Below are 54,374 nucleotides of genomic sequence, written 5' to 3' on the forward strand. Positions count from 1 at the left end.
GGGCCGCTGAACCCGCCGAAGCCCACCGGCAGCACGAACCACATGACGGCCGGCGTCGAGCCCAGCGCCGCGAGAGCCGCGGGCGAGCGGAACGAGAAGCCCTGAGCATGAACCATCATACCGGCCAGGATCGCCATGGCGGCGAGGCGGAACGGCTCCTGCCCTTCGAACCAGTAGAGGGCGGCCAGGCTCGCCCAGACGACGCTCGAGCCGAACATCGAGACCATGTAGGCCGCGCGCTGGCGGCGGCTCATGGCCTCGCCACGCCCCACCGGTCGGGTCATGAACCGGGTCCAGGCCTCGGCCGCCGCGAAGGCCGCGAACCAGCCGCCGCCCCAGATCGGGCCATAGACATAGGCGGTCAGCAGCGCCGCGCCGCAGCCCACGGCCATGCGGACGCCGAACACCTGGCGCGCCGTGGCGGCCACGGCGTCCAGACGATCATCCAGCAGGCTCCAAGCCCTCGCGATCACGACGGAACATCCCCTATCCGAACAGGTCCGCCGCGCTCCCCAGTGCGGCAGGCTGTCGCAGCACTCTGCCCCGCAAACATGAACGGACCCTTGTTTCGGCGAAGCTTGTTACGCGAGAGGCGCGTTTTCGAGCGGGCCCCGGCAAGCTAGGCTTTGGGATACGGACCGCGGAGGACTTCAGATGCTGGCCAAGTTTCTCGTGCGGGCGGTGTTCGCCGCCTTGGGCCTTTGGGTGGCCTCGGCCATCGTGCCGGGGGTGCACGTCTCGAACACCGGGACTCTGATCCTGGCGGCATTGCTTCTGGGCGTGGTGAACGCGCTGGTCCGACCGGTGCTGGTGATCCTGACCCTGCCGCTGACGATCCTGACGCTGGGCCTGTTCCTGCTGGTGGTGAACGCCGCCACCATCGGCCTGGTGGCCTGGCTGTTGCGCGGCTTCACGGTCGATGGCCTGATCCCCGGCGTGCTGGCCGCCATCGTCACCGGCGTCGCGAGCTGGATCGGCGGCATGGCGATCCGCGACGACCGCCGCTGATGTGGCGCGCGTGGCCGCTCAGCCTCGCGCCCGGACCGCCAGGGCTGGAAAGTCGCTGAAGAGGCCGTCGACACCGGCGGCGTAGAGCGCCTTCAGGACCGCATCGACGTCCCCGTGGGCGGCCGGCCCCTGCCCGCGCTGCAGCGCCTTGGGCAGGAAGGCGTTCTCGGCGCGGACGGTCCAGGGGTGGACGGCCATCCCCGCGGCGTGCGCCCAGCCGACCAGCCCGGTCGCCGCGCTGAGCGCGCCGTCCGCGGTCGGTACGACCAGGGGCCACTCCGGCCCCAGGCCCTCGGCGAAGGCGGCGATGGCCTTCACGCCGGCCTCGGACGTGACGTCCACCGGCGCGGGTCCCCGGCTCACCAGCATGACGCGGCGGCTCTGCACGAGCTGACCGATGGCCTTCAGCGGCTCGACCTCGAAGCACTGCACGAACACCGGCGCCGACCGGGTCGCGAGCCCGTTCGCCTTCAGCGCATCGGCCAGCCGCGCCTCGAGCGGCAGGCCGATCCCTGCGAAGTAGGTGGGGTGTTTCATCTCGGGATAGGTCCCGATGGTCCGTCCCAGCCGCCGGCCCTCGGCCTTCGCCAGGTCGATGACCTCCTGGTAGGTGACGATCGTCTCCTGCCCGTCGAAGCGGGCGCTCCCGGGGCGAAGAGCCGGCAGGCGCTCGCGGGCGCGCAAGGTCTTCAGCTCGGCCAGGGTGAAGTCTTCGGTGAACCAGCCGGCGACCTTCTCCCCGTCGATGACCTTTTCGGCGCGGCGGGCGGCGAACTCGGGCCGGTTCGCGACGTCGGTGGTCCCGGAGATCTCGTTCTCGTGCCGCACGACCAGATGGCCGTCCTTGGTGGCCACCAGGTCTGGCTCGATGAAGTCGGCGCCCTGCGCGATGGCCAGGCGATAGGCCATCAGCGTGTGTTCCGGCCGCTCGCCGCTGGCGCCCCGGTGGGCGATGACCAGGGGCTTCCGCCTGGGCTGGGCGAAGACCGCCGTTGCGGTGGCGGCGAGGGCGGCGGCGGCGGCGGCGGCGGCGGCGGCGAGGGTGCGGCGAGTCAGCATGCCCGCACCTTAGGCTCTATTTTGCGGCAGCCAGACGACTGACGATCTGGGGGTGCAGGTCGAGGTTGGAGGCCACCACCGAACCCTTGCCCAGCACCGCGTCGCCGCCCTCGGCGTCGGTGACCTTGCCGCCTGCCTCGGTGACCAGCAGGACGCCGGCCGCCAGGTCCCAGGGCTTCAGGTCGCGTTCCCAGTAGCCGTCGTAGCGGCCGGCGGCGACCCAGGCCATGTCGAGCGCGGCCGAGCCGAAGCGGCGGACGCCCGCGACCCGCTGGGTCATCTGGTGCAGCTCCTTGAGGAACTTCGCGTGCTGGCCGTGGCCGAGGAACGGGATGCCCGTCGCCAGCACGGCTTCGTCCATGCGCTGGCGCGCGGCCACCCGCAGGCGATGGTCGTTGACGTAACAGCCCTTGCCCTTCTCGGCCCAGAACAGCTCGTTGGTGATCGGGTTGTAGGTGACCGCAGCCACGACGCCCACCTCGGCGCGTTCCAGCGCGATGTTGATGGCGAAGTGCGGGATGGCGTGGAGGAAGTTGGTGGTCCCGTCCAGCGGGTCGACGATCCAGGTGTGGGTCTTGTCGGTGCCCTCGATCAGGCCCCGTTCCTCGCCGTGGAAGCTGTAGCCGGGTCGGGCTTTCGTCAGCGCCTCGAAGAGCACCTGTTCGGCCTTGAGGTCGGCGGCGGAGACGAAGTCGGCGGGCGCCTTCTTGGCGACCTGCAGCTCGGCCAGCTCGCCGAAGTCACGGTTGAGCCCGCGCGCGGCCTTGCGCGCAGCGTCGCTCATCACCTTCAGAAGGGCGGATTGGGTGCTCACGGTTTCAAAAGATCTCGGGCGGGAATAGAGGGCGCGGAACCTAGTGTCGGGCCGGTATGAAAGCAAGGAGAGTCCGATGACACAGGCTGTCGAGCGGGTCGCGTCGTGCTGGTGCGGGGACCTGGCGGTGACGATGCGGGGCGAGCCGATGCTGGTGTCCAGCTGCTGCTGCACCCGCTGCCAGCGGCGGACGGGAAGCTTCTTCGGCGTCACGGTCTACTTCCACCCGGACCAGATGATCGCGCGGCGGGGGACGCCGTCTACCTTCCAGTTGCCGGACGGTGAGGCCAGGTTCCACTTCTGCCCCCGCTGCGGATCGAACCTCTGGTGGTTCGTACCCGACGACGACGAGGAGGTGCTGGGCGTGGCCGGCGGCGCGTTTGCCGATCCGACGCTGCCGGCGCCGCAGCGCATGGTCTACACCTCGACCCGGCACCCCTTCGTCCGGCCGCCGGAAGGGTTGCGGGAATTCGAGGACGGGGCGGACTAGCGCTCGGCCAGGCCCGCCGCGATCTCGGCGTTGAGCGCCTTCACCGCCGCGGCCGGGCCGTCGCCATGGCTCCAGACCCCTGCGGACACGGCGAGGAAGTCGGCCCCGGCGGCGGCGAGACCCCGAGCGTTGTCCGCCGTGATCCCGCCGATGGCCACGCAGGGAACCTCCATCGTCTCCTGCCAGATAGTCAGGATCTCGGGATCCGCGCGCGTCGGCGCATCCTTGGTGGTGGTGGGGAAAAAGGCGCCGAACGCCACATAGTCCGCCCCGGCCTCGGCCGCCTCCATCGCCAGGTGGCGGCTGTCGTGGCAGGTGACGCCCACCATCCGGTCCTTGCCCACCAGGCGGCGCGCTTCGGCATAGGTCCCGTCGGTCTGGCCGATGTGCACCCCGTCGCAGCCGAGGCGGGCGGCCAGGTCGGGCCTGTCGTTGAGGATGACCGCAAGCCCTCGGGCCTGGGCGATGGGCATCAGCACGTCGACGGCCGCGGCGATCACCTCGTCCGGCGCGTCCTTCAGGCGGATCTGCAGCGCCGCCACGTCGCCGGCGTCGAGCGCCTGGGCCAGGACGTGGCCGAAGGCCGCTAGGTCGTCCAGGCGCGGCGGGGTGATCAGGTAGAGGCGACAGAGCGGTAGGGCCATGGCCCTAAATACACACGCCGCGCCTCAGCGCAGCAGCATCTTCAGCGCATAGGCGATGCCGGCGCAGGAGAGCGCGCCGGTGAGCGACAGGCCCCCGAACCAGGCCAGGCGTTTCCACAGCGGCGCCAGAGCCTCGCCGCCCTCGGGCGGAGGTTCAATGATAGCCGGCATCGCCACTCCCCACCTTGCCCCGGAACAGCCAGTACACCCAGGCCGTATAGCCCAGGATGGCCGGCAGGAGGATGACGACGCCCACCAGCATGAGGCCCAGCGCATTGTCGGCATTGGCCGCCTGCCGGAAGTTCATGTCGTAGGGCACGATGTTGGGGAAGAACCCGATCGCCAGGCCGATGTAGCCGGACAGGAAGACCAGGTAGGCGCCCATGAGCGAGGTGGCGTGATGGGCGCGCCGGATGCCCAGGATCACGACGCCCAGGCCCACGAGGCCCAGCAGCGGGATGGGGATCAGGGGCGCAAGGGTCGCGAGGTCGAACGCCCCGTCCTCGAACCCCCAGCGCACGGCGATGCGCGGATGGACCAGGAGCGTGGCGACGCTTACCACCGCGAGGAGTGCGGCGGTGGCCCCAGCGGCGATCCAGGCCCAGCGTCGGGCCCGCACCTGCAGCTCGCCCTCGGTCCGCCAGATCAGATAGGTGGCGCCCAATAGGGTGTAGCCCGCGAGCAGCCCCGCCGCGACGAGCAGGCTGTAGGGCGTCAGCCAGTCGAACGGGCCGCCCGCGAAGGTGCGTCCCTCCAGCGTCACGCCCTGGATGAAGCCGCCCAGGACCAGGCCCTGGGCCAGGGTCGCGGCGATCGAGCCGCCGGCGAAGGCCGCGGTCCAGAAGGCCTTGCCGCGCATCCGGCCATGGTGGCGGAACTCGAACGCGACGCCGCGCAGGATCAGCGCCAGCAGCATGAGGATCACCGGCAAGTACAGCGCCGGCATCAGGGCCGAGTAGGCGAAGGGAAAGGCCGCGAAGAGGCCCCCGCCGCCGAGCACCAGCCAAGTCTCGTTGCCGTCCCAGACCGGCGCGATGGAGTCCATCATCACGTCGCGTTCCTGGGGTGAGGCCGCGAAGGGGAACAGGATGCCGATCCCCAGGTCGAAACCGTCGAGCAGCACGTAGAGCAGCACGGCCGTGGCGATGATCCCGGCCCAGATCAGCGGCAGGTCGAGGCTCATGGCGCCGCTCCCTTCGTTCCCGCGGCCAGCGGATTGCCCGGCGGCTCATCGGCGTCCTGCGGCGGCGTCTCGGGCCCTTCCGCGATCAGGCGCAGGATGTAGAGCACGCCCACGCTGAAGATCACCGCATAGATGCCCATGAAGGCCAGCAGCGAGGCCGAAACCTGGCCCGCCCCGACCGGCGAGACGGCGTCGGCCGTGCGCAGCACGCCGTAGATCACATAGGGCTGGCGACCCACCTCGGCCACGACCCAGCCGGCGATCACCGCCACGAAGCCGGCGGGGCCCATGGCCACCGCCGCCCGCAGGAACGGCCTGCTGTATTCAGGTCCGCGCGTGCGCCACAGCAGCCAGACGCCCCAGGCGCCCAGCCCGATCATCAACAGGCCCAGCCCCACCATCACCCGGAAGGCCCAGAAGACGATGAAGACCGGCGGCCGGTCCTCGGGTGCGAAGGCCTTCAGGCCCTTGACCTCCGCCGAGGGGCTGCCGGCGGTGATCAGGCTGCCCAGCTTGGGAATGGAGAGCTCGAAGCGGTTGCCCTCGGCCGCCCGGTCCGGCCAGGCGGCGATATGGAACGGCTGCTCGGTGCGCGTCTCCCAGAACGCTTCGATGGCGGCCAGCTTCGCCGGCTGTACCCGCAGCACGTCCTTGCCGGAGAGGTCCCCCACCAGGAGCTGAAGCGGCGCGACGATGGCGAACATGCCGATGGCCATGCGCAGGGCCAGGCGCGAGGCCTCCTCGTCCAGCGGCCCGTCCTGGCCCCACCGGCGCAGGATGCGCCATGCGGAGGCCGCGCCCACCACCAGGGCCGTGGTCAGATAGGCGGCGAGCGCCATGTGGGCGAAGCGTTCGGGGAAAGTGGGCGAGAAGATCACCTGCCACCAGTCGACGGCGCGCAGCGTGCCGTCCGGCAGGGTCGTGAAGCCGGTCGGGTGCTGCATCCAGCTGTTGGCCGAGATGATCCAGAAGGCCGAGATGAGCGTTCCGACGGCCACCAGCGCCGTGGCGGCAAAGTGCAGGCCGGGGCCGACCTTCTTCCACCCGAACAGCATGACGCCCAGGAACGAGGCTTCAAGGAAGAAGGCCGTCAGGACCTCGAACGCCAGCAGCGGCCCGATCACCGGCGAGGCCACGGCCGAGAACACGCTCCAATTGGTGCCCAGCTGGTAGCTCAGCACCACGCCGGAGACGACGCCCATGCCGAAGGAGATCGCGAAGATCTTCACCCAGAACAGGTACAGCGCCTTGAACGCCTCGTTCTTGGTGACCAGCCACAGCCCCTCCAGCACCGCCAGGAAACTGGCGAGTCCGATAGTGAAGCTGGGGAAGATGATGTGGAACGCGATAGTGAACGCGAACTGCAGCCGCGACAGTATCAGGGCATCGAGTTCCATCGCCGTCCCCGTGACGCCGGCTCCCGCATCTTTAAGAGGCCTGGCCGTTTCCCGGCGCCTAGAACGTCCAAGCTCGACCGTCGGTCGCTGCGACATGCTGCCGCAGGTTTGAATGCATTCATCATTCTCTGCGAATGACTTGCAAACTTAATCGCAGGGCGCTAGATCGGAAGCGTCAGCCAGGAGCCGCTCGCGCCCCATGTACGTCTGCAACTGCAATGGCATCCGTGAGCGCGAAGTCCGCGCGGCCATCGCCGCCGGCGCATCGCGGCCCGCCCAGATCTTCAAGGCCTGCGACTCCGCGGCCCAATGCGCCCGCTGCGTCTGCGACATGCGCAAGATCCTGGATGAGGAACGCGAAGCCCTGCGGTTCGCCGCGGAATAGGTCGTCTTCCGGCGAGCGAAAATCATTCGCAGGCAAATCTGCGGATTTTTCAGCAACCGCAAATCACTCGCAGACATTGTCTTTGACACTTCATGCCCGCCAGAGGCATTCCCGCGTCTAGCGTTGTGATGGAGGCTCTACGGTGCAAGGCGACAAGGCGATCATCAGGCTGTTGAACGCGGTCCTCACCAATGAGCTGACCGCCGTAAACCAGTATTACCTGCACGCGCGCATGTACGAGAACTGGGGTTTCGCCCGGCTCGGAAAGATCACCTACGAAGAGTCGATCGGCGAGATGAAGCACGCCGACAAGCTCATCAAGCGCATCCTGTTCCTCGACGGCCTGCCCAACCTGCAGGACCTGCACAAGCTCTCGATCGGCGAGTCCGTCGCCGAGGGCCTCGCCGCCGATCTCGGCGTCGAAGTCGGGGGCCGGACGACGCTCATCGAAGGCATCAAGCTCTGCGAAGCGTCCGCCGACTTCGTGTCGCGCGAACTGCTGACCGAGATCCTCAGCGACACCGAGGAGCACATCGACTTCCTCGAGACCCAGATCAGCCTGGTGAAGAGCCTGGGCGAGCAGAACTACCTGCAAAGCGCCATGGGCGAGCTGGCCGAGGGATAACGCGCCCGCCAGGCGGGCGGGGCATTGCTACGCCCGCGAGCTTCGCCCTACGGTCCCGTCCCATAGTTGGTGGAGAGCGGGTATGGCGGCTGGGGAGGAGGAAGGCGCGCCGGCGCGGTCCGGGTCGAACGTGACAGTGGTCGCGGGCGCCTCGGTCGGCACGGTGTTCGAGTGGTACGACTTCTACCTCTACGGCTCCCTCGCCGGCTTCATCACCCAGCACTTCTTCTCGGGGGTGAACGAGGTCACGGGCTATATCTTCGCCCTGCTGGCCTTCGCCGCGGGATTTGCGGTGCGGCCGTTCGGGGCCATCGTCTTCGGCCGGCTGGGCGACCTCTGGGGCCGCAAGAACACCTTCCTGGTCACCATGCTGCTGATGGGCATCTCCACCTTCGTGGTCGGCCTGCTGCCCAGCTACGAGACCATCGGCGTCGCCGCGCCCATCCTCCTGATCACGCTGCGCCTCGTCCAGGGGCTGGCCCTTGGCGGCGAGTACGGCGGGGCCGCGACCTATGTCGCGGAGCACGCGCCGGAGGGCAAACGCGGCCTCTACACCAGCTGGATCCAGACCACCGCGACCTTCGGCCTGTTTCTCAGCCTGATCGTCATCCTCCTGGTGCGGACCCAGATCGGGGAGGACGCCTTCCGGGCCTGGGGCTGGCGGATCCCGTTCCTGGTCTCGATCCTGCTGCTGGGCGTCTCGCTGTGGATCCGGCTGCGGCTCAACGAGAGCCCGGTGTTCAGGCAGATGGTGGACGAGGGGAAGTCCTCGAAGCGGCCGCTGGCCGAGAGCTTCGGCGAATGGGGCAACCTCAAGCTGGTGATCCTGGCGCTGGCGGGCCTGACGGCGGGCCAGGCCGTGGTCTGGTACACCGGCCAGTTCTACGCCCTGTTCTTCCTGGAGAAGATGCTGAAGGTCGACGGGGCGCTGACCAACACCCTGGTCGCCATCTCGCTCGCACTCGGCACGCCGTTCTTCGTGCTGTTCGGCTGGCTGTCGGACAAGGTCGGCCGCAAGCCGGTGATCCTGATCGGCTGCGTGCTGGCGGCGCTCACCTACTTCCCGATCTTCAAGGCCCTCACGGCGGCGGCGAACCCGCAGCTGGCTGAGGCCACGGCGTCGGCGCCGGTCCTGGTCATCGCCGATCCCTCCAGCTGCGCGCTGCAGTTCGACCCCGTGGGCAAGACCGCCTTCACCAGCGCCTGCGACATCGCCAAGTCGGCGCTGGCGGGCGCCGGGGTCTCCTACGAGAACCGCGCCGCGCCGGCCGGGACGGTGGCGGTGGTGCAGGTGGGCGCGGCGCAGCTCGCGAGCTTCGAGGGCGCCGGTCTGCCCAAGGCCGAGTTCGACGCGCGGAAGGCCGCCTGGACGAAGGAACTGGGCGCCCTGCTGACCAACGCGGGCTACCCGCCGAAAGCCGATGCGGCGCTGGTGAACAAGCCGATGGTGGTCTTCCTGCTGTGGCTGCTGGTGATCTACGTCACCATGGTCTATGGCCCGATCGCGGCGGCGCTGGTGGAGATGTTCCCGGCGCGCATCCGCTACACCTCGATGTCGCTGCCCTATCATCTGGGGAACGGCTGGCTCGGCGGGTTCCTGCCGACCACGGCCTTCGCCATGGTGGCCGCCACGGGCAACATCTACTACGGCCTCTGGTATCCGATCGCGGTGGCGGCCTTCACCGCCGTCGTCGGCTTCTTCTTCGTCAAGGAGATGAAGGGGAATCCCATCGAGGCCTGAGGCCGCCGCCGGATCGTCAGCCGAGCCAGCCGCTCTTTGCGAGCGGGATGTCGGCCACCTTGCGGATCACCTCGCCGTCCCGACGCTCGACCTCCAGCGCGTCGATGTGCCCGGCGATGTCCAGATCTCCCAGGTTCAGGGCCTGGGCCACCTTACGGGCGGCGGCGTAGTCGGCGGTCGTCGCCACCGTGATGTGGGGCAGATAGGGCGTCTCGGACCGCAGCGCCGCCTCGACCGGCCCCACGTGCAGGGCGTCGTGGAGCTTGAGGATCGCGCCGAACCCCTCGTCGGGGATCAGGAACACGTGGAAACGACCCACGGTATGCTCGTGGACCACCATGGCCGAGCGCAGGCGGAACCGGATGCGCTGGACCGGAGCCGCGGCCCTGCGGATCTGCTCGGTGAAGGCGGCCGGCGTCATCTGGACCCCGGGGAAGACCAGGGTGAAATAGGGCGGCCCGCGGCTGCCAGCCCGCCGCGAGCGGATGTCGGTCAGCCAGGCCAGGTCGGCCTTGTCGAAACGCGGCCGGGCGATGACTTCCAGCGTCTCCATCGGACCCTCCACCTGCGATTGTGCGTCATCCCGGCGATTTCGCCTATGGCGAGGCTTGCGCGACCCGGCGGCGCCGGCGCCAAGATGGCGGCCTGTCGTCTGTGGAGACCCCGATGGACCCGATCGCCCGCTGGCACGCCGTGGTGGAGGCGCGCGACATGGCCGCGCTCAAGGACCTGATCGCCGAGGATGCGGTGTTCGAGAGCCCGGTGGTGCACACGCCGCAGGTCGGCAAGGCGATCACGGTCAAATACCTGGCCGGCGCCCTGCAGGTCCTGAACAACGAGACGTTCCGCTACGTCGGCGAGTGGCGTGCGGAGCGGTCGGCCGTGCTGGAATTCGCCTGTGAGATCGAGGGGATCGCCGTCAACGGCGTCGACATCGTCTCTTGGAACGAAGCGGGGAAGATCACCCACTTCAAGGTGATGATCCGCCCGCTGAAGGCCATCAACCTCGTCCACCGCCTGATGGGCGAGCTGCTCGCGAGAGCCTGACGCACAGATGCTCCCCTCCGGGGGAGCTCGCGAAGCGAGAGGGGGCTTCACCACCATGGCTCAGGCCTTGAACCCCCTCCCCATCGGCGCGATGCGCCGCTGGACCTCCCCCAAGCGGGGGAGGACCTAACCGGGCGCGCCAAAGTGCTCCCCCTCCCGCGGAGCTCGCGAAGCGAGAGGGGTTTACACCCCCAGCCGCGCGCTACTCCGCCGCGACGCGGGTGATGCCGATCTTGGGGGCCAGTTCGCCCGAGGCGTAGCGCTTGGCCATTTCTGAGAGCGGGATCGGCTTGATGCTGGAGGCGTGGCCGGCGGTGCCGAACTCCTCGAAGCGCTGGATGCAGACCTTGCGCATCGCCTCCTTGGCGGGCTTCAGGTAGCTGCGCGGGTCGAACTCGCCCGGCTTCTCGGCGAACACCTTCCGGATCGCGCCGGTGATGGCCATGCGGTTGTCGGTGTCGATGTTGATCTTGCGCACGCCGTGCTTGATGCCGCGCTGGATCTCTTCCACCGGCACGCCCCAGGTCTGGGGCATCTCGCCGCCGTACTTGTTGATGATCTCCTGCAGGTCCTGTGGAACCGACGAGGAGCCGTGCATCACCAGGTGGGTGTTGGGCAGGCGGCGATGGATCTCTTCGATCACGTTCATGGCCAGGACGTCGCCGTCCGGCTTGCGCGTGAACTTGTAGGCGCCGTGGCTGGTGCCCATGGCGATGGCCAGGGCGTCCACCTCGGTGGCCTTCACGAATTCCACCGCCTGATCGGGGTCGGTCAGCAGCTGGTCGTGGCCGAGCTTGCCCTCGAAGCCGTGGCCGTCTTCCTTCTCGCCCATGCCGGTTTCGAGGCTGCCGAGCACGCCGAGCTCGCCCTCCACCGAGGCGCCGACCCAGTGGGCCATGTCCACGACGTTGCGGGTGACCTTGACGTTGTAGTCGTAGTCGGCCGGGGTCTTGCCATCGGCCTTCAGCGAGCCGTCCATCATCACCGAGGTGAAGCCGTACTGGATCGCGGTGGCGCAGGTGGCCTCGTTGTTCCCGTGGTCCTGGTGCATGCAGATCGGGATGTGCGGGTACATCTCGGCCATGGCGTCGATCAGGTGCTTCAGCACGATGTCGTTGGCGTAGGACCGGGCGCCGCGGGACGCCTGCATGATCACCGGCGAGTCGGTGGCCTCCGCGGCCTCCATGATCGCCAGTGCCTGTTCCATGTTGTTGATATTGAACGCGGGCACGCCGTAGCCGTGCTCGGCCGCGTGATCGAGAAGCTGTCGAAGCGTAATCCTGGCCATAACTTCAGGTCCCCACCTGTCTCATTGGGAGAGCGCCGCGACGCCGGGCAGCTCCTTCCCTTCCATCCATTCAAGAAACGCGCCGCCCGCAGTCGATACGAACGTGAAGTCGTGCGAGACGCCGGCCGCGTTCAGAGCCGCCACCGTATCACCCCCGCCCGCAACGGCCACCAGCCTGCCGGCCTTGGCCAGCTGGGCGGCGTGTTTCGCTGCTTCAACCGTCGCCTTGTCGAACGGTTCCACTTCGAAGACGCCAAAGGGGCCGTTCCAGATGAGTGTCTTGGCCTCGGACATGGCGGCGAGCACTTGCTCCAGCGCCTTGGGGCCGATGTCGAAGATCTTCTCGTCCGCAGCGACGCCGTCGGCGAGGTCGATGGTGCGGTTCGGGGCGTTGGGCGCCAGATCCTTCGCGACGACGACGTCCACGGGCAGGATCACCTTGCATCCGGCGGCCTCGGCCTTCTGCAGGATCTCGCGGGCGGTGTCGGCCATCTCCTTCTCGCACAGCGAGCCGCCGATCTCGGCGCCCTTGGCGAAGCAGAAGGTGTTGGCCATGCCGCCGCCGATGGCGAGGTAGTCCAGCTTGCCGACCAGGTTGTTCAAGAGATCCAGCTTGGTGGAGACCTTGGCGCCGCCGACGATGCCCATCACCGGGCGCTTGGGATTGCCGAGCGCGGCGTCCAACGCGTCCAACTCCTTACGCATCTGCTCGCCGGCATAGGCGGGCATGAGGCGGGCCAGGCCTTCGGTGGAGGCGTGGGCGCGGTGGGCGGCCGAGAAGGCGTCGTTGACGAAGAGGTCGCCATTGGCGGCGAGCGCCTTGGCGAAGTCGGGGTCGTTCTTCTCCTCGCCCGCGTGGTAGCGGACGTTCTCCAGGAGCAGGACATCGCCGTCCTTCATGGCGGCCACAGCCTTGGCCGCCTCGTCGCCGATGCAGTCGTCGGCGAAGGCCACGGGCGCGCCCAGCAGCTTGCTCAGCGGCTCGACCACCGGCTTCAGGCTCATCTCCGGCACGCGCTTGCCCTTGGGCCGATCGAAGTGGGCCAGCAGGATCGTCTTCGCCCCGCCCTGGCGCAGCTTCTCGATAGTGGGCAGCGCGGCCTTCAGGCGGGTGTCGTCGCTGACGGCGCCGTCCTGCATGGGGACGTTGAAGTCCACGCGGACCAGGGCGCGTTTGCCGGAGAGATCGGCGTCGTCGAGGGTCTTGAAGGTCATGCGTGAACTATCCGGCCTGAGCGCGCCGAGGGCGCAGTCGTTGAACCGCCAAGTCGCCAAGAACGCCAAGAGGCCTGGGTCGCTTCCGGCTCCTTGGCGTGCTTAGCGACTTGGCGGTGAATGAGGGGCGCAGGTGCGCCAGGCTGTCGAACCTGGCGCACCTGCGATCCTAGATCAGCTTGCCCAGGGCGACGGCGGTGTCGCTCATGCGGGTCGAGAAGCCCCACTCATTGTCGTACCAGGTGAGGACGCGGCCGAGGCCGCCGTCGATCATCTGGGTCTGCGGCAGGGCCGCGGTCGACGAGGCGGGGTTGTGGTTGAAGTCCATGGAGACCAGCGGCTCCTTGGTCACCGCCAGCACGCCCTTCAGCGCGCCACCCGCGGCCGCCTCCAGCGCCTCGTTGATCTGGGCCACGGTCACCGACTTGGACGGCACGAACTTCAGGTCGACCACCGACACGTTCGGGGTCGGCACGCGGATCGAGGAGCCGTCCAGCTTGCCGGCCAGGGCCGGGATCACCAGGCCCAGGGCCTTGGCGGCGCCGGTGGAGGTCGGGATCATGGACATGGCCGCGGCGCGGGCGCGGTAGAGGTCCTTGTGCATCGTATCCAGCGTCGGCTGGTCGCCGGTGTAGGAGTGGATCGTGGTCATGTAGCCACGCTCGATGCCGCAGAGCTCCTGCAGCACGTGGGCCACCGGCGCCAGGCAGTTCGTGGTGCACGACGCGTTGGAGATGATCAGGTCGTCCTTGGTCAGCGTCTGGTGGTTCACGCCGTAGACGATGGTCTTGTCCACGCCATCGCCGGGCGCCGAGATGATCACCCGCTTGGCGCCGGCGTCGAGGTGGGCCTGGGCCTTGTCCTTGGAGGTGAAGATGCCGGTGCATTCCAGGGCGATGTCGACGCCGAGGTCCTTGTGCGGCAGATCCTTCGGGTCGCGGATGGCCGTGACCTTGATCGGCGCGTAGCCGGCGATGACGATGGTGTCGCCTTCGACCTTCACCTCGGCCGGGAAGCGGCCGTGCACGCTGTCGTAGCGCAGCAGGTGGGCGTTGGTTTCCACGGGCCCGAGGTCGTTGATCGCGACGACCTCGATGTCCTTGCGGCCATGTTCGACGATCGAACGCAGGACCAGGCGGCCGATGCGACCGAAACCGTTGATGGCGACGCGGACAGCCATGGGAGCTCCTTCGAATTTCTGTGTGCCGGGGTTCTTCAGGCGAGAACCCGCGAAGTCAACCCCTTGCCCTCTCGCAGAGAGCAGGAAGCCGAGGTTGCGGCGCGGGCCTGCAAGACCGGCGCCGGGAGTCCCCGTGCCGGTTTGGGGCGGACTCTCAAGCCGCCTCGAACTGCAGGGCGGCGAGACGGGCGTAGAGGCCGTTCTTGGCCACCAGTTCGTTGTGCGTGCCCTCTTCGACCACGCGACCCTCGTCCATCACCACGATCCGGTCGGCCTTGAGCACGGTCGCCAGGCGGTGGGCGATGACCAGGGTGGTGCGGCCCTTCATCGCCTCGTCCAGGGCGCGCTGGACCAGGTGCTCGTTCTCGGCGTCGAGGGCGCTGGTGGCCTCGTCGAGGAGGAGGATCGGCGCCTCGCGGATCAGGGCCCGGGCGATGGCCAGGCGCTGGCGCTGGCCGCCGGAAAGGGTGCGGGCCCGGTCGCCGACCACGGTCTGCAGGCCCTCGGGCAGCGCCGACAGGAACCCCTCGGCCTGGGCGGCGCGGACCACGGCGCGGACCTCGTCCTCGCTGGCGCCTTCGCGGCCGAAGCGGATGTTGTCGGCCGCCGAGCCTGAGAACAGCGGGCTCTCCTGGGCCACCAGCGCCATGCGGGCGCGCACCTCCACCGGATCGGCCTCGCGCAGGTCGACGCCGTCGACGCGGATGCGGCCCGACTGAGGATCGTAGAAGCGCAGCAGCACCCGGAAGACCGTGCTCTTGCCCGCGCCGGACGGGCCGACCAGGGCCACGCGCTCGCCCGGGCGCACGTGCAGGGAGAAGCCCCGAAGCGCCGGCAGCTCCGGGCGGCCGGGATAGGCGAAGGTCACATCCTCGAACGCCACCTCGCCCCGCGGCGGGACCGGCAGCGGCGTGGGATGGGGCGGGGCGGCGACGCCGGGCCGGGCGTCCAGCAGCTCGCCCACCCGCTCCATGGCGCCCGCCGCCTTCTGCACGTCGCCCCAGGTCTCGCCCAGGGCGCTGACGGAGCCGGCGGCCATCACCGACAGGAAGGCGAACTGGAACAGGGCGCCCCACGAGATGTCGCCGCGCAGGCCCGCGTGCACGCCCAGCCAGAAGACGCCGACGATGCCGCCGAACACCAGGACGATGACCGCCGCGGTCATGGCCGCGCGGGTGGTGATCCGCCGCATCTGGGCGCGGAAGGCCTGCTCCACGGCCCCGCCGAACCGCTCGGCGGCGGCGCGTTCGCGGCCGAAGGCCTGCACGGTCTCCAGCGCGTCCAGGCTCTCGCCGGCCGAGCCCACGGCGTCGGCGAAGCGGTCCTGGGCCGAGGCGGTGAGCTTGCGCACCCGGCGGCCGAACAGGAACAGCGGCGCCAGCACGAAGGGGAAGGTCAGCAGCACCAGGCTGGTCAGGTGCGGACTGACGAACATCAGGAGGATCAACGCCCCGATCAGCGTGAGCAGGTTACGCAGCGCCACCGAAACCGAGGTCGCCAGGAGGTTCTCGACGATGGCGATGTCGGTGGTCAGGCGCGACAGGACCTCGCCCGTGCGCGTCTGCAGGAAGAAGGCCGGATCCAGCGTCAGGATATGGTGGTAGGTGGCCTTGCGCAGGTCGGCCACCACCCGCTCGCCCAGGCTCGTGACGAAGTAGAACCGCAGGGCCGTGGCGATGGCCAGGGCGCCGGCGACCGCGCCGACGATCAGGAAGCGGCGATCCACGGTGGCGGCGTCCAGGCCGGGCTTGGTCAGGTTGTCCACCACCAGGCGGATGGCCCCGGACATGCCGAGCGTCGCGCTGGTGGACATCACCAGGAACAGCAGCGAGGCCAGGGCGCGGCCCCAGTGGGCAGCCAGGAACGGTCGGAGGCGGCGAAGCGCGCCGACGTTGCGGCTGCGTCCCCGCTTGGCGGCGCCTTCGGCGAGGCTCTGGGCCAGCGCCTGGCCCTCGCTGGGCCGGCCCTCGACGGAGCCGGTCCCAGCGGACGCCGCACGAAACCTGGCCCAAGACTCACTCATCGCATCGAACCTTGCATCCGGCCGCACATTTCTCTATACGCGCGGCTTCCTTTTCGCCCGCCTTTACCGGCGGCCGGCCCAATGTGGCCGCTCCAATACGTCAGGCGCCCGTTCGATGAAACAAGACACTCACCCCGACTATCACTTCATCACCGTGGTGATGACGGACGGCACCACCTACCAGACGCGTTCCACCTACGGGAAGGAAGGCGACACGCTGAACCTGGACATCGATCCGAAGACCCACCCGGCGTGGACCGGCGGCGGCCACCAGCTGCTCGACCGCGGCGGCCGCGTGTCGCGCTTCAACGCCAAGTTCGGCGCCTTCACCCGCAAGTAGGCCGACCTCCCGCGGGAGCGGGATGGCGCGAGATATTGCAGACGCCGCGAGGGGCAACCTTCGCGGCGTTTTTGTTCCTCCCCCCATCGGGGGGAGGGGGACCGCGAAGCGGTGGAGGGGGCCTCCGCTCAAAACGCGGAGCCGCAATCGCCCTGTGATGTTTGACGTCGAGGCTGGGCGTTCTGAGTTGAAGCCCCCTCCGTCAGCTTCGCTGACAGCTCCCCCCTGTGGGGGAGCAACGGCGCGGGGCTCAGCCGCCGAAAGCGGTCTTCAGGCGGTCCATGTGGGAAAGCACGGGGTTGGACGGCTCCGCCGTGCGGCTTTCCAGGTACATGCGCTTGTCCAGATGGCGGACGCGCTCGTAGAGACGCTCGGCGCGATCGGCCAGGCCGGTGAGGCCGCGGGGCAGTTCGCTGCGCGCCGCCTCGGCCTCGGAGCGGGACACGTCCTCGGCGTTCAGGCGGTAGCGGTCCTCGCAGGCGGCGGCGGGCGCCATGTCGCCTTCGCGGACGGCGCGCTGGACCAGCAGCCACGAGGCCACCTGCATCAGGCGGGTGGTGAGCCGCATGCTCTCGGCCGCATAGGCCAGGGCCGCGTTGCGCGAGAGCAGCTTGGATTCCTGGCGGCCTTCGCCGTCCAGATAGCTGGCGGTCTCTTCCACCAGCTCCATGCCTTCCTGGAACGTCCGCTCGAACAGCTCGGAACGGGCGAAGTCCTGGATGACGTCGTCGCGCCAGTCGGGGCTCTGGGTATCCTGCATCGGCCGCACTCTAACTCGTCTAGGGTTTCCACGCGCTGAACGAAACGTCGCGGCGCGACGTCTTCGTGCAACCGCCGTGCCAGCAGGATCAGTTGGCGCGCGGGGCGAAGAGGGCGTCCGCCGCAGCCCGGCCGGATCGCTTCTTTTCGATCTGGGCCCTCACCCGCCGGGCCTCCGCCTCCAGGACTTCCAGGCGTTCCTCGAGCTCCGAGACGCCATAAAGATCCAGGTCCTCGCGGACGGCTTCCAGCAGGCGTTGGCCGCGGCCGACCCGGACGTCGACAGGTTCATCCATCCTCGAACCCTCCTTTGCGTCCCCCGACGGGACCGCTATCTGAACGCTCAAGGCCGATTTGCGCAAGTTTCAGGACATTCCATGACCAGCCCGCTCGAAGCCGAGACCATGACCGTCATCGCCATCGAAGGCGGCAAGGGGCCGGCCTCCGCGCTGAAGCCCGTGCGGGCGACGATCCCGGAGCCCGGTCCCGGCGAGATCCTGATCAAGGTGCGGGCCGCCGGCGTGAACCGGCCCGATATCGTCCAGCGCCTGGGCGCCTACCCGCCGCCCCCCGGCGCGCCCGAAACCCTGGGACTGGAGGTCGCGGGGGAGGTGGCGAAGGGCGGCGGACGGTGGAAGGTGGGCGATCGGGTCTGCGCCCTCCTGGGCGGCGGCGGCTATGCGGAGTACGCCGTCGTCGACGCCCGCCACGCCCTGCCGATCCCGGACGGCCTCGGGTTCGAAGCGGCGGCCGGACTGCCCGAGACGGTGTTCACCGTCTTCGCCAACGTCTTCGAACACGGGGGGCTGAAGGCCGGCGAGACGCTGATGATCCACGGGGCGACCTCCGGCATCGGGGTGACCGCCATCCAGATGGCCAAGGCCGCGGGCGCCAAGGTGATCGCCACGGGGCGCGGCGCGGACAAGGCGAAAACCGCCCTCGCCCTCGGCGCCGACGTGGCCGTCGACGTGACCGCCGAGGACTTCGCCGAGGTCGCCAAGCGTGAGGGCGGCGTCGACGTGGTGCTGGACATGGTGGCCGGCGACTACGTCCCGAAGAACCTGGACGCCCTGAAGACCGGCGGCCGGATCGTCTTCATCGCGGCCTTGGGCGGGGCGATGCTCAACCTCCCCGTCTTCGCGATCATGATGAAGCGCGCGGTGGTCACCGGCTCGACGCTGCGGCCGCGCAGCGCGGACGAGAAGGCCCGGCTTGCCGCCGAGATCGAGCGGGTGGTCTGGCCCTGGATCGCGGCGGGCAAGGTGAAGCCGCAGATCGACGCCACCTTCCCGCTGGAAGAGGCCGCCGCCGCCCACGCCCACCTGGAGGCCGGCGCGCACGTGGGCAAGGTGATCCTGCTCCCCTCCCTCCCTTGATGGGGAGGGACTACCGCTCGAAGATGCCCTTCAGCAGCGGTCGGACGAACACCGACGCCGCGGTCTTGGGCCGCACGTCGGGCACCAGGTAGCCGAGGTCGGCGCAGGCGTTCAGCGTGGCGTTCAGCATCTGGGCGGCGATGAAGGCGTCCACCGGCCGCAGGGATCCCTCGGCGATGCCGTCCGAGATCATCGAGGCGAAACGGTCCGAAACCCGGTTCGAATGTTCGACCATCACGCCGCGGATCTGTTCCGGCAGCGCCGTCAGGGCGCTGGTCCGCAGCAGGGGGCCGTGGTCCGAGAGCTGGAACTCGGCGAGGGCGGCGGCGCAGGCCGAGAGCTTGTCCCACTGGTCGCCGGGCAGGTCCATGGCCAGCCGCTGGGCCCGGGTCATCACCTCGAAGCTGCGCTCGAAGCAGGCGACCACCAGATCGTCCTTGGCCTCGTTGTGGTGATAGAAGCTGCCCTTGGTGACGTTGAGCTCGGCCGAGATCTTGTCCACCGAGGCGCCGCGATAGCCGCGCCGGTTGATCAGCCGCGTGGCCGCCAGCAGGAAGGTCTCGCGGGCGAGTTCCGGTCCGTCGCGCGCCGCCAGCTTCTCCATGGGGATCGGCCGGGGATCCCAGGCCGCCTCGTCCGCCGCCACGCCGTGCAGGAAGATGTCGACCATGCGGTCGCGGATGCGCGGATAGTCCTCGGCGTCGAACTTCGCCAACCACGCGCCGCCCCAGAACACCTGCTCCAGCAGCATGCGCGTCCGCGCCGTGCGCCGGCCGCGGGACATCCAGCAGAGATCGGGATGGTCGAAGATCTGCCGCGCCTTGCGGAACAGCCGCCCATAGGCGGTCGCCACCTCCTCCCGCCGCGGCGAGGTCAGGGCGCGCAGCTCCGAGATGATCGGCAGCGGCGGCGCCGTGCCGGCGAGAGTGGCGGCGAGGGCGTCGAGGTAGAGCGTGAAGAAGCGATGCAGCCGCTCGGGGGGCGTGGCCGCCTTCACCGCCTGGTCGGCCAGGTCGTGCAGCGCCTCGATCCCGCGGGTGATGCAGGCGGCCGCCAGGTCGTCCTTGCGCTTGAAGTAATAGGTGACGCTGGTGGTCGACAGATCGACCGCCGCGGCCGTGTCGCCCAGCGTCAGGCCCTTGATCCCCTTGCGATTCAGAATCCGCGTGGCCGCGTCCAGGATCGCCTCACGCTTACGCTCGAACCGGTCTGTGGATCTCACCGCGGCGCTTCGTGGAGCCATGGACGCCCTATTCCCCGAATGAACGCTCTTTTGACCCCGAAAGCGGCGCTTCGCCAAGGGTCTTAGTCACTCAGATTGACCTGGAAGCCTCCCGCGCAGGTCAGCTGTCGGAGAAGCCGAACGGCGCGCTGGTCCGGCGGATGTCGTCGGGCAGGATCGAGCGGCCGATGGGCGGCGCCGAGCGGGCCGTGCACTCGGTGCGGTGGCACAGGCGGCAGGTGACGCCGATCGGCGTGGCGGCCTGCGCCTCGGCGGGCTGGCCCTGGGTGTAGATCAGCCGCCCGGCGTGCTCGGCCGCGCACCCCAGGGCGATGGCCCGCTCCACCTTGGGCTTGCCGTAGCCGCCGCCGCCGGCGGTCACGGTGCGGGCGATGGAGAAGAAGCGCTGGCCGTCCGGCAGCTCCAGCCACTGGGTCACCAGCTGGCGCGGCGTGCGGAAGGCCTGGTGGACGGTCCACAGCGGGCAGCCGCCGCCGTGGCGGGCGAAGGGGAAGCCGGCGCCGTCCAGGCGTTTGGAGATGTTGCCGGCCTCGTCCACGCGAATGAAGAAGAACGGCACCCGCTCCTGCCCCGGCTTCTGCAGGGTGGTGAGCCGGTGGGCGACCTGCTCGAAGCTGGCCCCGAACTGGCGGCCCAGGGCCTCCACGTCATAGCGGCGCGCCTCCACCGCCCGGGCGAACGCCGTGTAGGGCATCAGGATCGCCGCCGCCGCATAGCTGGCCAGGGCGCGGCGGGTCAGGCGCTCGCCGCTGTCGGTGGCGAAGCTGGCCTGGGCGACCACCGCATCCACGTCGGCGCCCAGTTCCAGATAGGCGAGCTGCAGGGCGAGCTGGAAGGTCTGGCTGGCGTTGTCCAGTTCGTCGCTCAGCAGGATCTCGCGCCGGTGATGGTCGAGCCGCCGGGTGGAGCCGACCATGACCTCCGGCGGCAGGCGGCGGACCCGCAGGTTGTGGCGGGCCTTGAAATAGGCGGTGAAGCCGTCGTGCGCCGCCACCGCCTGGGCCAGCCGCTCTGCGGCGTCGTCCAGGGTGGGGAAGCTGTTGCGGCGGGCCTCCAGGAACCGGCGGGACTCGGCCACGGGATCCGACGCCTCCGACGCGCCGGCGCCCGGGGCGTCGGCCGCCACGCCCCGGTCGGCCAGGGCCAGCTGCTCCTCCCGATACGCGGTGTAGAGCCGCAGCAGGGCCTCGGTGATGCCCGGAAAGTTGGTGGTGACGTCGGCCGTCTCGAGCGACGGCAGGTCGATGTCGGCGAACATCGGGTCCTTCAGCACCGCCTGCAGCCGCGCCGCGTCGTCGTTGGCGCCCTGGCGGGTCAGGGCCGCCATGTCCAGCTTGTAGGTCTGGGCCAGCCGCAGCAGCACCTCGGCGCTGAGCGGGCGGTGATTGCGCTCCAGGAGCGCGATGTACGAGGCGGAGACGTCGAGGTCCGCAGCCATGTCGGCCTGGGTCAGCCCCAGGTCGCGGCGGAGGCGGCGAAGGCTCGGACCCACATAGAGACGGCGTTCGGCAGGCATGGCAGGCCCTTGGTTTGTCACACCTTACAACATTACAGAGAAATCTTGTAAAGTTTGACACCTAGACCGCGTGCGGACTCCACACCGTCGTGTCGCCGAGGCATCCCACCGTCAACCGAACACGACTGACCAGGGGTTTCCCGCAATGGCGTATCAAGACCACATCATCGAGATGAGCCAGCTCATCAAGAGCAAGGGCGGCACGTGGGACGGCATCAGCGCCGAATCCGTGGCCCGCATGCGCCTGCAGAACCGGTTCAAGACCGGCCTGGAGATCGCCAAGTACACCGCCGGCATCATGCGCGCCGACATGGCCGCCTACGACGCCGACCCGGCCAACTACACCCAGAGCCTCGGCTGCTGGCACGGCTTCATCGCCCAGCAGAAGCTGATCTCGATCAAGAAGCACTTCGGCACCACCAAGCAGCGCTACATCTACCTGTCGGGCTGGATGGTCGCGGCCCTGCGCTCGGAGTTCGGCCCGCTGCCGGACCAGTCGATGCACGAGAAGACCTCGGTGCCGGCGCTGATCGAAGAGATCTACACCTTCCTGAAGCAGGCCGACGCCCGTGAGCTGGGCATGCTGTTCCGCGACCTCGACGCCGCCCGCGCGGCCGGCGACAAGGCCAAGGAACAGAAGCTGATCGACGCGATCGACAACTACGAGACCCACGTGGTCCCGATCATCGCCGATATCGACGCCGGCTTCGGCAACGCGGAAGCCACCTACCTGCTGGCCAAGAAGATGATTGAGGCGGGCGCCTGCGCCCTGCAGATCGAGAACCAGGTCTCCGACGAGAAGCAGTGCGGCCACCAGGACGGCAAGGTCACCGTGCCGCACGAGGACTTCCTCGCGAAGGTCCGCGCCTGCCGCTACGCCTTCCTCGAAATGGGCGTCGACAATGGCGTCATCGTCACCCGCACCGACAGCCTCGGCGCGGGCCTCACCAAGCAGATCGCGGTCAGCCACACCCCGGGCGACATCGGCGACCAGTACAACAGCTTCCTGGACTGCGAGGAGATCGCCCCCGCCGACATGAAGAACGGCGACGTGGTCCTGAACCGCAACGGCAAGCTGCTGCGTCCCAAGCGCCTGCCGTCGAACCTGTTCCAGTTCCGCGAAGGCACCGGCGCCGACCGCTGCGTCCTGGACTGCATCACCTCGCTGCAGAACGGCGCCGACCTGCTGTGGATCGAGACGGAGAAGCCGCACATCGAGCAGATCGCCTCGATGGTCGACCGCATCCGCGAAGTCGTTCCGAACGCCAAGCTGGCCTACAACAACAGCCCGTCGTTCAACTGGACCCTGAACTTCCGCCAGCAGGTGTATGACGCCTGGCAGGCGGCGGGTAAGGACGTCTCGTCCTACGACCGCGCCGGCCTGATGAGCGTGGACTACGACACCACCGAGCTGGCGGCCGAGGCCGACGAACGCATCCGCACCTTCCAGGCGGACAGCGCCAAGCGGGCCGGCATCTTCCACCACCTGATCACCCTGCCGACCTACCACACGGCCGCCCTGTCCACGGACAACCTGGCCAAGGAGTACTTCGGTAAGCAGGGCATGCTCGGCTACGTCGCCGGCGTGCAGCGCCAGGAGATCCGCCAAGGCATCGCCTGCGTGAAGCACCAGAACATGTCCGGCTCGGACATCGGCGACGACCACAAGGAATACTTCGCCGGCGAAGCGGCCCTGAAGGCCGGCGGCGTGCACAACACGATGAACCAGTTCGCCTAAACCGCGCTCAGGTTCACGCGTCGAAAGGGCGGCCTGGGATGTCTCGGGCCGCCCTCTTTTTTTCTGCTATGGCCTGTGCGGCGCCGCGCCCGCAGCGCCGCAAGCCCTGTCGAGATTGAAGATGGACATCAGCAACACCCTCGCCGTCGACGACCTCCTGCACGCCTTCGTGGAGGCCGAGCTGCTGCCGGGGACGGGCGTGGGCCCGCAGGCGTTCTGGAGCGCCCTGGAGGCGATCCTCGCCGACTTCACGCCCCGCAACCTGGAGCTCCTGCGCCGGCGCGACGAGCTGCAGGCGCTGATCGACACCTACTGGCGCGAGCGCCGCGGCAAGCCGGTGGATGTGGCCGAGGAGACCGCCTTCCTGCGCGAGATCGGCTATCTGCTGCCCGAGCCTGCCGCGTTCGAGATCGGCACGCGCGGCGTCGACCCGGAAATCGCCAGCATCGCCGGCCCGCAGCTGGTGGTGCCGGTGTCCAACGGCCGCTACGCTCTGAACGCCGCCAACGCCCGCTGGGGCAGCCTGTACGACGCCCTCTACGGCACCGACGCCCTGGAGCCGCCGACGGGAACCAAGGGCTACGACCCGGCCCGCGGGGCCAAGGTCATCGCCTATGCCCGCGCCCTGCTGGACCGCGTGGCCCCGCTGTCGAACGGCAGCCACGCCGACGCCGAGGGCTATGCCGTCGTGGGCGAGAACCTGGTCGTGCGGCTGAAGGGCGGCCAGGAGACGTTCCTCGCCGATCCGGGCCAGTTCGCGGGCTATCGCGGTCATGAGCTGACGCCGGACGCCGTGCTGCTGAAGCACAACGGCCTGCACCTCGAGATCCAGGTCGACCGGTCCAGCAACATCGGCAAGGACGATCCCGCCGGCGTCGCGGACGTCCTGGTCGAGGCGGCCCTGACCGCCATCCAGGACTGCGAGGACTCCGTCGCCGCCGTCGACGCCGAGGACAAGGTCGGCGTCTACCGCAACTGGCTGGGCCTGATGAGGGGCGACCTTTCCGCCAGCTTCCAGAAGGGCGGCAGGACCGAGACCCGCCGCCTGGACCCCGACCGCGACTACACCGCCCCGGACGGCGGCCAGGTCACCCTGCGCGGCCGCTCGCTGATGCTGGTCCGCAACGTCGGCCACCACATGACCACCGACATGGTCCGCCTCGGCGGCGAGCCGGTGTTCGAGACGGCCGTGGACGCCCTGATCACCGTCACCGCCGCGCTGCATGACCTGAAGGGCGCGCGCGCCAATAGCCCGGCCGGCTCGGTCTACGTCGTGAAGCCCAAGATGCACGGGCCGGACGAGGTGGCGCTGGCCGTCCGCCTGTTCGACCTGGTCGAGGACGCGCTGGGCCTTGCCCGCAACACCGTCAAGATCGGCATCATGGACGAGGAGCGCCGCACCAGCGCCAACCTCAAGGCCTGCATCGCCGCGGCCAAGGACCGGGTGGTGTTCATCAACACCGGGTTCCTGGATCGCACGGGCGACGAGATCCACACCGCCATGGAGCTGGGCCCGGTGGCGCGCAAGGACGCCATCAAGGCCGAGCCGTGGCTGCCTGCCTACGAGAAGCGCAACGTGGAGATCGGTCTCGCCGCCGGCTTCCAGGGCAGAGCCCAGATCGGCAAGGGCATGTGGGCCGCGCCCGACATGATGAAGGACATGCTGGCGGCCAAGGTCGGCCATCCGAAGGCGGGCGCCAACACCGCCTGGGTGCCCTCGCCGACCGCCGCCGTGCTGCACGCGCTTCACTATCACGAGGTGGACGTGCCCAGCCTGCAGACCTCGATGGCCGCGGCCGGCGAGTCAACGGGCCTGACCGAGCTGCTCACGCCGCCGATGGCGAAGTCCAACTGGAGCCCGGCCGACGTGCAGCAGGAACTGGACAACAACGCCCAGGGCATCCTGGGCTACGTGGTCCGCTGGATCGACCAGGGCGTCGGCTGCTCGAAGGTGCCCGACATCCACGACGTGGGCCTGATGGAAGACCGCGCCACCCTGCGCATTTCCAGCCAGCACATCGCCAACTGGCTGCACCATGGCGTGTGCACCGAGGCCCAGGTGCGCGAGACGATGGCTCGGATGGCGAAGGTGGTGGACGGCCAGAACGCGGACGATCCGCTATACACGCCGATGAGCGGCAATCCGGACAGCATCGCCTATCAGGCGGCGCTGGACCTGGTGTTCAAGGGTCGCGAACAGCCGAACGGCTACACCGAACACATCCTCACCCGCCGCCGCCGCGAGCGGAAGGCGCAGGCGGCCGGGGCTCTCGCCCCGGCCTGACCGGCTACTTCCGGACCCAGCCGCCGCCGGCGGGCTTGTAGTACTCGCCCGGCTTGATGCGCGCCTGCACGACGGTGGTGTAGGCCGAGGCGCCGGCCGCTTCGACCGACACGCCGTTCTTGGCGGCGGCCTGGCGGTAGAGGGCGGCGCGGCCCTGGTTGATCTCGTCGACCGCGGCCTTCAGCGCCGGATCGGACGAGGCCTTCACGAAGCCCAGGAAGCCGTCGGCCTGTTCGCCCACGATCCCTTGCGCCTTGGCGGCGTCGACGGCGCTCTTGGCGTCCATGGCGTAGGCGGCGGCCGGGGTGATGGCCAGGGCGGCCAGGACGGCCGCGGTGATGTTGAAACGATCGCTCATGATGTCTCCTCTCCCTTAGAAGAGGTTGGGGTTTTTCTGGATGAGGGCTTTGACGTCCTCGTCCAGCTGCAGGCGGACGTTGGCGTCCAGCTTGGCGTAGATGTTGATCGGCGCGACCTCCACCCGAACGGTCGGGGTGCAGGCCGTCAGGCTCGCCAGCGCAAGCGCGGCCAGGGCCAGTCTCATGGGGCGGTCTCCGTCATCATGTCTCCGTATGTGAAGCGTCACGGCTGAACCGGACCTGAACTGCGCGCCTTCTGGTACTCGGCGTAGTCGGCCAACAGATCATCCAGGTTGAGAGTCGTGTCGAGCGTAAGGTTCACTCCCGTGCCGGACGGCAGCGGCAGGGTGCGGCCCAGGAAGCGCTTCTGGATCAGGTCCATCAGGGTCAGCCTGATCCTCTGCCGCGTCGGCGGATCGTGGCGGCCCACGATGTGGAAGATCACGCCCATCCGCCCGTCGGGCTGGCTGGCGATCGAGGCTTCCAGCTTGTCGAAGGCCAGATTCTCCATGGCTTGGTAGGCGAAGTCGGTGAAGGTGGCGTTGGGATCGACCACCGCGGCGGGGGCATCGACGGCGGTCTCCGCCGACACGCCCGTCAAGGCCGTCCGGTCGATGGAGATCCGGCCGGGCTGGATCGCCCGGATCTCGCCGCCCGAGATGCGGACGCGCCCCCCGGTCGTCTCGAACGGGATCCTGCCGCTGACCTTGGCGTCGAACTCGACCTTGTCGCCGAAGGGCGAGGCTTCGACCAGGTCGTGGAGTTGCACCCCTTCGAGCAGGAGGACACCGCGGGTCGGCGCGCCGGGAACCAGCGGGATCTCCAGCGTCTCGACCCGCACCTTGCCGCCGCCGACGTCCGCCTCCCCGCCCTCGACCTTCAGCAGATCGTCCACCACGCCGAAGCTGGCGCGCAGGTTCTCCAGCAGGATCGGGGCCTCGACCCGTTCGATGTCCAGCGACTGGCCGGGCGCGGCCACCAGGGGCGCGAGGCTGGAGAAGGTGAGTTCGCCCTTCAGGCCCTTCACCGGACCGGCGGGGCTCTGGAAATCGAGCCGGGGGATGGTGATGACGCCGCTGCTGGTGGAGCCGTCCGGCGTCCAGTCGAAGCGGCCCTTGAACTTCGCCTGTCCGACGGCGGGCGAGCCGACGGCGGAGGCCAGGGGCGAGATCTGGTCCGGCTGCAGGCCGCCTTCCGCGAACTCCAGCATCGGCGTCTCGATCACCACCACGCCCAGCCCCAGCCGGCCGTCCTGGGTCACGAGGGCGTTCCCGAGCGGCGTCCCGCCCGGCAGCCTGAAGTCGAGGTCGGCGCGCCAGATGAATTCCGACAGGCTCGCCTCGCCCGTCATCAGGAAGGGATTGAACCGCCGCTCGGGCGCGGTGTCTTCCTGGCGCGCGGTGTCGATGCGGGCCTGGGCGGTGACCTTGCCGTTCCGGCTCTGGGCCGCGACACGCCCGGCGCCCCCGACCACCCGACCCTGGACGAAGGGCGCCGCGGCCGTGACCGCCTCGGCCCGCCCGGCGATCCGCCAGTCTGCGCCCGTCATGCGGAACAGCGGCCCGCCCGCCGGACAGAGCCGGCCCGAGAGCTGCTCGATGTCGTTGGCGCCGAAGTCCAGGCGCTCGGCCCGCACCGCCACGCAACGGTCGGCGATGAAGGCCAGGCCGCCGTCCGCCACCTGCAGCCGGCCGGCCGCATCCAGGTCGGCGCCCTGCACGAACCCGACGGAGGCGCGGGCGCGCACCCGGCCGGTCGCGGTCATTCCCACCTGGGCCAGGGCGAGCTTCGCCACATCGGCCTCGACGGCGGGCAGCCCGCCACCCCTCACCGTCAGCCGGAAGGCGCCGCCGGACGGACCGAACACGGGCGTCTCGCCCCGGCCGGCCAGTTCGACCACCCCGCCGCCCGCCGTGGCGAGCCGGGCCGGCTTCGGCAGGCCGACGCTCGCCGCGCCGTCCTTGACCCGCAGCGAGACGCTGGGCGCGGCGATCCGGAAGCTGCGGGCCGCCCGCTTGAGCGCGATCATGTCGGGCGTATCCTGCGCCGTCGCGGCGCCCAGGCCGTTCCAGCCGCCCTCGCCCACCACAGCGCTATCCAACGCCGCGTCGAGCCCGGCGGCGCTCGCGGAGACGCGCCCCTGCGCCGTCGCCGCGAGCGAGGACAGCCGCAGGTCGCCCGCCCGCAGCCCCTCCAGTCCACCGGTCAGCGTCAGCCCGCCCGCCACGCGATCGCCGCCCTTGCGGGTCCAGCGCAGGTCGTCGGAGACCGCGGCCAGGCGGATCGCCTTCGCGCCCGTCTCGCCGAAGCGCCCCGCTGAGGCGGTGAGGCTGGCGGTGGCCTTGCCCGAGACGGTCAGGTCGGGGATCCACCCGGCGGCCTGTCCGGTCAGCCCCGCCTTGAGCTGGGCGCCGTCCAGCACCTGCCCCGCCACGGCGATCCGGCGGCTGGCGAGGTTGAGGGCGGCCACCACGGCGCCGTCGCCGCGCTGTTTTGCGAGGTCGGGATAAGGGAGTTCGGCCGTCAGAGTCAGGCGGCCGTCGGCGGCCTGGGCGGTCCCGAACGTCGCGCCGACCACGGGCGCGGCGACGGCGAGATCCAGCCGGCCCTGGCGCGTCATCGACCGCACTGTCGCGGCGCCCAGGCTGATGTCGAAGTCCGGACTCCGGAGCCGCGCCGGGGCCGTGGTGGCGGCCAGGGACTGCAGCTTGCCATCCTCCACCACCGCATCGGCCGCCATGCGCAGAGGGCCATAGTCGGTGGCGAGGATCAGGCTGCCGCCCTCGATGCGGATGCGCGGCTGCGTCGCGTCCGGACGGGGCGGGCGGCGCATGAACTCCTGGACCAGCGGATCCAGGGCGCCCACGTGCAGCCCGTCCTTGCGCAGCTGGGCGCGCAGGATGGGCTTCTTCAGGGTGACGGAGATCACCTCCAGCCCGGTGATGCGGGCCCGATAGCGCACCTCGGCCCGCTCCGCCGCGAAGTCCGGGGCCCTGGGGTCGCCGACCCGCAGGCGAGCCGTGAAGACGCCGGGGCCGAAGGCTTCGACCTGGGCGTCCGCGGCGATCCCCCGGGACCTGAGCCAGCCGGTCAGCGCCTCGCGCGCCAGCATCTTGCGGTTCAGCCAGACCAGGCCCCCGGCGATGAGCAGCACCAGGCCCGCCACCGCAAGGATGCGGAGCACGGGTGCGCGCGGGCGGCGGGGTTTGGCGTCGTCGGTCACGGTCGGCTGTTTCTGGCGTTCATCCCCTCATAGCGGGAATCGCGCCGGAACCGTGACCGTTCCGAAAGTCCGCAGCAAAGCGTCGCCGCGTGAAGGTGCTCCCCCCCTCTGGGGGAGCTCGCGAAGCGAGAGGGGGATCACGCCACAGGCGCTTCAGCTGAAAACCCCTCCCCCTTCGGGACCTCCCCCAGAGAGGGAGGACTTGGGTGGGGACGGGCCATGGTGGAGGGGAGGAGATCCGGCTCGGAGCGGTTAGACCCGTTCGCTCCACCGGCCGTGCAAACGACCGGTCCCCCCTCCGCCGATGTTACGCTTAACGCGCCGGCTTGGACGCACTCAGACGGCGAGCTGGGCCCAGGCGATGCCGCCGTCCACCGCGATGGTCTGGCCCACCACGTAGTCGCCGGCGCGGCTCGCCAGGTAGATGGCGACGCCCTGCATATCCTCGTCCGTGCCGATCCGGCGCGACGGGATCCGCTTGGCGACTTCGTCGCTCTGGTCGCGGGCGACGCGGTTCATTTCGGAGGCGAAGGCGCCGGGGGCGATGGCGCTCACCACGATGTTGTCCCGGATCAGCCGCGCCGCCATCCGGCGGGTCAGATAGATCAGGCCAGCCTTGGAGGCGTGGTAGGAGTAGGTCTCCTGCGGGTTCAGGCGGATGCCGTCGATGGAGGCGACGTTGATCACCTTCGACGGGCGGTCGTGCGTGCCCGCCTTCGTCAGGGCCCCGTGCAGGGCCTGGGTCAGGAAGAAGGGCGATTTGAGATTCAGGTCCATGACCTTGTCCCAACCGCTCTCCGGGAACTCGTCGAAGTCCGCGCCCCAGGCGGCGCCCGCGTTGTTCAGCAGGATGTCGAGCTTGTCTTCCTTGGCCATGTAGGCGGCGGTGAGGGCCTTCACCCCCTCGACGGTCGAGACGTCCTGCGGCAGGGCGATGCACTGCGGGCCCAGTTCCTCGGCGGTCTCAAGGCAGGCCGGGGCCTTGCGCGACGAGATGTAGACCCGGGCCGCGCCCGCCTCGAGGAAGCCCTTGGCGATCATCTTGCCGATGCCGCGCGAGCCGCCGGTGACCAGCGCCACCTTGCCGTCCAGCGAAAACAGATTCGAGGCCATCCAGCCGTCCCCTTCCATGTCGTTGCGGCAGGCCTGCAACGTGCGCAGTCCCCTTCCGGGAATTGACTTGGCCTCGCCGGCCGAGGCCTATAACACGCGTTTGAATTTCACGGCCGCCAGATTTTTGAACGAGCGGTCCGCCAGCCATTTCGAGGAAGCACATGACCGAGATCAATTCGGTGACCACCCTCACCCGCGAGGGCGACGTCGACGTCATCACCCTCAACTCTCCGCCGGTGAACGCCCTGTCGGCGAATGTGCGCGACGGGTTGTTCGAGGGCTTCAAGGCCGCCGCGGCCTCGGACTCCAAGGCCATCGTCCTGATCTGCGACGGTCGCACCTTCATCGCCGGCGCCGACATCAGCGAGTTCGGCGCGCCGGGCAAGCCGTCCGCGTCGCTGCCCGACGTCCAGAACATGATGGAGAACTCGCCCAAGCCGGTGATCGCCGCGATCCATGGCACGGCCCTGGGCGGCGGCCTGGAAGTGGCGCTGTGCGCGCACTACCGCGTCGCGGTCCCGTCCGCTCGTCTTGGGCTTCCTGAAGTGGCCCTGGGCCTGCTGCCGGGCGCCGGCGGCACCCAGCGGCTGCCGCGCGTGGTGGGCGTCGAGAACGCCCTTGAGATGGTGACCTCGGGCCGCCACGTGCCGGCGCCGGAAGCCGCCAAGCTGGGCCTGGTCGACGAGCTCGTCGAGGAAGGCAAGCTGAAGGAAGGCGCCCTGGCCTTCGCCAACAAGGCGGTGGCCGAGAACAAGCCCCTGGTGAAGATCAGCGAGAACAATGCCAAGCTCGAAGAGGCCAAGGGCAAGCCCGAGATCTTCGCCGAGTTCCGCAAGAAGAACGCCCGCAAATTCCGCGGCTTCGACGCGCCGGAAGCCAACATCAAGTGCATCGAGGCGGCGGTGAACTCGGCCTCCTTCGACGAGGGCCTAGCCGTCGAGCGCAAGCTGTTCATGGGCCTGATGACGGGCAGCCAGTCGGCGGCCCAGCGCTACTATTTCTTCGCCGAACGCACCGCTCAGAAGATCCCCGACGTGCCGGACGACATCCCGGTGCGCGAGATCAAGAAGGTCGGCGTCCTGGGCGCCGGCACCATGGGCGGCGGCATCTCGATGAACTTCGCCAACGTGGGCATCCCCGTGGTGATCGTCGAACTGAAGCAGGACGCCCTGGACCGCGGCCTCGGCACGATCCGCAAGAACTACGAGCGCTCGCGCGGCGCCGACCCGGCGGTGACCGAGAAGCGCATGGGCCTGCTGACCGGCTCGCTGGACATGAACGACTTCGCCGACTGCGACCTCGTGATCGAGGCCGTGTTCGAGCGGATGGACATCAAGAAGGACGTGTTCACGAAGCTGGACGCGATCTGCAAGCCGGGCGCGATCCTGGCCTCGAACACCAGCTACCTGAACATCGACGAGATCGCCTCGGTGACGAAGCGGCCGCAGGACGTGATCGGCCTGCACTTCTTCTCGCCGGCCAACGTCATGAAGCTGCTGGAAGTGATCCGCGGCGAGAAGACCGCCAAGGACGTCATCGCCACGTCCATGAAGCTGGCCAAGAAGATCGGCAAGATCGCGGCCCTGGCCGGCGTCTGCCCGGGCTTCATCGGCAACCGCATGCTGAGCCAGCGCCAGCGCGAGGCCCAGAAGCTGATCCTGGAAGGCGCCATGCCCTGGGACGTGGACCGGGTGCTCTACGACTTCGGCTTCCCCATGGGCCCGTTCGCCATGAGCGACCTGGCCGGTCTCGACATCGGCTGGGTGAAGGAGAACTCCAAGGGCGAGACCCTGCGCGACGTGCTCTGCGAAGCCGACCGCCGCGGCCAGAAGACGGGCGCCGGCTACTACGACTACGACGAGAACCGCAACGCCAAGCCCAGCCCCTTCACCGAGAAGGCGATCAACGACTTCATCGCCAAGACCGGCAAGAACCCCCGCAAGATCTCCGACGAGGAGATCCTGGAGCGCTGCATCTTCCCGATGATCAACGAGGGCGTGAAGATCCTCGAGGAGGGCAAGGCCATCCGCGCCAGCGACATCGACGTGGTGTGGGTCAACGGCTACGGCTGGCCCGTCTACCGCGGCGGCCCGATGTTCTACGGCGACCTGATCGGCGGTCCCGCCAAGGTCCTGGAGAAGATGAAGGAATTCCAGGGCGCCATGGGCGACGACTTCAAGCCGGCTGCCCTGCTGGAAAAGCTGGCCGCCGACGGCAAGAAGTTCGCCGACCTCAACAAGTAAGCCTGATCCAGAGGCGGGGCGTCTTGGGGCGCCCCGCCTTTTCTCCGCCCAACCTCTGACCTTACGGAAAGACCCTACGGAATGCGTGAAGCTGTCATCGTCGCCGCCAAGCGGACTCCCATCGGCAAGGCCTATCGCGGCGCCTTCAACAACACCTACGGCGCGACCCTGGGCGCCGAAGCCATCCGCGCCGCGGTGGCCCAGGCCGGGATCGACCCGGGCGAGGTGGACGACGTGGCCATGGGCTGCGCGCTGCAGCAAGGCACCACGGGCAACAACATCGCCCGCCAGGCCGCCTTGCGCGCCGGCCTGCCCAACACCGTCTCGGGCATGACCATCGACCGCCAGTGCAGCTCGGGCCTGATGGGCGTGGCCACGGCCGCCAAGTACATCATCAACGACGGCGCCCCCATCGCCATCGGCGCCGGCATCGAGTCGATCAGCCTGGTGCAGAACGACAAGGTGAACCGCTTCATGGCCACCGACCCGTGGCTGAAGGAGCATGTGCCGGAGCTGGCGACCTCGATGATCGAGACCGCCGAGATCGTCGCCGAGCGCTACGGCGTCAGCCGGGAGGCCCAGGACGACTACGCCCTGCAGTCGCAGCAGCGCACCGCCCAGGCCCAGGCCGAAGGCCGCTTCGCCCAGGAGATCGTCCCGGTCACCACCATCATGAAGGTGCTGGTCAACAAGGAGACCGGCGAGACGGCCGACAAGGAGATCACCATCTCCGCCGACGAGGGCAACCGCCCCCAGACCACCCTGGCCGACCTCCAGAAGCTCTCGCCCGTCTTCAAGGGCGGCCGCTACGTCCAGGAAGGCAAGTTCGTCACCGCCGGCAACGCCAGCCAGCTCTCCGACGGCGCCGCCGCCGTGGTCTTGATGGAGCGCAAGGAGGCTGAGAAGCGTGGGCTGGAGGCCCTGGGCGCCTATCGCGGCATGGCCGTCGCCGGCTGCGGTCCGGAGGAGATGGGCATCGGCCCGGTCTTCGCGATCCCCAAGCTGCTCGAGCGTAACGGCCTGACCATCGACGACATCGACATCTGGGAGCTGAACGAGGCCTTCGCGAGCCAGGTGCTGTACTGCCGCGACAAGCTCGGCATCGACCCGGCCAAGTACAACGTCTCGGGCGGCTCGATTTCCATCGGCCACCCCTACGGCATGACCGGCGCCCGCTGCACCGCGCACCTGATGTACGAAGGCAAGCGCCGCAAGGCCAAGTACGGCGTCGTCACGATGTGCGTTGGCGGCGGCATGGGCGCGGCGGGCCTGTTCGAGATCTTCTAGGTCGCAGGCTCATTGCGAACGTTTAAGGGGCCGTCCTTCCGAGGGCGGCCCCTTTTCCTTGCCGGGAATTCACGTGAACGCGGCGAGCTTGGCCGTTAGCCACCCCTTCACCATCCATCGGGGGGCCCATGCGTTCGCGTTCTCTGCTCACCGCAACCGCCGCCGCCGTCATCGTCGCCTCGACCGCGCCGGGTCTGGGTTGGGCCCAGCCGGCGACGCCGGCGGAGGCCGCGGCGGCCCAGCCTCTCGTCGACGACTTCATCGCCGCGACGCGTGGAAACGCGCGCGCCCGCGCCGCGTTCCTGGCGCGGCGGGTCGCCGCCAATCCGGAGATGCCGCGTGCGGAGTTCGCTCAATTGCTGGATGCGATCGCGCGGACCAGCGGCGGCCTGACGCTGCAGTCCTGGCAGCACCGCGGCCGGCTGCGCGTGACGGTGAGGGCGGCGAGCGGCAAGACCGCGCGAGTGGATCTGTTCCAGGACAGCGCGGACCCTTCGCGCCTGACAGCAATGATCCCCGTGGCGATGCCGACGCCGTACGACGGGCCGAAGCCTTCGGCAATGTCCCGCCAGGACCTGGCGGCGGCCATCGAGGCGCGGATCCGGTTCGCGGAAAGCCGCGACGACTTCTCCGGCGCCGTGCTTGTCGTGAAGGATGGGGAGGTCGTCCACCAGCAAGTCGTCGGCCAGGCGGACAAGATGACCCATGCGCCGGTGACGCCTGACACCCGCTTCAACATCGGGTCCATGGGTAAGCAATTCACTGCGGTGGCGATCGGCCAGCTCATCGACCAGGGCAGACTCACCCTGGATACCCGCTTGATCGACGTCCTGCCGGACTATCCGAACCCGGAGGCCGCCCGGAAGACGACCATCCGCCACCTGCTCTCCCACCGGGCGGGCCTCGGCATGCTGTTCGAGCGCCCGGGGTGGGATTGGAAGCTGCGCTATGAGCGCATGTCCGAACTCCTGCCCCTGTTCGCCGCCGAGGCGCCGCAGTTCGAGCCGGGGGCGAAGGCCGCCTATTCGAACGAGGGCTTCATCGTTCTGGGCGCCGTCGTCGAACGGCTGTCGGGCCAGACCTGGTACGACTACGTCCAGGCCAACATCTTCGATCGCGCAGGCATGACGGCCACCGAAAACCTCACCGACGATCCGGCCATCCCCAATCGGGCCGTCGGCTACAAGTTCGGCGCCGAGGATCCGCTGGGCTTCGGCGCGAGGCAGCCCAACTGGGATACTCTGTCGTGGCGGGGGAATGCCTGCGGCGGGCAGTTCTCCACCGCCGCCGACATGATCCGGTTCCTGCAGGCGCTGAAGGCGGGCAAGCTGCTGAAGCCCGAGACGGCCGCCCTCTTCCTGGCCCGGTCCGGCCGTGAACGGGACTACGGCCTGGGCTTCGAACGCTTCGACCTGCCAAACGGCCGCAGCTTGGTGGGCCACGGCGGCGGCGGACCCGCTTCAGGTGTCAACTCCGACGCCAAGATGATCTGGGAGACGGGTTACGCCTATGCGGTGATGGGCAACTACGACGCCCCGTTCGCCCAACTCGTCGCGCGCGACATCGGCGATCTTCTCGCCGCCCAGAACTAGGCGAAGTCCTTGGCCAGTTCGGCCCGGGTGGCCGGGGAGAGACCCGCCAGGTGGCTGTAGCGCTCGTGGCTGCAGCCGATCATGATCTCGGCGCCAGGTTTGCGGAACAGCGCGATGTGCTCGGCCTTCAGCGGGAAGCGCAGGAAGTGGACCGACGAGGCCTTGCCGTCGTCGCGGGTGCGTTCGACGTCGCCCTCGGGCACGCCCAGCACGCGCTCGCCGTCGACCTGGACGAAGAAGCAGTCCTCGACGCCGCCCAGGCGGGCCAGGACGGCCTCGCGCCGGATCGGGTCGTCGATCTCGAACATGATGGTGGCCACCAGTTCCGTGCCGTTGGGGATCAGCGGATTGTAGGCGGCCAGCTCGTCCGGGATCTGGTCGGCGCCGCCCTTCTCGATCAGCAGCATCTCCTGCACCTGGAAGAGCATGGTCTCGTAGCTCTCGAAGTAGAAGGTGCAGTAGGGCCCGAGTTCGATCCGCCGCAGCCGCTTCAGCGGCAGCAGTTCGGCGCGGCGGGCCTTGCGGACCTTGGCGAACTCGGCGTCCGGCAGAAGGTCGGACGGGTCGATGCGGCGTTCGGCGAGCGGCATCAGAACACTCCGTAGGCTCTGGCGAAGACTTCGATCGGATGAGCCTCGGCTGGGCGCGGCGGGGCCGTCTGCGCCGTGTCGTCGCCGATCAGCTGGGCCAGATGCTTGCAGGCCAGGGGACAGTCCGAGCAGAGCGTCTCGTTGCCCTTGGTCGCGACCTGGCGGGCGGCGGGACGGCCCACCTTGTTGGCGGCGGGCCGAGTGTCCTTCATCACCCCGAACGTGCCGCCGTGGCCGGAGCAGCGCTCGACCAGGTCGACCTTGGTGTCGGGGATCAGCTTCAGCATCTCCATGGACTTGGCGCCCATGTTCTGCGCGCGGGCATGGCAGGCGTGGTGGAAGGTGACGCCCCCTTCGACCGGCTTCAGCCCCTCGACCAGGCCGTAGGTCCGGGACAGCTCGACCACGTACTCGGCCACGTCCTTGGTCTTGGCCGCGAGGCGGCCGATGGCGTGGTCCTCGGGCAGCATCAGCGGCCACTCGAACTTCATCATCAGGCCGCACGAGGCGGTCAGGGCCACCACGTCGTAGCCCTGCTCGATGTAGGGGGCGAAGGCGGCGGCGACGCGCCGGGCCTTGCCGGCCACGTCCTTGATGTCGCCGGCCTCGAGCTGGGGCATGCCGCAGCACTCGGGATAGACCAGCTTCACCTCGACGCCCTGCAGCGCCAGGACCTTGGCGGCGGCCACCGCCGTGTCCGGCTTGTTGTAGTCGACGAAGCAGGTCGCATAGAGCGCGACCTTGCGCTGCCCGAACGCCGGCCCCTGGGGATTGGGCGCCAGCGGCGCCTTCAGCCGGTCGGTCGCGGTCTTGGAATGGTACTTGGGAAGCTCGGCCTCGGCGTCGATCTGGGCGATGGCTTCCAGCAGCTTGCGCAGGGGGGTGTTCTTCCGAGCCGTTGCCCAGTTGGCGAGGCCGGCGACGGGCTTGGCGAGCTTGCCGTTGCGGTCCGTCATGCCGAGCTGCTCGCGCACGAATTCCTTCTCGCCCGCGCGGCGCTTTGCGGCCCGGTAGCGGAGGATCAGGTGCGGGATGTCGATGTCGAACGGATGCGGCGGGACGTAGGGGCACTTGGTCAGGAAGCACATGTCGCAGAGGGTGCAGGCCTCGGCGATGTGCGCGTGCTCCTTGGGACCGATGCCGTCGATCTCGCCCGTGGGGCCCTCGTCGATGGCGTCGAACATGCGCGGGAAGCTGTCGCACAGATTGAAGCAGCGCCGGCAGGTGTGACAGACGTCGAACTGCCGCTGCAGTTCGGCCTCGACTTTCGCCAGGTCGTAGTAGTCGTCATCCTGCCACAGGATCGGGCGGCGGAACGGCGCATCGAGGCTGCCCTCGCGCGGCGGCGCGCCCGGGGCAGGGGTCGCGGTGCGGTCTTCGCTCATGTCAATCCTGCGGTCGGCCGAACGACAGCCCCCCCTCCCCCACTGGGGGAGGAGAAGCGCCATGTGCTCGCCTAGTCGAGGGTGTCGAGGGCGCGCTGGAAGCGGCCGGCGTGGGACTTCTCGGCCTTGGCCAGGGTCTCGAACCAGTCGGCGATCTCGTCGTAGCCTTCCTCGCGGGCCGTGCGGGCCATGCCCGGGTACATGTCCGTGTACTCGTGCGTCTCGCCGGCGATAGCGGCCTTGAGGTTGTCCGCGGTGCCGCCGATCGGCAGGCCGGTGGCGGGATCTCCCACGGACTCCATGAACTCAAGATGCCCGTGCGCGTGGCCGGTCTCGCCCTCGGCCGTGGAGCGGAACACCGCGGCCACGTCGTTGTAGCCTTCCACGTCGGCCTTCTGGGCGAAATAGAGGTAGCGGCGGTTCGCCTGGCTCTCGCCGGCGAAGGCGGCTTTCAGGTTCTCGATAGTCTTGCTGCTCGCAAGCGACATGCTGTTCTCCCTAGGCGGCGGCGAACCCCCCGGCTCTACCGCCATGCGGCACGGACTATGGACCCGCGTCCCCATCGATCAACATGATATGCTCTATGCTGAGCATCGACCGGTTCTATGGAGCTTGGCCGGTTCCTCGCGGGTTCTCCCTGCAACGCAAGGAGACGGTCATGGCTGACAACAAGATCCAGGGCGAGGGCGACTACATCTCGGGCAAGAAGTACCAGGACATGCAGCACGAGTTCGCCGAGAAAGGCCCCGTTGAACAGAAGGCCCGTGAAGCCGAAGAGGCCCTCGACGGCCCCGAAGGCGAGGCGCTGGAACAGGCGCGCAAGGACACCGGCGAGGGCAAGACCCACTAACCCCGCAGATTGCGGAAGGTGATGGAGTAGCGGTGCGCCCTGGCCTCGGGGAGCGAGTGTTCCCAGTCCGTGCGCGCCGGCCCCTCCAGCAGATAGATCGAGCGCGGTTCGAGCGGCACGTTGATCCGCTCGAACCGTTCGCCTTTGCGCCGCCGGAACCGCATCACGGTGGGCGACAGCAGAGAGACCCCCACGACCTTCTCGAACACCGGCCGGTCACGGTGCCAGCCGATCGGCGCGCCCTCGCGATATTCATTGATCAGAACGTGGGCGAAGTCGCCGGGCGCCACGCCGGCGAAGGCGGCGGCGCGGTCGCGAAGGGGCAGCAGCCAGCCCGGCAGGGGCTGGGCGTCCACCAGGCCCGGCCCGTTGAAGTCGTACTTCAGCCCGAACGAGATCACCCGCCGGCGGCCTTCATAGCCGCGGAACTGGAACGGTTCGAACGCCAGCGTCTCCAGCCGAGCGACGAGGTCGGCTTCCTCGGCCGGCGAGATCAGGCCGGCCTGGTATCGAAAGCCGGGCGGCGCGGCCGGCGGAAGGTCGAACAGGGACGTCACGGCGTCCAGATGGGCGCAAACGAAGGCGGCGGGAAGGTCGCCCGTCCCGCCGCCCGTCGTTCACGTCCGCATTCCGCTAGTAGCGGGGATAGTCGTTGTAGCCGTAGCGCCGATCGCGATCGCGGCGCGCCTCGCGCACGTTCATCGACAGGGCGTCGAAGCGGCGGTTGAGGTCGGCGCGCTCCCAGTTGGACAGGCCGTTGCGGCTATAACGCGCCTCCAGGCGCACGAGGCGATTGAACTGGTCGCGCAGGCGGTAGGCCTCGCGCGAGGTCAGCTGGCCGGAGCGCACGCCCTGGTCGATGCGGAAGTCGATCCGCTCCATGCGCCGCTCGATCGGCATCCAGTCGCGGCCGTAGCCATAGGGTTGGGCGCTCGCGGCGCCGGCGGTCAGGGCGGTCGCGGCGGCGAGGCCCAGAATGGTGGTCTTCATAACGATCTCTCCTCGTAACGTGGGGTGTCGTCCCTCGTCCTGGGGGGTCAAAACGGCGGACCTCCCGATCGGTTCAGTGGCTGTGGCGCGTCAGTAACGGTTCCACCCGTAGACGCGGTCGCCGTCGGCGCGGGCGACGCGGATCTCGGCGCTCAGGTCGTCGAAGCGGCGATCGAGGTCGGCCCGCTCCTCGGCGGACAGCCCGTCGACCCGGTAACTCGCCTCCACCCGCGCGATGTCGTTGAACTCATCGCGCAGCGCCTCGGCTTCGACGGCCGTCAGCTGGCCGCTGCGCACGCCCCGTTCGATCCGGGCGTCGAGGTCGAGCTTGCGGTCTTCCATGGCCACATAGCTGTCGACCGCGCCGGTCCGGACCGCGAGGCGCATCTGGTCGTCGATCAGGCCGAAGCGGCGATCGAGGTCCAGCTTCTCCCGGGCGCTGAGGCCGCCATAGCGGTAGCGGCCTTCCAGGGCCACGAGCGAGGCCATGTCGTCGCGCATCAGCCGGGCCTCGGCCGTGGTGATCTCGCCCGTGGCGAGGCCGGCGTCGATCCGGTCGTCGAGAACGGCCTGGCGCTCGATCATCGGCATCCAGGCCTGGGCGGACGCCGTCGTCGCGCCCAGGGTCAGGGCCGCGGCGGCGGCCATCAGAAGTTTGGTCTTGTTCATCGTTCGGACTCCTCGAGCTTGGTCACCTGCTCGTTGGTCCCCCCGATGGGGAGGCGAAACTCCGCCGGTCCGAATTGGTTCAGCGGCGCCGCAGGGCCGTTCACGCATCCGTGAAGACCCGACGGGGCCCGACAGGGGCAGGATCGCGGGTCGTGAGAGCCGTCATCCTGGCCCTTCTGTTCCTGGCGGCGATCCCTGCGCCCCTGGCTGCGCAGGGGCGTGCGGACGTCATGTACGTCCCCACGCCGCACGGGACCGTCGACGCCATGCTGGCCCTGGGCGAGGTCGGCCCCGGCGACGTCCTCTACGATCTGGGATCCGGCGACGGACGCATCCCCATCGCGGCGGCGAAGCGGTTCGGGATCCGGGCGGTCGGGATCGAGATCGATCCCGAATGGCTTGGGAAGGCGCGGGCGAACGCGCGGGCCGCGGGCGTTGGCCGGCTGGTGAGATTCCGCCGCCAGGACCTGTTCCGCGCGGACTTCCGCGAAGCCACCGTCGTCACCCTCTACCTGTTGCCCGAGCTGAACCTGCGCCTGCGGCCGCGGCTGCTGACCGAGCTGCGCCCCGGAACGCGCATCGTGAGCCATGCCTTCGACATGGGCGACTGGGCGCCGGAGAAGGTCGTCGACATGGGCGGCGGCGACCGCATCTACCTGTGGCGCGTGCCCGAGCCGCCGTCGTCCGCGCCATCCGCGCCGATCATACCTTCGGATGGGCGTGGCCCTGGCCGCGGGAACAAATAATCCCTCTGGATAATTGCATATCCATCGATATCAGCTATATTGAGAACAGTTCGCAACAAGGGGCCGCCATGCGCCTCGCCGCCAAAACCTTCAGCTGGTCGCTGGTTCACATGACCGTCGCCATCGCCGTGGCCTATGCTCTGACCCAGAACTGGCGCGCCGCGCTGGCCGTGGGATTGATCGAACCGGTATTCCAGACCCTCGCGTTCGCCCTGCACGAGCGCGCCTGGGCCGCGCGCGAGCCGATCCCCGTCCGCGTCCACGCCCACCATTGATCGAGAGGGACAACCTATGGCCGACAAATCCCAGAAGAAGGTCGCCGCCGGCCTCGCCAAGCTGCTGGCCGACACCTACGCCGTCTATCTGAAGACGCACGGCTACCACTGGAATGTCCGCGGCCCGAACTTCGGGTCGCTGCACAACCTGTTCATGACCCAGTACACCGAGATGTGGGCCTCGATCGACCTGATCGCCGAGCGCATCCGGGCGCTGGGCGAGTACGCCCCGCAGGGCTACGGCGCCTTCGCCGACCTGTCCGACATCAAGGACGGCGATCCCAAGCGCGACGCCGAGGCCATGCTCAAGGAGTTGGTGGCCGACCACGCGACCCTGGTGGCGACCGCCAAGGCCGCCCGCGAAGGCGCCGACGACGTCACCGCCTCCCTCATCGACGCCCGCGTCGAAGCCCACGAGAAGCACGCCTGGATGCTGCGCGTCTCGATCGGCTAAAGGCCGACGCCGTCCTCGGCGGGCGCCTTGCGGCCCAGCAGGCTGTCGGTCCCGCCGAGGCGTCGCACGATCACGGCGGCGCCCAGCAGCAGCGCCCCCACCGCCAGGAATGAGGCAGCGCGGATGATCCCGTCCAGCCGGGACATGTCGAACAGGAAGATCTTGGCCAGCGTCACCATCAGGACGGCCAGCCCGGCCCCGCGTAGGTCGGCGGACCGGCGCGCGGCGCCGTAGACCAGCAGGCCGAAGCCGTAGACGCCCCAGGCCGCCGAGAAGGCCCAGGTCTCCAGGCTCGCCTCCTGCAGGGTCGGTCGCATGTCGTAGCCACGGAAGCCCAATCGCACGAACAGGCTCAGCAGGGCGAACGCGATCCCCACCACCATGACCCGTGACGCGCGCGCCAGCAGCGCGACCCCGGCCTGGGCCGCCGAGCGCGCCAGTTCGTACGCCATGCCGGCGCCTGCCCCGTAGAGCGCCAGCAGCAGCACGGTGGCCCGCATGCCGGCCAGGGGGCGGTCGATCGGCCCCCACCAGGGGCTCGCACCATAGCCGAAGACCACGAGAGCGACGACAAGCGCGCCCCAGGCGCCCAGCCGCCCGATCCGCGCGATGGGCTCGGCGAACGCCGAGACCGTCCAGGAGCGCTCCGCGGCGCACTCACCCAGCCAAATGACGCCACGCGCGACCAACAGGGCGATCACAGCATAGGCCGCAGCCTCGGCCCGACCGACGGTGTCGAAGCCGCCATGCAGGCTGGACCCCTGGAAGAGGCGGCGTGTCTCCATCAGGCCCCATACGAGGGCGAATGCGAAGGCGGCCAGCCCGTACGTCGCCAGCAGCGCACGGTTGATCGCCACCTTTCGCCAGGTGGCCGCGGCCAGGAGCGCGGCGGGAACAAGGAAGCCGACGGCCAAGCTGTCGAGCAGGCGCGGACCCGCCACGGCCGGCGTCCAGGACGCCCAGAGCGGGTTGAAGCCGATCACCTGCAGCGCCAGCCCATGGGCAAGGCCCACGACGAGCAGCACCTGTCCTCGCCAGCGGCCGATCACGCTGGAGTCGACGCGCACCGCCTGCGCCGACGTCAACCCGGCGGCGAGCAGCAACAGCGTCCGGAGCGACGCCTCCATGAAAAGGTCCAGTCCGATGCCGTTGGCCGGCCCTCCTGAGGCCGCGAGGCGGAGCAGCACCGCTGCCCCCGTGAGTCCCACAAGCAGCGCCGCCGTGCCGAGCGCCTCAGCGCTGGTCTTCGGTCGGTCCGGCCGATCCGCCAGCCGCGCGCCGCCCCAGGCCAGTCCGGCGCTGGCGATGGCCGAGAAGGCGAACAGCCACCGGGGCGTCTCGCGGTCGGACAGGGCTTCGAAGAGCGCGGGCGACGTCAGCGCCGCCATCGACGCCAGGGCGCCCGCAACCATCACCGCCGCAAAGCCCCGCCAGCCGAGGCGTGCGTGCAGGCCCGCGGCCGCTGCCGACAGCGCCGCGGCCGCGACGGGGGCGGCCACGTCGTTGAACGCCGCGTCGATGGCGAACAGCGCCGCCCCGCCGGCCGCCCAGAGCCAGACGGCCAGCGGCAGATCGCGGGCGGGCCCGTCCGAACTGCGCGCCAGGATCAGGGCGCCCGCAAACAGCAGGAGCCCGCCGCCGGCGGCCGGCAGCCACGGAGCGGCTGCGGTCGCAGGACCATGCAGGCTCACCGCCAGGATGAACCCGACGAAGCCGGCCGCCGCCGCGCCGAGCCGAAGCCGGATGCTTCCCCGACGCATGCCCGCCCAGACGCCGGCCCCAGCCAGCGCCACGGTCAGCATGCCGCCCCCCGCCTCGCGCACCGCGGGATCCGGTCCGGGAGCGGCGTAAGCGATCAGGAAGCCCAAGGCGGGCGCGTAGGCCGCGATCTGCAGCAGAGGCGGGATCAGCCCCCGGCGCGCGAGGCCGGCCGCTAGGACCGCCAGCACTGCCGCCGCGGCGGCGGCCGGTTCGAAGCCGCCGCGCGCCGCCGTCGCCCAGAGCGCGGTCACAAGGATCGCGGCGGCGGCCACGGCTGCGGTCGGCAACCCACCGAAGACGCCCGCGCCCCCGGTGGGCGTCTCACCCCGACGACGACGCCATTCCACCGCCAGTCCGGACAGTGCGACGGGCGTCAGCGCCAGGGCGGCGACCCTCACATAGCCCTCGGCTGCGAAGCCCGCGGCGGCCCAGCCGAAGGCCCCGGCCAGCGTCGCCATCCCGGCGCCGCCCCAGCGCCGGAATCCGGCGACGGCGTAACCGGTGACGGCGATCAGGGCGAGGTAGGCGGTCAGCGCCGGCGCCGTCCAGTGCGCGGGCCCGGTGATCGCGGGCGCGAGGAAGCCGCCCAGGATGGCGAGGATCGCGAGCGCCTCGCCATGTCGGAACGCCAGCGCCAGAAGGCCGATGGAAATGGCCGCCAACAGGCCGCCGGCGGCGGTCAGCCCGATGAAGGCGTAAAGCCAGTACGACGCCCAGGCCGCGCCATAGAGCGTGGCCGCCCCGGCGCCGGCGGCCAGCGCAGCGGCTGACGGATGGTCGCTGCGCCGTTTCAGCCACTCACTGGCCGCCAACAGCACGAGCCCCGTGACCACGGCCGCGGCGATCCGCATCGGCGGCGTGAACAGGCCGCGCTGCGCCGCGTAGGTCACCAGGAACAGGCCGCCCAGCGCCAGGGCGCCGCCGCCGGCCCAGGCCAGGCCATTTTCCTCCAGCCAGCCGCGAACGACGTCGCGCAGCGGCGGCCTAGCCGGCCTGCGCGGCGTGGGCGCCGTCATCGTAGACCGCGCAGGCTCCATCCGGACAGGCTCGGGCTGAACAACCTTCTCGGCCGTCGGCCTAGTCCGAACGACCGCCTCGGGCTCCGGTTTGGCGGTCTCCGCACGCCGCGACGCCGCCCCATGCTCAAGCTGCTCCTTCAGGTCGAGCAGCCGGCGCTCAAGCCCGTACGTCCGCGCCTTGAGATCGCTGACGCGCAAGGTCAGGAAGGTCGCCCACGCGAGCAAACCCACCACCAGAAGCCAGAGCATACCCACGCCTCGCGCGCCGCTCCCCCGCGGCTGGGTGGTGACCCTAGCCGGCTACAACCCAAACGGCCAAGTGTCGTCCTCGCCCGGGGCGGCCGGGGCTCCGGCGAGTGGCGTCACGGGCGTGGTTTCGTCGAACCAGACCCAGGCGTCGAACTGCTCGGCGAGGCGGCATTCGGCGTAGTGGCTCCACCGTTCGGTCTCCGGCCGGTAGATGACGCCGACGAAGCGTTCCAGGCGGGGATCGGACAGCACGCGGCGCACGCCGTTCGGGCCGGGGCGCAGGTCGAGCAGGAAGCGGTCCAGGCCGGCGTTGTGCGACTGGCGCTCCTGGCTCTCCGCCAGCGAGGGGCGGAGGGTCTTTACCTCCATCGGCGCATCCCAGTCCGAGGCGCAGGCCACCTTTCCCGCATGGGTCCCGAAGCCGATCAGGCGCGCCTCGTCGGCCCACTGTTCGCGGCAGAGCTGGCCCAGGTTGATCTCGTCGCGGACCATGCCCATCTCGGTCGCCCGCGCATCGCCGATGTGGGAATTGTGCGCCCAGACCACCGCGCGGGCGTGCCCGCCCCTGGCGTCCATCAGCGCCTTGAGCGTCTCGAACATGTGCGTGTCGCGCAGGTTCCAGGCCTCGGCGCCGCCATAGTACATGGCGCGGTAATAGGCTTCGGCGTCGCGGACCAGCCGGGCGCTCTGGACCGCATCCAGCAGACCCTCCTCGCCGTCGCCGCTGGGCCGTTCCCGGAGCTGGCGGGCCAGCATGTCGGCGAGCATGGAGGTCACCGCGCCCTCGCAGCTGGCGTAGCGGCCGGAGACCGCCATCCGCCCATAGGTCTGCGGCTCCTGGACCCAGGGATTGAGACACCCATAGCGCTCACGCGCGACATTGGCCGCCTCGGGGTCCGCCTGGTCGAGATAGTCGACCACCGCCCGCATCGAGCCCGCGAGGTTGTAGAGGTCCAGTCCGTAGACGCCCGCCTGGTCTGCGCGGGAGCGGGTCCGATTGTGCTGGGCCAACCAGCCCAGGAAGGCGTCGAACTCGCGGTTCCTCCACATCCAGGTCGGGAAGCGGGCGAAGGCTCCGGCGGCCGGGCGCGCGCGACCGCGGACCCGGGCGTCCAGCACCCGCGCATCCGGCCAGTCGGCCTCCAGGGCCACGATGTCGAAGCCGCGCTTCTCGACCAGCCAACGCGTGATCGCGGCCCGGGCGCGGTAGAATTCGGACGTGCCGTGGGTGGCCTCGCCCAGCAGCACCACGCGCGCGTCGCCGAACCGGTCGAACATCCGCCCGAAGGCGGGATCGTCGAAGTCGGGCAACGGTTCGGCGGCGGCGGCGATCTGGCTCGAGGGGCCGCGCGGATAGGTCCGCGGCGGCTCGACGTGCGAATGAATGTCCGGCATGGCGACTCCCCGGATACGCAACCCGGGGACCATCGCGCGGGTTCCCGGCGGAAGCCGGTCGGGAGGATGGCGAAACGGCGACCATCGGGTTGCGCCAGCCGAGACCCCTGGCAGGGGCCGCGTCGCGCCGCCAGGCGACTTGGCGAGATCGACCCCCTATCGCCCGCCTGGCAGCAGCCTGCTCGCTGGAGTGCTAACATTTTGGATTCATAGAACTTTCATCCAGAATCGGTTTTCCTGTCATACAGCGCGGCCGGGACGTCGCAGGCCGCGCGCCGTAAGAGCGCGAGGTCACGAATGAAACCGTCACCTGAGTTCCGGAAGCAGATGGAAGGCTACAGCCTGACCACGGCCGAGATCCTCTATCGGATGCCTGACCACCCCAGCCTGCTGCAGAGCTATCTCTGGCAGGACTACGACATCTTCCCGGAGTTCCCGACGCTCCGGAAGTTCCTGGATTTCTGGACCCGCACCCTCGACGGCCCGCTGTTCAAGGTGACCGTCGGCCATTGCAAGCTGATCAAGCCCGCCGAACTGAAGGCCATCGGCGCCGAGTTCCGGCTGCAATAGGCGGGCCTGGCCGGACCTACCGGTATTCGTAGTGGCAGCGCTTCTTCTTGGCGTTGCTCTTGGCGATCTGGTGGCCCGCGACGGCGCCCACGCCGGCGCCGACGAGGGTTCCCTCCGTCTTCGCGCCATTGCCGGCGACGACGTTGCCCAGCACGCCGCCGGTGACCGCGCCGATCACCGTGCCCTTGTTGGCCTTCTTCTTCACGTCCTTGCAGACGAGCACCCGCTTGGCCTCGGCAGGGGCGGGCGCGACGAGCGCGGTCCCGGCCGTGGCGAAGACGATCGCGGCGATCAGCCGATTGCGCATGACTTTCTCCTTTTGGGTTCGACACCCAGGCGCCCTTAAACCCGCCAAGGCGGCGCTGGGTTTCAGGCGCGCGTGTGGCATGGTGCCGCTTCAAGGCGGATTCGAGTGGGGGACCTCGTGCAGGGAAAGACGCTGGGCGGCGCCGGCGCGGGGCTGGTGGTCTTCGTCTGCTTCCTGATCGCCGCCGTCGAGGGCTACGACATCCAGGCCTTCGGCGTGGCGGCGCCGCGCATGATCCCGGAACTCGGCCTGAACCCCGCACAGCAGGGCTGGGCGGGAAGCGCGGCCATGATCGGCCTCGTCATCGGCGCCTTCGCCGGCGGCTGGCTGGCGGACCGCTACGGCCGCAAGCCCGTGCTGCTGGGCTCGGTGGCGGCCTTCGGACTGTTCTCGCTGCTCACCGCCGCGGCGCACAGCTACGAGGCCCTGCTCTGGGCGCGGCTCGCCACCGGCCTGGGCTTCGGCGGCGCCATGCCGAACCTGATCGCCGTGGCGGTGGAGATCAGCCGGCCCGAGCGGCGCGCCGCCACCGTCTCGGCGATGTTCTGCGGCATGCCCGCGGGCGGGGCGACCTCGGCGCTCATCGCGCGCCTGGCCGGCGACGGCCTGGAATGGCGGACGATCTTCGTCGCCGGCGGCGTCGTGCCGCTTCTCCTGCTGCCCGTGATCTTCCTGCTCCTGCCCGAGACCCGGCCGCCGCACGACCCTTCAGCGGACAGGAACCTCGGCCGCGCCCTGTTCGCCGAAAAGCGCGCCGCGCCCACCGTCCTGCTGTGGGCGGCGTTCATGATGACCCTGGTGGTGCTGTACCTGGCGCTCAACTGGCTGCCCACGCTGGTGGTGGACAAGGGCCACCCCCCGTCCGAGGGCTTCGCTGCGGCCATGGCCTTCAACGTCGCCGGCGCCCTGGGCTCCATCGGGGTCGGGGCGATCTGCGACAAGGCCGGCTGGCGCTGGCCGCTGGCCATCGTCTACGTCGCCCTCGCCGCCGCCATGGCGGGACTGGCGGCGTCCGACGCGCCCCTGGCGATCCTGGCGATTTCCGGCGCCGCGGGCTTCCTGGTGATGGGCGCGCAGTTCTCGCTCTATGCCGTCGCGCCCATGCTCTACCCCGCCCACCTGCGGGCGGCCGGGGCGGGCGCCGCCATCGCCGTGGGGCGCCTGGGGTCGATCGGCGGCCCGCTGATCGCCGGGGAACTGCGCAACGCCGGAGCCACGCCGGGCGAGGTGTTTCTGTCCATGGCGCCGGTCGCCGTGGCGGCCGCGGTGATCATCGTCGTCATGGGTCGCATCGCCAAGCCGCACCAGGCGTGAGAATGCGAATGACTCGCACGGATAGCTGATCTATAGGGCCTGCCTCATCGGCGAGGGGCCCATGCGGACTGCGACTTCCATCTCCATCCTTCTTGGCGCGGCCGTGGCCGCCGGACCGGCCGCGGCGGACGACGCGGCGCCGGGCCGGGAGGTCAGCGAGGTGGTCGTCACCGCAGCCCGCACCATCCTGCCGGCCAACGCCCTGCCGCTGACAGTGGACGTGATCGACCGCAACGCCCTGGACCAGCAGGTGGCCATCGGCGGCTCGGTGGTCGACGCCGTTGCCGCCCTGACGCCCTCGTTCTCGCCCACCCGCCAGAAGCTTTCGGGCGCCGGCGAGACGCTGCGCGGCCGCTCGCCGCTGTACGCCATCAACGGCATCCCCCAGTCGACGCCGCTGCGCGACGGCTCCCGCGACGGCTTCACCATCGACCCGTTCTTCGTCGACCGGGTGGAGGTGATCTTCGGCTCCAACGCCCTGCAGGGCATCGGCGGCACGGGCGGCATCGTCAACCAGGTCACCGTGGGCGCGCCGACGGTCGACGGCTTCAGCGGCCGCACCCTGTTGCAGACCACCGCCGACAACGGCTTCCACGGCGACGGCGCCGGCTACAAGGCCGCCGGCCTGGGCGCCTGGAAGGCCGGCGCCTTCGACGCCACCCTGGGCGCCGCCTACGAGACGCGGGGCGCCTATTACGACGGCCATGGCCGCCGCGTCGGCTTCGACGCCGCCCAGGGCGAGACCCAGGACAGCCAGAGCTGGTCGCTGTTCGGCCGCTTCGGCTATGCGGTCAGCGAAACCGCCCGGGTCGACCTGATCCTGTCGCGGTTCCAGATCGAGGGCGACGGCGACTATGTGAACTCGCCCGGCAACCGCACCACCGGCGTGCCGTCCATGGCCATCCGCGGCGTGCAGCCCGGGACGCCGGCCCGCGGGCGCACGGAAAGCGCGGCGATCTCCTACACCGACACCGCGCTCTGGGGCGGCAACCTGGTCACCCAGGCGTTCTGGAACCGCACCCGCGACCTGTTCGGCGGCGACAGCTCAGCGACCTTCCAGGACGTGAGGATCGCCCCGATCGGCACGCTGCTGGACCAGTCCGAGAACCGCTCGCGCAAGCTGGGGGCCAAGTTCAGCTACGAGCGCGCCGTCCCGGGCTTCGAGAACCTGACCGCCACCGTTGGCCTCGACCTCCTGAAGGACCGCACCGAACAGGCCCTGGTCCGCACGGGCCGCGTCTGGGTGCCGCCCACCGACTACCGCAGCGTCGCGCCCTTCGTGCAGGCCAACCTGGCGCTGTTCGACAAGCGGCTGCGCATCGCCGGCGGCCTGCGCAACGAGAACGTCCAGATCAAGGTGGACGACTTCACCACCCTGGCCTTCTACGGCTCGCGGTTCGTCTCCGGCGGCTCGCCGGAGTTCCACGACACCCTCTTCAACGGCGGCGTCATCGTCGAGCCCGTGCCCGGCATCCGCGGCTATGTGAGCTACGCCCAGGGCTACACCGTCCCCGACGTCGGGCGCATCACGCGCTCGATCAACGTCAGCGGCGTGGACATCGACGACTACCTCGACATCAGCCCGGTGGTCTCCAACAACCGCGAGGTCGGCCTGGAGCTCAAGCGCGGCTGGTTCGACGCCAGCGCCACCTACTTCTGGTCGACCAGCACCCGGGGCCAGCTGCTGGTCCTGGTCGGCACGGTGTTCGAAGTGCAGCGCCAACGGGTGGAAATCGAGGGGCTCGAGCTCAACGCCACCGTTCGCACGCCCGTGGAGGGCCTGACCTTCCAGGCGGGCTATGCCGACCTGAAGGGCCGGGCCGACTCCAACGGCGACGGGCGCGTCGACATCGACCTGGACGGGGCCAACATCTCGCCGGACCGGATCGTGGCGGCCATGAACTTCAACCGCGGCCCCTGGTCCACCCGGCTTCAGCTCGGCAAGTACCTGTCGCGCAGCTTCGACGGCGCCGATCCGCGCAACAGCTTCGAGGGCTACACCCTGGTCGACGGCTCGGTCCGCTACCAGTTCGAGCGGTGGGGCGGCCTGTCGCTCTCGGTGCAGAACCTGCTCGACGAGTACTACATCGACTACAACACCGACACGCAGCAGCCGACCAACAACGCCCGGTTCTTCTCGGGCCGCGGGCGGACCTTCACCCTCGGCTGGGACTACCGCTTCTGATGGGGCTGATCGACCTCATCCACCGCTGGACGGGCGGCCTGATCGGGCTGCTGCTGGCGGTGCTGGGGCTGTCGGGCGCGCTGCTGGCGCACAAGCCTCTGATGGTGATGCTGCCCCAGGTGGGCGAGGTCCAGGCGCAGGACACCGCCTCCCTGGCGGCGGCGGCCGAGCGGATCATGGCGGCGCCGGACCGGCCGCGCAGCATCGTCTTCGCCACCCGCGACTTCGGCCTCAACCAGCTCAGCTATCCCAAAGCCGGCTCGGGCGCCTACGCCACCCAGGCGGGCGACGTGGTGGCCCGCTGGGACAGCAAGTGGGACCGGCCGGAGATCTGGCTTTTCGACCTCCACCACCACCTGTTCAACGGCGACACCGGCGAGATGGTGGCCGGGGTCGCCGGGCTCTGCGGCCTGGGCTTCGTGATCACAGGGGCGATCCTGTGGTGGCGGATGCGGCGGGCCTTCGAGCTGCGCCTGTGGCCGCGCAAGTTCGAGCGGTTCCAGATCCTGCGCCACCACCGCGACATCGGGATCGTCATGGCGCCGGTGCTGGCCCTGTCGCTGATGACCGGGACCATCATGGTCTTTCGCCCCGTCGCCGACGCCATCCTGGGCCCAGGCGCCGCCGCCGCGGTAACCCAGGCGCTGAAGCCCCCGCCGCCGCGCAAGACCAAGCTGGCCGACGATCCGGACTGGACGGGGATGATCGAGACCGCGCGCCGGCTCTATCCCACCGCCGAGGTGCGCATCCTGTCGCTGCCGCGCGGCGAGACGGGGCTGATCAGCCTGCGCCTGCGCCAGCAGGAGGAGTGGCTGCCCAACGGCCGCACCACGCTCTACTTCGCCGCCGACACGGGCGAGCTGGTCCAGGCGCGCGACGCCCTGGCCCTGCCGCCCCAGGTCCAGGCCTACAACGCCCTCTACCCGCTGCACGCCGGCAAGGTCGGCGGCCTGCCCTACCGCCTGGTGATCACGCTCTCCGGCCTGACCCTGACGCTGCTGGGCAGCCTGACCGTCTGGACGTTCTGGTTCCGCCGCAAGCCCCAGCGCCGCCGCCGCGACCCGGTCCCCGCGACCTAGGCCCGCGAGGGGATCGCAAGGCCCCGCTGCACGGCCGGACGCGCCAGGCCCCGCTCCAGCCAGGCCGGAACGTTCCTCAGCGTGTCGAAGGCCACCAGCGGGCCCGCCTCATAGAAGCCGATCAGGTTCCGCACCCAGCCCAGCAGCGCCACGTCGGCAATGGTGTAATCGGCGCCCATGATCCAATCGCGGCCTTCGAGGCGACCGTCCAGCACCTCCAGCAGCCGCCGGCTCTCGGCCACGTAGCGCTGCAGCGGGCGCTTGTCCTCGTACTCCCGGCCCGCAAACTTATGGAAGAACCCCACCTGGCCGAACATCGGCCCCGGCCCGCCCATCTGCCAGTAGACCCACTGCAGCGTCTCGTAACGCGCCGCCGGATCGGCCGGGATCAGCTTGCCGGTCTTCTCGGCCAGGTACTGCAGGATCGCGCCCGACTCGAACAGCGCCAGGGGCTTTCCGCCCGGGCCGTCGGGATCGAGGATCGCGGGGATCTTGCCGTTAGGGTTCAGCGACAGGAACTCGGGCGTCTGCTGGTCGTCCGTCCCGAAGTCGACCAGGTGCGGCTCGTAAGCCAGCCCGACCTCCTCCAGCATGATCGACACCTTCACCCCGTTAGGCGTCGGCAGCGAATAGAGCTGCAGCCGCTCGGGATGCCGCGCCGGCCAGCGCCGGGTGATCGGGAAGTCGGACAGGTCCGGCATGGGCAGGCGGGCTCCGAAAGCGAAGCTCACCAGATGGCGATCAAAGCCAGCGTAGCAATGGCGGGGGAACGCTGCTGGCGGAGAGGGTGGGATTCGAACCCACGATGCCCGTGAAGGCACGCCGCATTTCGAGTGCGGTACATTCAACCACTCTGCCACCTCTCCAGAGCCAGCGACGGGGGCCTTCGAAAAGGCTCCCGTTGAGCGAGCGCGCGTTCTACTCATCCCGCCGCAGTCACGCAACTGCGATCTGACGCCGCGTCCTCACCGGGGGTAGAGCACCATCTGGGTGCAGCGGAACACGGCGATGGTCTTGCCGGTGGCCTCATTCACCGCCTCGGCGTCCCACACCTGGGTCATGCGGCCGCCGTGCAGCAGGCGCGCCTCGCAGGCGACGGTTTCGCCCTCCTTGGCGGTGCCCAGGTAGTTGGTCTTGATCTCGATGGTGGTGAAGCCGCTCGCCCCCTCCGGCAGGGAGGCGACGCAGCCGTAGCCGCAGGCGCTATCCACCAGAGCGACCACCGAGGCGGCGTGCATGAAGCCGTTGGGCGCCATGTGCTTGCGCTGGACGACGAAGCGGCCGCGGGCCCGGCCGTTGGCCACCTCGTCCCATTCGATGCCCAGTTCGCCGGGCAGGGTGCCCTTCTGCCGCTCGGCGAACAGCGCCGCCTGGTTGCCTTCCAGCATGAAGCCTCTCCTCTCAAGGTCAGGCTTCAAGTGGGAAGCTGACGCCGCGACAGCCAAGTCCGAAGACTGAACCGCGCCGCGCCGTCCGTCAGGCGCCGAAGATCCAGCCGGCCGTGAGGCTGCTCATCTGCACGCCCACCAGGGTCATCTGGCCGCCGCCGGTCATGCTGATGATGGTGTCGGCGCCCACCTGGCTGACGGTGTACTGGGTGCCCGGATCCAGCTGGACCCGATCGCCCTCGGCCAGGCTGAAGTCGGTCACCCGGTCGACGCCCGCATCGCCGAAGGTGTGGAAGATGTCGGCCCCGCCGCCGCCGGTGACGGTGTCCGAGCCCTTGTCGCCCGAGACGTAGTCGTTCCCGGCCCCGCCGTTGATGATGTCGTTGTCCTGGCCGCCGCGGACGATGTCGTTGCCATCGCCGCCCTCGCAGGTGTCATTACCCAGGTTGCCGTAGACGAGGTTCTGACCCGCGCCGCCGGCCAGGCTGTCGTTGTCGCGGCCGCCGACCACCCAGTCGTCGCCCCCGCCGCTGACGCAGGTGTCGTTGCCCATGTTGCCGTTGATGTCGTCGAAGCCCGTCCCGCCGACGATGCTGTCGTTGCCCTCGTCGCCGCGCAGGTAGTTGGTCCCTTCGCCGCCGCGGATGACGTCGTCGCCCGCATAGCCGCGCATGGTGTCGGCGGAGGCCGAGCCGGTGATGGTGTCCGCGCCGCCCAGGATCGTACTGCGCGCCGCCTCGTTGTCGTTGGTCTCCACCCAGCCGACGAAGGTGGTCACCGGCACTGAGAAGCCGGAGACCTCGAACACCACTTGGCCCTTGAAGCTCTCCTTCCAGCCCGTGACCGTCCCCCCCGAAAGCTCGCCGGAGCTGTAGGTGAACTGGCCCTGGAACTCCTCCAGCCAGTCGCCGTCCTGGAGGGTGAAGGCCGTCGCACCGGTGACGGTTGGAATGCCTTCCAGGAGGTCATCGATCTTGAGGGTGTCGACGCTGATGCCGGCGGCGCCGGCGATGAGGAGAGCCATGGATGTGATCTCGCGAAACAGAACTTTCGCGACGCTAGCCGGCGCCCACGACCCCCGGCCTCCCCAATCTTGGGGAGATGGCCCGCTATTTTTTCCCTATAGTTAACCGATGTTTACGCGTCGGGGCCCGGCAGGCCCGGCCGGAGCTGGAGCAGGGATCCGAGCTGCGACTGCCGTGTGCGACCCGTCTTGGCGAAGACGGATTTGACGTGGGTCCGGACGGTGCTTTCGGCGATCCCCATGTCGGCGGCGCAGTCGCTGACCGTCGCGCCCTCGATCAAGCGAAGCGCCACATGCGCCTCCTTGGCGCTGAGCCCCCAGCCGTCCCGAAGCTGCCGCTCGCGCTGGTCCTCGGCCTGGGACAGGGCGGTCTGCATCGATTGGACCAGGGCCTGCAGCGCCGGGTTTCCACTCGCCAGCGCCGCCTTCAGGCGCGGCAGAATGCTGGGGTAAAGGCGGCCGTAAGCCTCGGCTTGCTGCAACAGGCGGTGGTCCAAGGGCTCATCATCGCTCATGGTTTTGCCCAGTCGAGTGCGAGTCGGTGCGTCGGATGAGTCTAGCGGGAAGCGTGGTCGGGACCAGGGCGAGTCGCCCCGAGGTCGTCCAGATGGACCAGCCGGCGCCGCCCTGGGCCGCCCTCATGCGGCGGCTGGCCAACCGGACGATGCAGCGGATCGTCACCTCAGCCATGCGGGGCGCCCTGCGCGCCGAAGCAGACGGCCCGCAGGCGCTCGCCCGCTACGTCGCCGGGCAGCGCCGCATCCACATGCGCTTCGACGCCCCGGTTCTCGCCCGGGTCGACGCCGAGGCGGTGCGGCAGGCCGGACCCGGCGCCGGCCTCTCCGCCCCGCCCTCCCCCTCCGAGTGGTTCGCACCGCGCGCGGCGGAGCCCCGGGGGTTCGTCTTCTACGTCCACGGCGGCTCGTTCATCGCCGAGCGCTCGCCCCGGATC

At 69.6% G+C, this 54,374-nt stretch carries 55 protein-coding genes and 1 tRNA gene (1 of these 56 running past the window's edge); 22 read left to right on the forward strand and 34 right to left on the reverse strand.

From position 1 onward, the window contains the following. A partial coding sequence (locus tag AX721_RS19870) for a hypothetical protein (RefSeq protein ID WP_156467283.1) occupies positions 1-473 on the reverse strand: 473 nt, incomplete at its 3' end. A 181-nt stretch (positions 474-654) separates the two neighbouring features. On the opposite strand from AX721_RS19870, the gene AX721_RS19875 reads away from it, so the two are divergent. Beyond that, complete coding sequence (locus tag AX721_RS19875) at positions 655-1,008, forward strand: phage holin family protein (RefSeq protein ID WP_082765668.1); 354 nt, start codon at positions 655-657, stop codon at positions 1,006-1,008. Positions 1,009-1,026: 18 nt separating this feature from the next. Here the strand turns inward: AX721_RS19875 and AX721_RS19880 are convergent, their stop codons facing one another. Next, a complete protein-coding gene (locus AX721_RS19880) occupies positions 1,027-2,067 on the reverse strand; it encodes a glycerophosphodiester phosphodiesterase (protein ID WP_068877717.1) in 1,041 nt (346 codons plus the stop codon). Positions 2,068-2,083: 16 nt separating this feature from the next. Continuing rightward, positions 2,084-2,881 carry an inositol monophosphatase family protein gene (locus AX721_RS19885; protein WP_068877718.1) on the reverse strand — a complete coding sequence of 266 codons (798 nt, stop codon included), beginning with the start codon at positions 2,879-2,881 and terminating at the stop codon, positions 2,084-2,086. Positions 2,882-2,957: 76 nt separating this feature from the next. Here AX721_RS19885 and AX721_RS19890 point away from each other — a divergent pair, with 76 nt between their 5' ends. Next, positions 2,958-3,371 carry a GFA family protein gene (locus AX721_RS19890; RefSeq protein ID WP_068877719.1) on the forward strand — a complete coding sequence of 138 codons (414 nt, stop codon included), beginning with the start codon at positions 2,958-2,960 and terminating at the stop codon, positions 3,369-3,371. Here AX721_RS19890 and thiE read toward each other — a convergent pair. The 4 genes from thiE to AX721_RS19905 are packed head-to-tail and all read right to left on the reverse strand — an operon-like array spanning position 3,368 to position 6,595. Further along, positions 3,368-4,015 (reverse strand): thiamine phosphate synthase, encoded by a 648-nt coding sequence (thiE, locus tag AX721_RS19895; RefSeq protein WP_068877720.1) that lies wholly within the window; start codon positions 4,013-4,015, stop codon positions 3,368-3,370. The two genes, AX721_RS19890 and thiE, sit on opposite strands and share 4 nt — an antisense overlap. A gap of 24 nt (positions 4,016-4,039) precedes the next feature. Further along, positions 4,040-4,186, reverse strand: coding sequence for a hypothetical protein (locus AX721_RS27525; RefSeq protein ID WP_156467284.1), 147 nt, complete (start codon positions 4,184-4,186; stop codon positions 4,040-4,042). Beyond that, entirely contained in the window at positions 4,170-5,198 is a 1,029-nt protein-coding gene (gene cydB, locus AX721_RS19900) for a cytochrome d ubiquinol oxidase subunit II (RefSeq protein ID WP_068877721.1), read from the reverse strand. The genes AX721_RS27525 and cydB overlap by 17 nt, the downstream gene beginning before the upstream one ends. Further along, the gene (locus AX721_RS19905) at positions 5,195-6,595 is read right to left on the reverse strand and encodes a cytochrome ubiquinol oxidase subunit I (protein WP_068877722.1); all 1,401 of its coding nucleotides are present in this window, start codon (positions 6,593-6,595) and stop codon (positions 5,195-5,197) included. The genes cydB and AX721_RS19905 overlap by 4 nt, the downstream gene beginning before the upstream one ends. A gap of 199 nt (positions 6,596-6,794) precedes the next feature. Here AX721_RS19905 and AX721_RS19910 point away from each other — a divergent pair, with 199 nt between their 5' ends. The 3 genes from AX721_RS19910 to AX721_RS19920 all read left to right on the forward strand — a co-directional run bounded on the left by AX721_RS19910 (position 6,795) and on the right by AX721_RS19920 (position 9,346). Then, positions 6,795-6,980, forward strand: a complete 186-nt coding sequence (locus AX721_RS19910) for a bacterioferritin-associated ferredoxin (protein ID WP_068877723.1) — start codon at positions 6,795-6,797, stop codon at positions 6,978-6,980. A 142-nt stretch (positions 6,981-7,122) separates the two neighbouring features. Beyond that, complete coding sequence (gene bfr, locus AX721_RS19915; RefSeq protein ID WP_068877724.1) at positions 7,123-7,605, forward strand: bacterioferritin; 483 nt, start codon at positions 7,123-7,125, stop codon at positions 7,603-7,605. 82 nt (positions 7,606-7,687) lie between these two features. Then, positions 7,688-9,346, forward strand: a complete 1,659-nt coding sequence (locus tag AX721_RS19920) for an MFS transporter (protein WP_068877725.1) — start codon at positions 7,688-7,690, stop codon at positions 9,344-9,346. A gap of 16 nt (positions 9,347-9,362) precedes the next feature. On the opposite strand, the gene AX721_RS19925 is transcribed toward AX721_RS19920, so the two are convergent. Then, entirely contained in the window at positions 9,363-9,899 is a 537-nt protein-coding gene (locus AX721_RS19925; protein ID WP_068877726.1) for a 2'-5' RNA ligase family protein, read from the reverse strand. Between the two features lie 113 nt (positions 9,900-10,012). Here AX721_RS19925 and AX721_RS19930 point away from each other — a divergent pair, with 113 nt between their 5' ends. Next, on the forward strand, positions 10,013-10,393 hold the full coding sequence (locus tag AX721_RS19930) for a nuclear transport factor 2 family protein (RefSeq protein ID WP_068877727.1): 381 nt from the start codon (positions 10,013-10,015) through the stop codon (positions 10,391-10,393). A 202-nt stretch (positions 10,394-10,595) separates the two neighbouring features. Here the strand turns inward: AX721_RS19930 and fba are convergent, their stop codons facing one another. The 4 genes from fba to AX721_RS19950 all read right to left on the reverse strand — a co-directional run bounded on the left by fba (position 10,596) and on the right by AX721_RS19950 (position 16,099). Beyond that, positions 10,596-11,681, reverse strand: coding sequence for a class II fructose-bisphosphate aldolase (fba, locus tag AX721_RS19935; RefSeq protein ID WP_068877728.1), 1,086 nt, complete (start codon positions 11,679-11,681; stop codon positions 10,596-10,598). Between the two features lie 21 nt (positions 11,682-11,702). After that, on the reverse strand, positions 11,703-12,896 hold the full coding sequence (gene pgk, locus AX721_RS19940) for a phosphoglycerate kinase (protein ID WP_068877729.1): 1,194 nt from the start codon (positions 12,894-12,896) through the stop codon (positions 11,703-11,705). Between the two features lie 169 nt (positions 12,897-13,065). After that, positions 13,066-14,076, reverse strand: a complete 1,011-nt coding sequence (gene gap / locus AX721_RS19945) for a type I glyceraldehyde-3-phosphate dehydrogenase (RefSeq protein WP_068877730.1) — start codon at positions 14,074-14,076, stop codon at positions 13,066-13,068. 154 nt (positions 14,077-14,230) lie between these two features. After that, positions 14,231-16,099, reverse strand: coding sequence for an ABC transporter transmembrane domain-containing protein (locus tag AX721_RS19950; protein WP_068877731.1), 1,869 nt, complete (start codon positions 16,097-16,099; stop codon positions 14,231-14,233). 115 nt (positions 16,100-16,214) lie between these two features. Here AX721_RS19950 and rpmE point away from each other — a divergent pair, with 115 nt between their 5' ends. Beyond that, positions 16,215-16,439, forward strand: coding sequence for a 50S ribosomal protein L31 (rpmE, locus tag AX721_RS19955; RefSeq protein WP_068877732.1), 225 nt, complete (start codon positions 16,215-16,217; stop codon positions 16,437-16,439). A 250-nt stretch (positions 16,440-16,689) separates the two neighbouring features. Here rpmE and AX721_RS19960 read toward each other — a convergent pair whose 3' ends face one another. Further along, a complete protein-coding gene (locus AX721_RS19960; RefSeq protein WP_068877733.1) occupies positions 16,690-17,199 on the reverse strand; it encodes a DUF1465 family protein in 510 nt (169 codons plus the stop codon). Positions 17,200-17,287: 88 nt separating this feature from the next. After that, positions 17,288-17,494 carry a DUF1192 family protein gene (locus AX721_RS19965; RefSeq protein WP_068877734.1) on the reverse strand — a complete coding sequence of 69 codons (207 nt, stop codon included), beginning with the start codon at positions 17,492-17,494 and terminating at the stop codon, positions 17,288-17,290. Positions 17,495-17,575: 81 nt separating this feature from the next. On the opposite strand from AX721_RS19965, the gene AX721_RS19970 reads away from it, so the two are divergent. Next, positions 17,576-18,574 carry an NAD(P)H-quinone oxidoreductase gene (locus AX721_RS19970; protein ID WP_197422656.1) on the forward strand — a complete coding sequence of 333 codons (999 nt, stop codon included), beginning with the start codon at positions 17,576-17,578 and terminating at the stop codon, positions 18,572-18,574. A gap of 10 nt (positions 18,575-18,584) precedes the next feature. On the opposite strand, the gene AX721_RS19975 is transcribed toward AX721_RS19970, so the two are convergent. Then, the gene (locus AX721_RS19975) at positions 18,585-19,796 is read right to left on the reverse strand and encodes a TetR/AcrR family transcriptional regulator (RefSeq protein ID WP_369796666.1); all 1,212 of its coding nucleotides are present in this window, start codon (positions 19,794-19,796) and stop codon (positions 18,585-18,587) included. 121 nt (positions 19,797-19,917) lie between these two features. Continuing rightward, positions 19,918-21,333, reverse strand: coding sequence for a short-chain fatty acyl-CoA regulator family protein (locus AX721_RS19980; RefSeq protein ID WP_068877736.1), 1,416 nt, complete (start codon positions 21,331-21,333; stop codon positions 19,918-19,920). Positions 21,334-21,478: 145 nt separating this feature from the next. Here AX721_RS19980 and AX721_RS19985 point away from each other — a divergent pair, with 145 nt between their 5' ends. After that, positions 21,479-23,071, forward strand: coding sequence for an isocitrate lyase (locus tag AX721_RS19985; RefSeq protein ID WP_068877737.1), 1,593 nt, complete (start codon positions 21,479-21,481; stop codon positions 23,069-23,071). A 121-nt stretch (positions 23,072-23,192) separates the two neighbouring features. After that, on the forward strand, positions 23,193-25,355 hold the full coding sequence (locus AX721_RS19990; protein WP_068877738.1) for a malate synthase G: 2,163 nt from the start codon (positions 23,193-23,195) through the stop codon (positions 25,353-25,355). A 4-nt stretch (positions 25,356-25,359) separates the two neighbouring features. On the opposite strand, the gene AX721_RS19995 is transcribed toward AX721_RS19990, so the two are convergent. The 4 genes from AX721_RS19995 to AX721_RS20005 form a co-directional block, all read right to left on the reverse strand. Beyond that, positions 25,360-25,713: a YdbL family protein gene (locus AX721_RS19995; RefSeq protein WP_068877739.1), complete on the reverse strand. Its 354-nt coding sequence runs from the start codon at positions 25,711-25,713 to the stop codon at positions 25,360-25,362. Between the two features lie 15 nt (positions 25,714-25,728). Beyond that, a complete protein-coding gene (locus AX721_RS26985; protein ID WP_082765669.1) occupies positions 25,729-25,899 on the reverse strand; it encodes a YnbE family lipoprotein in 171 nt (56 codons plus the stop codon). A gap of 38 nt (positions 25,900-25,937) precedes the next feature. Continuing rightward, entirely contained in the window at positions 25,938-28,937 is a 3,000-nt protein-coding gene (locus AX721_RS20000; RefSeq protein ID WP_068877740.1) for a YdbH domain-containing protein, read from the reverse strand. 336 nt (positions 28,938-29,273) lie between these two features. Next, positions 29,274-30,050 (reverse strand): SDR family oxidoreductase, encoded by a 777-nt coding sequence (locus AX721_RS20005; RefSeq protein ID WP_068877770.1) that lies wholly within the window; start codon positions 30,048-30,050, stop codon positions 29,274-29,276. Positions 30,051-30,211: 161 nt separating this feature from the next. On the opposite strand from AX721_RS20005, the gene AX721_RS20010 reads away from it, so the two are divergent. The 3 genes from AX721_RS20010 (at position 30,212) to AX721_RS20020 (ending at position 35,172) form a co-directional block, all read left to right on the forward strand. Next, positions 30,212-32,293, forward strand: a complete 2,082-nt coding sequence (locus AX721_RS20010) for a 3-hydroxyacyl-CoA dehydrogenase NAD-binding domain-containing protein (protein ID WP_068877741.1) — start codon at positions 30,212-30,214, stop codon at positions 32,291-32,293. A gap of 81 nt (positions 32,294-32,374) precedes the next feature. After that, positions 32,375-33,580 (forward strand): acetyl-CoA C-acyltransferase, encoded by a 1,206-nt coding sequence (locus tag AX721_RS20015; RefSeq protein WP_068877742.1) that lies wholly within the window; start codon positions 32,375-32,377, stop codon positions 33,578-33,580. 128 nt (positions 33,581-33,708) lie between these two features. Then, positions 33,709-35,172 carry a serine hydrolase gene (locus tag AX721_RS20020; RefSeq protein WP_068877743.1) on the forward strand — a complete coding sequence of 488 codons (1,464 nt, stop codon included), beginning with the start codon at positions 33,709-33,711 and terminating at the stop codon, positions 35,170-35,172. On the opposite strand, the gene AX721_RS20025 is transcribed toward AX721_RS20020, so the two are convergent. From AX721_RS20025 to AX721_RS20035, 3 genes are all read right to left on the reverse strand, one after another. Next, the gene (locus AX721_RS20025) at positions 35,169-35,762 is read right to left on the reverse strand and encodes a DUF3501 family protein (protein ID WP_068877744.1); all 594 of its coding nucleotides are present in this window, start codon (positions 35,760-35,762) and stop codon (positions 35,169-35,171) included. The genes AX721_RS20020 and AX721_RS20025 overlap by 4 nt on opposite strands. After that, positions 35,762-37,147 (reverse strand): heterodisulfide reductase-related iron-sulfur binding cluster, encoded by a 1,386-nt coding sequence (locus tag AX721_RS20030; protein WP_068877745.1) that lies wholly within the window; start codon positions 37,145-37,147, stop codon positions 35,762-35,764. The genes AX721_RS20025 and AX721_RS20030 overlap by 1 nt, the downstream gene beginning before the upstream one ends. A gap of 71 nt (positions 37,148-37,218) precedes the next feature. Next, a complete protein-coding gene (locus AX721_RS20035) occupies positions 37,219-37,635 on the reverse strand; it encodes a rubrerythrin family protein (RefSeq protein WP_068877746.1) in 417 nt (138 codons plus the stop codon). Between the two features lie 170 nt (positions 37,636-37,805). On the opposite strand from AX721_RS20035, the gene AX721_RS20040 reads away from it, so the two are divergent. Beyond that, positions 37,806-37,997 (forward strand): hypothetical protein, encoded by a 192-nt coding sequence (locus AX721_RS20040; protein WP_156467285.1) that lies wholly within the window; start codon positions 37,806-37,808, stop codon positions 37,995-37,997. On the opposite strand, the gene AX721_RS20045 is transcribed toward AX721_RS20040, so the two are convergent. From AX721_RS20045 to AX721_RS28445, 3 genes are all read right to left on the reverse strand, one after another. Then, positions 37,994-38,554 carry an alpha-ketoglutarate-dependent dioxygenase AlkB gene (locus AX721_RS20045; protein ID WP_231733384.1) on the reverse strand — a complete coding sequence of 187 codons (561 nt, stop codon included), beginning with the start codon at positions 38,552-38,554 and terminating at the stop codon, positions 37,994-37,996. The genes AX721_RS20040 and AX721_RS20045 overlap by 4 nt on opposite strands. A gap of 76 nt (positions 38,555-38,630) precedes the next feature. Then, positions 38,631-38,987: a hypothetical protein gene (locus AX721_RS20050; protein WP_068877749.1), complete on the reverse strand. Its 357-nt coding sequence runs from the start codon at positions 38,985-38,987 to the stop codon at positions 38,631-38,633. A 90-nt stretch (positions 38,988-39,077) separates the two neighbouring features. Continuing rightward, positions 39,078-39,656, reverse strand: coding sequence for a hypothetical protein (locus AX721_RS28445; protein ID WP_231733385.1), 579 nt, complete (start codon positions 39,654-39,656; stop codon positions 39,078-39,080). 152 nt (positions 39,657-39,808) lie between these two features. On the opposite strand from AX721_RS28445, the gene AX721_RS20060 reads away from it, so the two are divergent. From AX721_RS20060 to AX721_RS20070, 3 genes are all read left to right on the forward strand, one after another. Continuing rightward, on the forward strand, positions 39,809-40,402 hold the full coding sequence (locus AX721_RS20060; protein WP_231733386.1) for a cyclopropane-fatty-acyl-phospholipid synthase family protein: 594 nt from the start codon (positions 39,809-39,811) through the stop codon (positions 40,400-40,402). Positions 40,403-40,470: 68 nt separating this feature from the next. Beyond that, a complete protein-coding gene (locus tag AX721_RS20065; RefSeq protein ID WP_068877750.1) occupies positions 40,471-40,677 on the forward strand; it encodes a DUF2061 domain-containing protein in 207 nt (68 codons plus the stop codon). A gap of 16 nt (positions 40,678-40,693) precedes the next feature. Beyond that, entirely contained in the window at positions 40,694-41,131 is a 438-nt protein-coding gene (locus tag AX721_RS20070; RefSeq protein WP_068877751.1) for a Dps family protein, read from the forward strand. On the opposite strand, the gene AX721_RS20075 is transcribed toward AX721_RS20070, so the two are convergent. Continuing rightward, on the reverse strand, positions 41,128-44,160 hold the full coding sequence (locus AX721_RS20075) for a DUF2339 domain-containing protein (protein WP_068877752.1): 3,033 nt from the start codon (positions 44,158-44,160) through the stop codon (positions 41,128-41,130). The two genes, AX721_RS20070 and AX721_RS20075, sit on opposite strands and share 4 nt — an antisense overlap. Before the next feature lie 51 nt (positions 44,161-44,211). Further along, entirely contained in the window at positions 44,212-45,555 is a 1,344-nt protein-coding gene (locus tag AX721_RS20080) for an erythromycin esterase family protein (RefSeq protein ID WP_068877753.1), read from the reverse strand. A gap of 297 nt (positions 45,556-45,852) precedes the next feature. On the opposite strand from AX721_RS20080, the gene AX721_RS20085 reads away from it, so the two are divergent. Further along, positions 45,853-46,125 (forward strand): usg protein, encoded by a 273-nt coding sequence (locus tag AX721_RS20085; protein ID WP_068877754.1) that lies wholly within the window; start codon positions 45,853-45,855, stop codon positions 46,123-46,125. A 16-nt stretch (positions 46,126-46,141) separates the two neighbouring features. Here AX721_RS20085 and AX721_RS20090 read toward each other — a convergent pair whose 3' ends face one another. Further along, entirely contained in the window at positions 46,142-46,432 is a 291-nt protein-coding gene (locus tag AX721_RS20090) for a glycine zipper 2TM domain-containing protein (protein ID WP_068877755.1), read from the reverse strand. Positions 46,433-46,537: 105 nt separating this feature from the next. On the opposite strand from AX721_RS20090, the gene AX721_RS20095 reads away from it, so the two are divergent. The 3 genes from AX721_RS20095 to AX721_RS20105 all read left to right on the forward strand — a co-directional run bounded on the left by AX721_RS20095 (position 46,538) and on the right by AX721_RS20105 (position 51,010). Then, positions 46,538-47,746: an MFS transporter gene (locus tag AX721_RS20095; RefSeq protein ID WP_197422657.1), complete on the forward strand. Its 1,209-nt coding sequence runs from the start codon at positions 46,538-46,540 to the stop codon at positions 47,744-47,746. Positions 47,747-47,807: 61 nt separating this feature from the next. Continuing rightward, on the forward strand, positions 47,808-49,931 hold the full coding sequence (locus AX721_RS20100; protein WP_068877756.1) for a TonB-dependent receptor: 2,124 nt from the start codon (positions 47,808-47,810) through the stop codon (positions 49,929-49,931). Then, positions 49,931-51,010 carry a PepSY domain-containing protein gene (locus AX721_RS20105; RefSeq protein ID WP_068877757.1) on the forward strand — a complete coding sequence of 360 codons (1,080 nt, stop codon included), beginning with the start codon at positions 49,931-49,933 and terminating at the stop codon, positions 51,008-51,010. Before AX721_RS20100 ends, AX721_RS20105 begins: the two co-directional genes overlap by 1 nt. Here the strand turns inward: AX721_RS20105 and AX721_RS20110 are convergent. The 5 genes from AX721_RS20110 to AX721_RS20130 form a co-directional block, all read right to left on the reverse strand. Next, complete coding sequence (locus tag AX721_RS20110) at positions 51,007-51,741, reverse strand: glutathione S-transferase N-terminal domain-containing protein (protein ID WP_156467287.1); 735 nt, start codon at positions 51,739-51,741, stop codon at positions 51,007-51,009. The genes AX721_RS20105 and AX721_RS20110 overlap by 4 nt on opposite strands. Positions 51,742-51,786: 45 nt before the next feature. Next, positions 51,787-51,876, reverse strand: a tRNA-Ser gene (locus AX721_RS20115). Positions 51,877-51,975: 99 nt separating this feature from the next. After that, positions 51,976-52,398: a PaaI family thioesterase gene (locus AX721_RS20120; protein WP_068877759.1), complete on the reverse strand. Its 423-nt coding sequence runs from the start codon at positions 52,396-52,398 to the stop codon at positions 51,976-51,978. A gap of 88 nt (positions 52,399-52,486) precedes the next feature. Beyond that, entirely contained in the window at positions 52,487-53,422 is a 936-nt protein-coding gene (locus tag AX721_RS20125) for a calcium-binding protein (RefSeq protein WP_068877760.1), read from the reverse strand. Between the two features lie 113 nt (positions 53,423-53,535). After that, positions 53,536-53,937, reverse strand: a complete 402-nt coding sequence (locus AX721_RS20130) for a helix-turn-helix transcriptional regulator (RefSeq protein WP_068877761.1) — start codon at positions 53,935-53,937, stop codon at positions 53,536-53,538. 92 nt (positions 53,938-54,029) lie between these two features. On the opposite strand from AX721_RS20130, the gene AX721_RS20135 reads away from it, so the two are divergent. Then, positions 54,030-54,374, forward strand: the start of a protein-coding gene (locus tag AX721_RS20135; RefSeq protein WP_068877762.1) for an alpha/beta hydrolase fold domain-containing protein. It continues 648 nt past the right edge of the window; only the first 345 of its 993 coding nucleotides appear in the window; it begins with the start codon at positions 54,030-54,032; its stop codon lies beyond the right edge, outside the window.

It is taken from the genome of Phenylobacterium sp. CCH9-H3, from assembly GCF_001557235.1.
Classification (GTDB): domain Bacteria; phylum Pseudomonadota; class Alphaproteobacteria; order Caulobacterales; family Caulobacteraceae; genus Phenylobacterium.

Coding starts and splice junctions, on each gene's coding strand:
- AX721_RS20100 (WP_068877756.1), top strand. CDS start 47,808: ATGCGGACTGCGACTTCCATCTCCATCCTTCTTGGCGCGGCCGTGGCC.
- AX721_RS20065 (WP_068877750.1), top strand. CDS start 40,471: ATGCGCCTCGCCGCCAAAACCTTCAGCTGGTCGCTGGTTCACATGACC.
- AX721_RS20020 (WP_068877743.1), top strand. CDS start 33,709: ATGCGTTCGCGTTCTCTGCTCACCGCAACCGCCGCCGCCGTCATCGTC.
- AX721_RS20075 (WP_068877752.1), bottom strand. CDS start 44,160: ATGCTCTGGCTTCTGGTGGTGGGTTTGCTCGCGTGGGCGACCTTCCTG.
- cydB (WP_068877721.1), bottom strand. CDS start 5,198: ATGAGCCTCGACCTGCCGCTGATCTGGGCCGGGATCATCGCCACGGCC.
- AX721_RS20085 (WP_068877754.1), top strand. CDS start 45,853: ATGAAACCGTCACCTGAGTTCCGGAAGCAGATGGAAGGCTACAGCCTG.
- AX721_RS28445 (WP_231733385.1), bottom strand. CDS start 39,656: ATGAACAAGACCAAACTTCTGATGGCCGCCGCCGCGGCCCTGACCCTG.
- AX721_RS20120 (WP_068877759.1), bottom strand. CDS start 52,398: ATGCTGGAAGGCAACCAGGCGGCGCTGTTCGCCGAGCGGCAGAAGGGC.
- AX721_RS20105 (WP_068877757.1), top strand. CDS start 49,931: ATGGGGCTGATCGACCTCATCCACCGCTGGACGGGCGGCCTGATCGGG.
- fba (WP_068877728.1), bottom strand. CDS start 11,681: ATGGCCAGGATTACGCTTCGACAGCTTCTCGATCACGCGGCCGAGCAC.
- AX721_RS19930 (WP_068877727.1), top strand. CDS start 10,013: ATGGACCCGATCGCCCGCTGGCACGCCGTGGTGGAGGCGCGCGACATG.
- AX721_RS19925 (WP_068877726.1), bottom strand. CDS start 9,899: ATGGAGACGCTGGAAGTCATCGCCCGGCCGCGTTTCGACAAGGCCGAC.
- AX721_RS19965 (WP_068877734.1), bottom strand. CDS start 17,494: ATGGATGAACCTGTCGACGTCCGGGTCGGCCGCGGCCAACGCCTGCTG.
- AX721_RS20025 (WP_068877744.1), bottom strand. CDS start 35,762: ATGCCGCTCGCCGAACGCCGCATCGACCCGTCCGACCTTCTGCCGGAC.
- AX721_RS19980 (WP_068877736.1), bottom strand. CDS start 21,333: ATGCCTGCCGAACGCCGTCTCTATGTGGGTCCGAGCCTTCGCCGCCTC.
- AX721_RS19995 (WP_068877739.1), bottom strand. CDS start 25,713: ATGAGCGATCGTTTCAACATCACCGCGGCCGTCCTGGCCGCCCTGGCC.
- AX721_RS19875 (WP_082765668.1), top strand. CDS start 655: ATGCTGGCCAAGTTTCTCGTGCGGGCGGTGTTCGCCGCCTTGGGCCTT.
- AX721_RS20010 (WP_068877741.1), top strand. CDS start 30,212: ATGACCGAGATCAATTCGGTGACCACCCTCACCCGCGAGGGCGACGTC.
- AX721_RS20040 (WP_156467285.1), top strand. CDS start 37,806: ATGGCTGACAACAAGATCCAGGGCGAGGGCGACTACATCTCGGGCAAG.
- AX721_RS20015 (WP_068877742.1), top strand. CDS start 32,375: ATGCGTGAAGCTGTCATCGTCGCCGCCAAGCGGACTCCCATCGGCAAG.
- AX721_RS26985 (WP_082765669.1), bottom strand. CDS start 25,899: ATGAGACTGGCCCTGGCCGCGCTTGCGCTGGCGAGCCTGACGGCCTGC.
- AX721_RS19910 (WP_068877723.1), top strand. CDS start 6,795: ATGTACGTCTGCAACTGCAATGGCATCCGTGAGCGCGAAGTCCGCGCG.
- AX721_RS19970 (WP_197422656.1), top strand. CDS start 17,576: ATGACCAGCCCGCTCGAAGCCGAGACCATGACCGTCATCGCCATCGAA.
- gap (WP_068877730.1), bottom strand. CDS start 14,076: ATGGCTGTCCGCGTCGCCATCAACGGTTTCGGTCGCATCGGCCGCCTG.
- rpmE (WP_068877732.1), top strand. CDS start 16,215: ATGAAACAAGACACTCACCCCGACTATCACTTCATCACCGTGGTGATG.
- AX721_RS19880 (WP_068877717.1), bottom strand. CDS start 2,067: ATGCTGACTCGCCGCACCCTCGCCGCCGCCGCCGCCGCCGCCGCCGCC.
- AX721_RS20090 (WP_068877755.1), bottom strand. CDS start 46,432: ATGCGCAATCGGCTGATCGCCGCGATCGTCTTCGCCACGGCCGGGACC.
- pgk (WP_068877729.1), bottom strand. CDS start 12,896: ATGACCTTCAAGACCCTCGACGACGCCGATCTCTCCGGCAAACGCGCC.
- AX721_RS19920 (WP_068877725.1), top strand. CDS start 7,688: ATGGCGGCTGGGGAGGAGGAAGGCGCGCCGGCGCGGTCCGGGTCGAAC.
- AX721_RS20035 (WP_068877746.1), bottom strand. CDS start 37,635: ATGTCGCTTGCGAGCAGCAAGACTATCGAGAACCTGAAAGCCGCCTTC.
- AX721_RS19905 (WP_068877722.1), bottom strand. CDS start 6,595: ATGGAACTCGATGCCCTGATACTGTCGCGGCTGCAGTTCGCGTTCACT.
- AX721_RS20070 (WP_068877751.1), top strand. CDS start 40,694: ATGGCCGACAAATCCCAGAAGAAGGTCGCCGCCGGCCTCGCCAAGCTG.
- AX721_RS19890 (WP_068877719.1), top strand. CDS start 2,958: ATGACACAGGCTGTCGAGCGGGTCGCGTCGTGCTGGTGCGGGGACCTG.
- AX721_RS20005 (WP_068877770.1), bottom strand. CDS start 30,050: ATGGCCTCGAATCTGTTTTCGCTGGACGGCAAGGTGGCGCTGGTCACC.
- AX721_RS27525 (WP_156467284.1), bottom strand. CDS start 4,186: ATGCCGGCTATCATTGAACCTCCGCCCGAGGGCGGCGAGGCTCTGGCG.
- AX721_RS19950 (WP_068877731.1), bottom strand. CDS start 16,099: ATGAGTGAGTCTTGGGCCAGGTTTCGTGCGGCGTCCGCTGGGACCGGC.
- AX721_RS20050 (WP_068877749.1), bottom strand. CDS start 38,987: ATGAAGACCACCATTCTGGGCCTCGCCGCCGCGACCGCCCTGACCGCC.
- AX721_RS19990 (WP_068877738.1), top strand. CDS start 23,193: ATGGACATCAGCAACACCCTCGCCGTCGACGACCTCCTGCACGCCTTC.
- AX721_RS19960 (WP_068877733.1), bottom strand. CDS start 17,199: ATGCAGGATACCCAGAGCCCCGACTGGCGCGACGACGTCATCCAGGAC.
- AX721_RS20125 (WP_068877760.1), bottom strand. CDS start 53,422: ATGGCTCTCCTCATCGCCGGCGCCGCCGGCATCAGCGTCGACACCCTC.
- AX721_RS20030 (WP_068877745.1), bottom strand. CDS start 37,147: ATGAGCGAAGACCGCACCGCGACCCCTGCCCCGGGCGCGCCGCCGCGC.
- AX721_RS20130 (WP_068877761.1), bottom strand. CDS start 53,937: ATGAGCGATGATGAGCCCTTGGACCACCGCCTGTTGCAGCAAGCCGAG.
- AX721_RS20080 (WP_068877753.1), bottom strand. CDS start 45,555: ATGCCGGACATTCATTCGCACGTCGAGCCGCCGCGGACCTATCCGCGC.
- AX721_RS19985 (WP_068877737.1), top strand. CDS start 21,479: ATGGCGTATCAAGACCACATCATCGAGATGAGCCAGCTCATCAAGAGC.
- thiE (WP_068877720.1), bottom strand. CDS start 4,015: ATGGCCCTACCGCTCTGTCGCCTCTACCTGATCACCCCGCCGCGCCTG.